We start from the raw sequence: 56,811 nt of genomic DNA on the forward strand, positions 1-56,811 counted from the left end.
ATTTCCGATGTCGACGATGGCGCCGCTGGGAGTGCCACCGGCACGAAGCCGGGATTCACCGCCAAAGATGCTGCCGGTGCCGACTTCTTCGCTTCCACGACCCAGTTTCTCAGCAGATTGGCATTCAGGCCATTGGCCAGGGCCACCGCTGCGATCGAAACACCCGTATGGCTGCAGGCTTCGATCATGCTCGCCTTGAATTCGGCGCTGTGACGCCGCCATGTCCGGCGTTGCTTGCTTTCGGTAGTGTCCATGTGTCCGCGGGTTTGAACTCGTGGACACAATGCTCAGCCGCTAGCAGCGCTTACTCAAGATGACTTCGCCAGACGCTTACATCTATGGGGCAGTAGCTGGAGGCTGCGTGCCAGGATCTGGACCGAGTTCGGGACCAGCTGGCTGCACGCGAAGTGGCGATCCGCGACCTGGAACTCGCCGGCGCCAGGCTGCAAGCGCAGCTGGACGGCGCCCAGCAGGCAAACGTCGACTTGCAGCGACAACTCAATCAGGCACGCGTGGAATTGGCGGCCTCAATCGTGAAAGCGCCTCAATCGGCATTCGACGCTTGGCTATATCAGCCCGGCGACTTATGAGAAACTGCGAAGCGCTTAACCCGGTGTCCGGGAAACTGGGGGAATCTCATCTTGACCTGGATCAATGCCGCGTTTGGCCACAGCGCGCAGGCTGTAAGAAGATTGTACGACAAATGGCGAAATCACCCATCATGGCACGCCCGTAGAAGCGTCGGTAGCACCCCGGAAAGCCGATGGCGCACGACCACCGCCGCGTGCGGCCATGCCGATGCCGAGGAGTGCGGCCGTGAATGACATAAGTTCCCTTTTACCCGATGCCCTGCTGGTCGGTCAGCTGATCGACACGGTTCCTAGCCCGGTGTTCTACAAGGACGTTGACGGTCGCTACCTGGGATGCAACACGGCATTCGAATCGTTCTGCGGACTGCAGCGGGAGAAGTTGCTCGGCAAGACCGTCTATGAAATCTGGCCGAAGGATCTTGCAGATACCTATCAAGCCGCGGATCTGGCGCTGCTGCAAAAGCCGGGTTTCCAGGTTTACGAGGCGGCGCTGCAGTACGCCGATGGTTCGCGGCATGACGTCATTTTTCACCGCGCCACCTTCAAGAAGAGGGATGGTAGCCTCGGGGGCATCGCCGGCGTGGTCTGGGACGTCACCGACCGAAAGCGCGCGGAACAGGCCTTGCGCCGAAGCGAGGAGCGGTTCCGGCGGATCGTCGAGAACGCCCCATTCGGGGTCCGTGTGACGGATGCGAAGGATTCGATCGTCTTCATCAATCGCAGGTTCGAGGAACTGGTGCGCTATTCGCCGGAGCAGATGACCACCCTTGAACAATGGCGCTCCCTGGCGTACCCGGACCCGAAGTATCGGGCCGCTCTTGCGGGCCAGCAAAAGCGGGACAGTGCCTTGTTGCAGTCGGGTGAGCTTGCGCATTCGCCCGTGCGGGAAGTCCACGTCACCTGCGGCGACGGTGTGGTGCGCGATATGGAGGTAGTGGTCGCGCTCGAGGACGATCTGGTCTATGCGGTGTTCAACGACGTCACGGAACGCAATCGCGCCGAGCAGGCCTTGCGCGACGTGCTCCAGGCCGAGGCGTTGCACGATCCCCTGACGACGCTGTTCAACCGGCGTTACCTGGACCAGGCTCTGGAACGCGAATTCGCACGCGCCACGCGCTCAGGCAAGCCAGTGGCCGTGGTGATGGCCGACATTGATCACTTCAAGCGCATCAACGACAGTTTTGGGCACGACTGCGGAGACGAGGTGCTGCGCACCATTTCGCGCCAGCTCAGCACGCGCATCCGTAAAGGAGACACGGTCTGCCGGTACGGCGGGGAGGAATTCACGCTGCTGTTTCCGGACACCTCGCTGGAAAGCGCCTGGGAAAGAGTGGACCGGTTTCGCCAGGCGATCCGGGAGTTATCGGTTTCGATCGACGGGAAGCCCATCGGGCGCGTGACCGTCTCTTTCGGCGTGGCGGCATTTCCTGAGCACGGCGACACCCCGGACAAAGTCCTCAAGGCTGCCGACGAGGCGCTGTTGCGCGCCAAGACCGAGGGACGCGACCGGGTTGCCGCTGCCTACAGGTTTCGCATTTGAGGGCGGCGGGGTTCATCAGAGGCTCCTAGGTCAACCGCGGCCGTTTTAGCGACGCTTTTCCTCGGCAGCACGCCTCCGCTGAGCCAGTTAATTCATCAAAACGGACAAGTTGGTTGCATTAATCATCAAAAGCGGACAAGGCACCCAGCAGCGGCAGCACCATGTTGCTCGTCATGATAACGATCAGCGGCAGGCCCATGTCGGTGACGAACTTGAGGCCGGAGAGGAAATACCAGGGCGCGATGCCCAAGGTCATGATGCTGGCGGTGAACAGGTTGGCCTTGCCGGGGTGGTGCGCAGCGCGGCTGCGGATGGCGGCGCCCCAGTCGCCGTTGCAGGCGTGGCATTCCTCGCAGATGCGCGACAAGAGATAAATGCCGTAGTCGATGCCCACGCCGACACGAATGGCGGCGACAATCAGCGAGTTCACGTCCAGGCCGACGCCGAGCAGGTGCATCGCGGCGTACAGCCCCCTGGTTGGCCAGACGGGTCGTCGCTGACAAGCTGGTAGGGGCGGATGCCTGGATTTTGGCCGGGGCCGCGGGAGCAGGGAGGACTTGGACGGCAAGGTCGTTCCGGTCGATCTCAACGTCGAAAACATGGTGATCCCGAGGGAATTGCTTCGCAAGATGAGCGAGGCCGTTGCAGGGTTCTGGGACGTGATGGATTACGTCTACACCGAAAGCCTGAACAAGAAGCACGAGAGCGTCGAGCGACGACTGCCTGGATTGCGCACACAGTTTGCGGGGCAGATCAGGCAAAACCCGGGGATTCCGGGTATTTGAGGTACGGCCGGCTTAGAGCGCCAGTTCAGCTAAATAAATCAGCACATTACGATACGAAAATTGAGTATTTCGTCGTGATCTTTACTGACCTTCTTTTGCATTTTTATACTTAACATAATATCTATTATGCGAAGTGTTGTAGGAGCCGGTCTACCTCTCGAGCCGCTGTTCCAGGTACGACACGGCCAGTGCCTGGAGCTCGCACAGCGCGCCAACACGTCCGGCCAGGCCGTCCTCATCGCTGAGCGAGCTCGCCGCCTTCATCAACTGCACCATCACAATCGCCATGTCCTGTGCCGCTTCACTGGAAAGGCCGGGCGCGCGCACCTTGAAAATGCCGGCCACGCTCTTGCGCAGCATGTGGCGGAACGTGGTACGCCGCGCCTGCTCGTCCATCCGGGCCTCGGCCAGCGGCAGCGCCGCGGCGCGTTCGCGCGGCCGGCCACGCAGCAGGCCGAACAGTCCATCGACCAGCGCCTGCAGGCTCAACTCCGCCGCGCGCGCTTCCAGCGCCTGCAGATCGCCGAGCAGTAGCGCCGCATATTCCCGCACCAGGGTATCGGACAGCGCCCCCTTGGTGGGAAAGAACTGGTAGAGCGAGCCGATCGGCGCATCGGCGCGCGCGGCGATCTCGGTCATCGTCGCCGCCTCGTAGCCTTTCTCGGCAAATACCGCTGTGGCGGCCTCGAGCAGCTCCGCCACCCGCTGCTTGCCGCGCTCACGCTTTGGCGCGCGCGCGCTGCCGCTTTCAACCTCGCTTGACATTTATGAGCCTATCCTCATAATACATATTCATGAGGATACCCTCATGAATACTGAAACGCCATATCCATTTATAGCCCCGTCCAGCCGGCGCGCAGCGCCTGGCCGCATTGCCTGGAGAACACCTAATGCAGCTTAATCCGAAAACCACCGCCCTGGTTCTGATCGACCTGCAGAAGGGCATCCTCGCCATGCCGGTGGCGCCGTACAGCGGCAGTGAAGTTTACGAGCGCTCCACCCAGCTGGCACAGCGTTTTCGCGCCGCCGGCGGGCTGGTGGTGTGGGTCCGCGTATCGTTCGGCAAGAACCACGCGCTGGCACCGCAGCAAGCGGTGGACCAGCCCTCGAATCTCGCCGGCCTGCCGGCCGGCTGGGATGAATTCCCCCACCCGATCGAGGACGCCGACATCGTCGTCACCAAGCGCCAGTGGGGCGCCTTCCACGGCACCGATCTGGAGCTGCAGCTGCGCCGCCGCGGCATCCGCGGCATCGTGCTGGCCGGCATCTCCACCAACATCGGCGTGGAATCCACCGCGCGCAACGCCTGGGAGCTGGGCTTCGAACTGGTGATCGTGGAAGATCTGTGCAGCAGCAACAGCGCTGAAATGCACGCCTTCAGCATCAAGAACATCATGCCGCGCATTGCCCGCGTCACCAAGGCCGCGGCGATCGAACTGGGGTGACCGCCAGAGCCGACATCGGAGCCCCAGTCACAACCGGGTCCCTGCTACCGCGCTGGCCGGTGCCGCTGCAATGGGCAGCGCTGCTGGCGTTGTCCGGCGCGCTGTCCCTGGCCTGGGGTGCAGCCGGGATGCCGGCTGCATTGCTGCTCGGTCCGATGATCGGCGGCATCGTCTTCGGGGTGAATGGCGCCGAGCTGAAGGTACCGCGCCTGCCCTACACCGGCGCCCAGGCAGTCATCGGCGCCATGATCGGCAGCGTCATTACCCCGGCCATCTTCAGCGCCTTCGCCCGCGACTGGCTGCTGTTCTGCGCCGTGATGGCGGCCACCATGTTCGGCGCCGCCGCCTTGGGCTGGCTGATCAGCCGTAGCGGAATCATCCCCGGCGCCACCGCCGTCTACGGCACCTCGCCCGGCGCCGCCAGCAGCATGGTGCTGCTGGGCGAAGCCCAGGGCGCCGATACCCAGCTGATCGCCTTCATGCAGTACTCGCGCGTGTTGCTGGTGGCGCTGGTCGCGGCGCTGGTGGCACGCTTCGGCGCTGGTCACCCTGCGGCGTCTGCCGCCGTGACCACCACCACGTCGTGGTTCGCCCCGGTGCACTGGGCATCCCTCGCCATGGTGCTGGCGATCGCCGTGTTGAGCCAGCTCGCCGGCCGCGCGCTGAGACTGTCGGCCTGGGCCCTGCTGGGGCCTATGCTGGTGCTGTCCGGGCTGCATGCATCCGGCCTGATCGAGTTTCACTTGCCGCGCTGGCTGCTGGCGGCCTGCTATGCCCTGCTCGGCTGGAACATCGGCCTGGGTTTTCGCCGCAATACACTGATCAATGCAGCGCATGCCCTGCTGCCGGTGATCGCTTCCGCTCTTGCGCTGATCGCATTTTGCGCCGGCCTGTCGTGGTGCTTGAGCATGCTGCTGCACATTGATCCGTTGACGGCATATCTGGCAACCAGTCCGGGAGGCCTGGATTCGGTGGCAATCATTGCGGCGTCTTCGCCGCAGGTGGATATGTCGTTCGTGATGGCCTTGCAGGGGGTGCGGCTGATCTTTGTGATCGCCCTGGCGCCGACGTTGGTGAAACTGGTGGTGAAGAGTTCACCGCATTTGCGGCAGCAGCCGGCACCGGCCGGTAATTGGAACCCCGCGCAGGCGGGCACGCCTGCGCCTACTGGCGGTAAACAAACCCCAGGGACGCACCACGGCTCTGCTTCACCGCTTCCGCCATCACGGCGTGGTCCGGAGACAGCGCACAAGCCGGATCGGTAGCGCTGATATTGCCGGTCAACGCAAAGGCCTGGCAGCGGCAGCCGCCCCAATCGATTTCGCGCTTGTCGCAGGACTGGCAAGGTTCCGGCATCCAGTCGGTGCCACGGAACCGCTGGAACGCCGGCGCATCGCGCCAGATGGCGCCGAGCGACTGTTCCCGCACCGAGGGGAATTCCAGCCCCGGCAAGGTCTCCGCGGCGTGGCATGGCAAGGCCTTGCCGGCCGGCGAGATGTTGATGAAACGGCGCGCCCAGCCGCCCATGCAGGCTTTCGGGCGCAAGGCGTAATAATCGGGCACCACGTAGTCGATCAGCATGCGACCCTTGAGCCGCAGCCGCGCCGACTCGACTTCCGCGGTCACGGCATCGAGCTGTTCACGGCTCGGCAGCAGCGCCGAGCGGTTCACCAGGCCCCAGCCGTAATACTGGACATGCGCCACTTCGATCCGGCCGGCGCCCAACTCCAGTCCCATGGCGATCATCTGCGACACGCGCTCGGCGTTCTGGCGATGGACCACGAAGTTCAGCGTCAACGGCAACCCGGCCTCCTGCACCAGCCGCGCGGCGGCCAGTTTGCGCAGATGGCCGCCGGCATAACCGCCGATACGGTCGGCATTTTCCGGCTCCACGTCCTGGAAACTGATCTGGATATGGTCGATGCCGGCTTCGGCCAGTTCCGCCACCCGCCGCTGATCCAGCAGCACCGCCGAGGTGATGAGGTTGCTGTACATCTTGTGCTGCGCGGCGCGCTTCACCATCGCCGCCAGATCCTTGCGTGCGGTGGGTTCGCCGCCGGAGAAATGCACCTGCAACACGCCCAGCGCAGCCGCTTCGTCGAGCACGCGCAGCCAGGTATCGGTGTCGAGTTCCGCGCCGGATTTCTGCAGTTCCAGCGGATTGGAGCAATACGGGCACTGCAAGGGACAACGGTGCGTCAGTTCCAGCAACAGGCCCAGCGGCGGTTCCACCGACACGCGGACGCCATTGCCGTTCATGGCCGGAGCGCTCACAGGCGGATCACGCCTTTGTCGGCCAGATCCCGCAACATCACAGCGACGTCGGTGGCGATGAGCTCCTGCGGCGCCTGGTAACGGACCGCAAGGTCGTCGACGATGGCGCCCAGACTGCGCTGGCCGTCGACCAGCTTGAGAATTTCCACCGCCTGCTCGTCCGGCAGGAACAGCCGCTCCGGCGCCAGCACGACCCAGGCGCCGCGGACCTCGTCGAAGCGGAATTTCACGCCGATGCCAAACCTCGGCACAGTGTCGGCTTCGACTGTCACACTCATGCCGGCTTCCCTGCCCGCTCCCATCCTGGCGGCACAAAGGCGCCGGGCGGAATGAAGCCGGGTTCGACATAGGCGAAGTGCAGCGCATCGAGCTGCGACCACAGCACCTCGCACTTGAAGCGCAATGCGCCCAGCACCGCGTCCTGCTGCTCCGCCGTGCGCGCATGTTCCTTCACATAAGCCAGGGCGAAGTCGCTGTCGCGCGGGGCCTGCGTCAGCCGCGGCGTGAAATAGGCCAGTGTTTCAGGCGTGACGAAATCGTAGTTCTTGAGCATGCCGGAAACACGCTCGGAGATGATCCCCGGTGAAAACAATTCGGTCAGCGAAGAGGCGATCGCCTCCAGCACGCTGCGCTCGCGCACGAAAGCGACGTAGGCATCGACGGCGAAACGGGTTCCCGCCAGCAAGCCGGCGGTGGAAACGACATAGTCACGATCAAGCCCCACGCCCTCCGCCAGCTTGAGCCAGCGCGCCACGCCGCCAGTACCCGGCTCGGTGCCATCATGGTCTTCCAGGCGGCTACGCCAGTTGCGGCGCAGCTCCGCCGTCGGCAGGCGCGCCAGCAAGCTCGCATCCTTCGCGGGTATGCGACTCTGGTAGTAGTAGCGATTAAGCGCCCATGCCTGCACCTGGCCGCGATCAAGCTTGCCGCCGTGCAGCAGCTTATGGAACGGATGCAGGTTGTGATAGCGCGTGGCGCCAATCTGCCGCAGCGCGGCTTCGAGTTCATCCGGCGACAGGGGCGCGGGAAAAGACGAATCTGCACTCATGACTGTAGCTCCATTCCATCATGCGCCACTTCCCATCCCGCGGCCTCGGTTTCGGCGCGTTCGGCCGAATCGTCCAGCAGGACCGGATTGGAGTTGTTGATATGCACCAGCACCTTGCGCCGGACACCCAGGGTGCTGAACGCGGCGATCGTGCCATCGGGGCCGCTCAGACTCATATGTCCCATCCTGCGGCCGGTCTTGCTGCCCAGGCCGGCGCGGATCATTTCGTCGTCGCGCCACAAGGTACCGTCGAACAGCACCAGCTCCGCGCCGCGCAGACGTTGCGCCAGCGCTTCGGTCATCGACGCGCAGCCCGGAATATAGAACAGGCGCGATTTCCCGTCGCTGATCATCGCACCCACGGTATCTTCACCCAGCACGATGGGTGGCGTACCCCCGGCTTCTTCCAGGTACAACGGCACCTTGCCCGGCACGGGAAAGAACTCGACGGTGAGGCCGCTGGCCTTGCCGTCCTGCTGCAGCAGTGCTTGCGGCTGCTCCAGGCCCAGTGTCTGCCGGACCACCACATCCGCCGCCAGCACATTGAAAATCGGATTGGCCTTGAGCACGCCATGCACCTTGGCGCTTGCATAGACGGTGAACGGCTGGCGCTCGCGCAGGGTCAACAAGCCCGCAATCGCGTCCACATCACCGCCGGTCAGCACTACACCGGCAATCGGCGAAGAGCGTAGCCCATGGCTGGGATGCAAGACTGGAGTGGCTTCGATCTGCTGACGCAGATCCGGCGATGCGTTCAACAGAAACCAGTGTTCGCCATCATTGCTGACGGCCAACGAAGCTTGTGTGCGCGCCCTGGCTGCCTGATCACCACGACGCGCCCGATTACAGGCCGCCGCGTTGGAATTCCATTGCGGAAACCCGCCGCCGGCCGCGGCGCCCAGGACCACGGCCTTCATGCGCCGGGTCCGGTAGCATCAAGGCCCGCCGTGAAAGCGGGTTGCACGGCGGGTCTTGACACCGGATCGACTACTTCAGATCGGCGCAGGCGTAGCAGTTGATTTCCGCGCCCAGGGCGATCTCGACAATCTTCGGGGTTTTCCAGCTCATAGATTCCTCCTCGTTGTTGCAACATGGTTTATCGCGAGTTCATGTCTAACACATGAAATTTTGACGTGCAATTGGCGCATTTCTGAGACACCATGAACGACACAGAACTGTGCGGCCGGCGTGACAGCAACTTGGCGGCAACGAGCTCTGCTGCCAGCTTCCAGTTGTCGATGATCATCCATCGATCGACTGTCCGAATGTAATCCTTGCATACGTGCCGGCTCGTTTGGGGAAATGGTTGCACCTTCGTGAAATTTTCCTGGTTTTTAGCCAGAAGTGTGTCGGCGGCGATACACTCGATACAGTCGAACAAGATATTTAAACAGCACAAGTGCTTGTTTTATATTAGCTTTAATCAAAACGAGCAATGCGGTACAAAGCTTGCCCGTTTCACCATATGGCGCGGTGCCAAGCCCGGGCAGCGCTCCCGCAAGAAAGCGGAAAACTACAACGGGGAGGAGTGATGCAAGGTCGTCATACCGCCTTCGTGGCGGTGATCGCGGACTGCTGGGCGTCGTTCATCGTGTCTTGGCGAAGGGTGACGCCGTCGTCCGCCGCCACTGTGCCAATTGCGCTCTGCGCCGCCCTGTTGGCCGCATGCGCAGGGGTACCTACGCGTACGCCACCGGATCCCGCTGCAACGGCACAGGCTTTCGCCGCGCGCCGCCTCGACAACCTCGCTTCCGCCCTGCCCCCGCCCGCCGCCGGCTGGGACCGCGCGCAGTGGCTAGATGCCGCCCTGCTGCTCAATCCGCAACTGGCCGAGGCGCGTGCGCGCGCAACCGCGGTGGCTGCAGGTGAGCGCACCGCAGCGCAGATCCGCAACCCCACCCTCAACCTCTTCGGCGAATATGTCACCGCGGCGGCCGGCGGCGCGGCCTGGCTGTACGGATTGTCGATGGATTTCCTGCTGCAACGTCCCGGCGATCGCAGCCGTGCCAAACGCAGCGCGGCGTTGGAAACCCAGGCGGCGCAATCGGATGTCGCGGAATCGATCTGGCAGGTACGCACCGCACTGCGACAGTCCCTGCTCGACGTGGTGTATGCACGCGACGAGGCAGCGCTGCTGCAGCAATTGGTCGCCGCCCGCGAAAAGCTGCAGGAGTCCGCCCGGGCAAACCTGGATGCCGGTGAAATCGCCGGCGGCGAAGCGTTGCGCACCCAGCTCGAACTGAGCGTTGCGCGCCAGCGCCTGAACCAGATATCGATGCAGGGCAGCGAAGCAGGGGGGCGTCTCGCCGCCGCCGTCGGTGTGCCCGCCGCCGCCCTGGATGGCATTCCCCTGCTATGGCCGCAATGGGACGGCATTGGCGCGCTGTCCCCGGACCTGTCCGGTTCCATCCGCCAGGAAGCGCTGATCGACAGACCCGACCTGGTGCGCGCCCTGCGCGAATACGATCTGGCCGAGACCACTCTCCAGGGCGAGGTTGCCAGGCGTTGGCCCGAATTCCACATCACACCCGGCTACGCCTGGGACAACGGTGGTGTGCGCGAGAACCAACTCAATGAAACCTTGCATGACAACGAACTGGGAATGAGCCTGGAACTACCGATATTCAACCGCAACGAAGGACCTATTGGCGAGGCCGTGGCGCGGCGCGAGCTGGCCGGTAAGCACCTCGAATCGGTCCAGGCGGGACTGTTCATGCAGATGGAACAGGCGGAACGCAACTGGCCGCGCGCGCGCCAGGCCTGGCGGGACGCCACTGACGCCGCGGTACTGGCGCGGCAACACGGCGAGGCGGAGCAGCGCGCCCTTAACGCTGGCGCCTCCGACCGACCGACGCTGCTGCTGGCCCAGATCGAGGCCATCGAAGCGCAACTGCTGGCCCTGCAGGCGGCTTATGAAGCGCAGCAGGCTTTTGCTGCCCTGGAAGACGCCTATCGCCGCCCACTCGAAGGACCGGAGTGCGCCATGCCCATGAGCTGGCGCACAGAGAAGATTTCATGAATCGTTGCCTGTTTCTGCTATCAACGCTGCTGTGGCTGTTCGTCCCAGCTGCCGTGTCCGCCGGCGATGACGACGATCAACCCGCGCCGGCTGGCGGTGCCACGCCGGCGCTCAGCCCGGAGCAGCAGGAAGCGGTCGGCGTGATCCTGGCCCATCCGGTGAAGGCCAATGTCGCGCCCCGCATTGAAGCCTATGGCCAGGTGCTCGATCCCGCGACCTTGATCACCGACACAGGGCGAGCGGAGAGCAGCCGCGCGGCGGCACGCGCCGCAAGCGCCGAAGCGCAGCGCATGGAAAAGCTTTACAGCGGCAACACCGACGTTTCGCTCAAGGCCCTTCAGGGCGCACAGGCCGCGCAAATCGAAGCGCAGAGCCTGGCGCAGTCGATCGCATCGGGTTTCGTCCTGCAATGGGGGCCGTTGGCAAAACTTTCTGCAGCGCAGCGCCAGAACTTGTTCGACGCCCTGGGCTCAGGCAAAACCTTGCTGCTGCGCGCCGACCTGCCCGGCCGCGTCAGCCTCGGCGCCGTTCCGAAATCGGCAACACTGGATGTCGATGGCGTCCAGGTGCCGGCTCAGGTACTCGGCATGCTGCAGCGCGGCGCAGCAGACCTGCAAAGCGTTGGCCTGTTGCTGCAGGTCGACCACGCGCCGGCCGGGCTTGGCCCCGGTGCACGCCTTCCGGTGACCTTGCTCGGCGCGCCGGGCAGCGGGGTCCTCGTGCCCAAGGGCGCCCTGCTGTACGGCGATCAGGGCGCTTACGTCTACCGCCAGCTTCACGACAAGAGCGCTGACGGCAAGCTGCAATATGCACCGGTGATGGTGAAGCTGTTGCAGCCGTCCGGCGATGCCTGGCTGGTCGCGGGGCTCGACGACGACGAACTGATCGTGACGCACGGCGCCGGCGTGTTGTGGTCGCTGCAAGGACTGGGCAGCTTCTCGGCGGAAGAGGAAGACCATGACTAGGCTTCCTTCTCGAAAGAAGTGTGTCGGGAAACGGGCATGCTAGCCGCCATCGTCCGCGCTTCCCTCGCCCACCCCCGTATCATCACCGCCCTGTCGGTGCTGGTGGCTGTGCTCGGCGCCGCCGCGCTGCTCAATGCGCGTTTCGACGTCTTCCCCGACTTCGCCCCGCCGCATGTGCTGGTGCAGGCCGAAGCACCCGGCCTCGATGCCGCCCAGGTCGAAGCCCTGGTGACACGGCCGCTGGAAGGCCTGCTGGCTGGCACCGCCAATGTCGAAGCGGTGCGCTCCAGTTCCAGCCAGGGACTCTCCGCCATCCAGGTGGTATTCAGCCGCGGCGGCGATCCCTACCGCCAGCGCCAGCTGGTTACCGAGCGCCTGGCCGAATCCAGCGGCTTGCTGCCTTCGGGCGTCGGCGCGCCGTTGCTGTCGCCGCTCAGCTCCTCGATGGAATACCTGGTGCACTTCGGCTTCACCAGCGACACGCTGTCGCCGATCGAGTTGCGCGACCTAGTGCGCTGGACGCTCAAGCCGCAGATCCTGGCGGTGCCCGGTGTGGCGCAAGCACAGCTGTTCGGCGGCGAATCGCGCGAGCGGCAAGTCCTGGTCGATCCGTTCAAGCTGTCCGCCGCGGGTCTCGCGCTCGATGACGTGCGCAGCGCGGCGCAACGCGGCACCGAGTTGATCGGCGGCGGCTACGTGGAGACGCCGACCCAGCGCATCGTGCTGCAAGCGCAGCCTGCCGGCGCCACCCCCGAGGCGTTGGCGCAGGCGGTGGTGACAACGCGCAACGGCCTGCCGCTGCGCCTCGGCGATGTCGCCGCCATCAGTGACGGCGGCGAGCCGCGTTTTGGCGACGCCATGATCGGCGGTCGTCCCGGCATCCTGGTGGAGACCTCGACCCAGTACGGCGCCAACACGCTGGAAGTGACCCACGCCCTGGAACAGCGGCTCGATGCCCTGGCGCCAGCCTTGGCACAGCACGGCGTGCAATACCATCCGGCGCTGCTGCGACCGGCGAGCTTCATCGAGAGTGCCATCGCCAAGCTGCGCAATTCCCTGTTGATTGGCGCAGTGCTGGTGGTGGCGCTGCTGCTGGTGGCATTGCGCGACTGGCGCGGCGCCCTGGTCTCGTTCAGTTCCATCCCGCTATCGCTGCTCGCCACCGTGTGGATCCTCACCAGCTGCGGCATCTCCCTCAACACCATGACCCTCGGCGGTCTGGTGGTGGCCCTGGGCGTGGTGGTCGACGACGCGGTGATCGACGTGGAAAACATCACCCGGCGACGGCGCGGTGCGGTGGGCAACGTGGACATCCGCAGCCTGTTCGTCAGCGCCTCGCTGGAAGTGCGCCAGCCGGTGTTCTACGCCACCGTCGCGGTGGCCGTGGCATTCCTGCCGATCCTGATGCTGTCGGGCTTGCAGGGCTCCTTCTTCCGCCCGCTGTCGATCGCCTTCCTGCTAGCGGTCGGCATCTCCCTGCTGGTGGCGATGAGCGCCACACCGGCGCTGTGCGCGCTGGTCATGAGCCGGCACACACCGCATCAGGAAGCACCCTTCCTGCAACGCTGCAAGCGCGCGCAGCAGCGCGCCATCGGCAGCCTGCACGGCCATCCGCGGCTGGTACTGGCGCTGCTGCTGGCCAGTGGCCTGGCCGGCATGGTGCTGCTGCCCCTGCTCGGCGCCCGCCTGCTGCCGGATTTCCGCGAGGACTACCTGATCGCCCATGCCTCGCTGCGTCCCGGCATCTCCCTCGCCGAAACCGCGCGCGTCGGTGCCCGCATCGCCGAACGCCTGTCGGCCATACCGGGCGTGAAGAGCGTGGCCGAACAAATCGGTCGTTCCGAGAACGGCCAGGATCCGGACGCGCCGAACAAGAGCGAGTTCGAGGTGCAGATCGATCCGGCCCAAGGCTACACCGCGACGCAGATCGAACAACGCATCCGCCATACCTTCGACGACTTCCCCAACCAGCTGGTGGAGATCTACTCGGTGCTGGTGGAACGCATCGGTGAAACCCTGTCCGGCGAGTCCGCGCCGTTCTTCGTCAGCGTCTTCGGCTCGGACCTGGACGGTGACGACCGCATCGCCTCCGAGATTGCCGACGTATTGCAGGGCCTGCCGAACAGCGGCACCGTGCGCCTCAAGGTGCCGCCGCGCCAGCCTGAACTGCGCCTGGAACTGAAACCACAGCAACTCGGACTGTACGGCCTGCAGGCCGCAGACGTCCTGCAAACGGTCAACGCCGCCTACCACGGCACCGTCGTCGCCCAGCTCAACCAGGCCGATCGCAGCGTGCCGGTGACGGTGCGAATCGCCCAGGCCGATGCAACGCCGCAGGCCGTCGGCGCCCTCCTGCTGCGTGGCCGCGACGGCGCCCTGGTACCGTTGTCGACCGTAGCCGAGCTGCAGATGATCTCGGCGCGCAGCGTGATCGACCATGAGGATGGCCTGCGTCGCCAGGTGGTGGTGGCCAACCCGCAGACCTCGGACCAGAAGGGCTATGCCGCAGCCGCTCGCAAGGCGATCGAAGCGAAAGTCAAATTGCCGCCCGGGGTCTATCTGCGCTTCGGCGGCGCCGCGGAAGCCCAGGCTGGGGCGGCACATGAACTGCTGCTGCACTCTGCCGCCGCCCTGATGCTGATCGTGTTGTTGCTGGCGCTGGCCTTCGGCAACGCGCGCCATGTCCTGCTGGTGTTGACAGCGCTGCCCAGCACCCTGATCGGCGGCGTGGCCGCCGTCGCGCTTACCGGCGGCACCTTGTCGCTGGGCGCCATGGTCGGCTTCGTCGCCCTGTTCGGCATGGCGGCGCGCAATACCATCCTGCTGGTGTCCCACTACGACCACCTGGTGCGTGTCGAAGGCTGCACCTGGGGATTGCAAACCGCCTTGCGCGGCGCCGAGGAACGGCTCACGCCGGTCCTGCTGACCGCCCTGCTGACTGGCCTGGCCTTGCTGCCGGTTGCGGTGCAACTGCGCCAGCCCGGTCACGAGATCGAAGGACCGATGGCGGTGGTGATTCTTGGCGGACTGGTGTCCTCAACCCTGGTCAGCCTGCTGCTGGTGCCGCCGCTAGCGGCGCGCTGGCTGCGTCCGGAATAGCACGCAGCTACAGATCCATACGCAAAAAAATACCGGCGCGCAGGGCGCCGGCAAGTCCAAGAATCCCCGCGACCGCCGGGAGTATTCAGTACACGGGGAACCGCCTCAGAACGCGAGATAGGCGCCGACGTTGACGTTCAGGCTCCGGTTGCTGTCGTCGGCATGCGACTTCGCCCGGACATCGCTGACCTCACCCAGCAGCATCAGGTTTTTGGTCAAGGAGTAATAGGCGCCGCCGGTGATCTTGCTGTTGGACTCCACCAGGGTCGGATTGGCCACCTGGTCGGCGCTGCTGGCATAGTCGAGCCTGCTCACGCCGTAGTTGACGCCAAGCTTGAGCTTTTCCACCACCTTGTAGGTCACCTGCAACAGATAGCCGTCGGAAGAGCGCTTGTCGCCGTTGGCATCGGCGGACAGAACGAACAGGCCCGTCGTACCGAGGCCGGAGCCGTGGTAGTAGTAGGCGAACGCTTCCAGGGCTCTCCAGTCCACCTTGCCGAACAGGTCGAAGCCGAAACCGTTGTACCCGTACGGATTGCCGGTTGTGGCGCTGATGTAGTTCTGCTTCTGGTTGATGAAAGCCGCGGACGCGTAGAACTTGGTATCCGAGTTCATGGCATAGTCATAACTCAGTTTGCCGTGAATGCCCGGGGCCTTCTTCGGTTGGGCCGCGTCGGTATTGCCGGCGGCGTTGATCGGATCGAAGATGCCGATGGTGCCCTTGAAGCCGGCGAAATCCGGCGTGGTGTAGTCCATCTGCGCCAGCGTATCGACATAGATGTAGCCCAGGCCGATCGAACCCAGCGAGGTATTCGCCGGAGAGATGCCCGACATGCTGCCGGCAACGCCGACGCCCGGCAACGTCATGTCGTTGATGATGGCGTCGAAGCCGAACAGGCCGAAGTTGCGGCCCAGCAGGAAGGTGCCCATATCCTTGTTGCCGAACGTCATGTAGACCTGGCGCACATCCAGTCCGGTGGTGCCCAGCGCGGTATTGGACGATCCGTTCGAAGTGCCCTGCTGGTTGTTCGGGCTGCCGCCGTCGTTGGTGGCGATGCCCGGATACAGGCCGAAGTGGGCCGCGATATCGAAGCCTTCCTGTTGCGTGGCGACACCGAAGGTCAGCGCCGCCGGCAACAGGCCGTTGCCGACATTGGAAACACTGCTGCCGGTGGCGCTGCCGGTGCAGGCCAGGCCGCCGGCGACGGCCTTGGCGCTGTCCGAACTTTCACAGCTCGAAAAGATGTAGTGGACATTGATGTTGCCATCGACCGAAAAGGTCCATTTGTTGTCGGCCGTCTGAAAATCGATCGCCGCCGCCGGCATGGCGGTGAATAAGGTGCAAAGTCCGGCCGCGAGCGGCGCGAGTGGATACAGCTTTCTAAGGGTTTTGTTCATCGGCTCCTCCTTCCTGGGTTTATTTTTCAATGAAGCTATCCGCGGACTTGTCATCCGCGGAGCGCGTGATGCCCGCGCCCATACCCGAAAAGGCAAGCGATATGCCAATAAAAACAGACTATTTACCGGAACAATAAACGTTATTTAACAATGGCTTGAGTTATGGCGGCCGATGTACATGAGGCGTTTTTGACATAAACGCGACATGGGCTCCACAGGCTGTAACAAAAACGCTACAGGTCGGCGGGGAAGCTGCGACCATTGTGGAAACAGCATTGGAGGCACTACGGGGAAAGCGGGCGCTGCCGCAATCCCGTGGTCACAGAAGGTTATGACGCAGCGCCAGCAGCACCAACTCGACATCACCGGTCACCCGCAGTTTCTGCTTGATGAGGGTGTGGTAGTTGGCCACTGTCTTGGCACTGAGATTGAGTATCCCCGCGATATCGGTGGCGCTGCGTCCGGTCACCAGCAGGCGGAAGATCTCGAATTCGCGCGCCGTCAGGATCTTCAGCGGATTGTCCTCGCCCGCCAGCTTGGAGGCGGCGATGGCCTGGGCCACGTCGGCGCTGAGGAACAGCCTGCCGGAGGCAACCTCCACCACCGCCCGGGCGAGTACCTCGGGTGCATTGCTCTTGGTGACATAGCCGCGTGCGCCGAGCTGGATGGCCCGCTCGGTCAGCGCCGCATCCTCATGCATGCTGAACACGAGAATGCGCGCCGTTGGCTCGCGCGCGACGATGCGCCGGATGATCTCGAAGCCGCTCATGCCGGGCATGGACAGGTCCAGCACCACCACGTCCGGCATTTCCTTCACGTAGAGCGCATAGGCCTGCTCGCCGCTTTCGGCCTCGGCCACGATGTGCAGGTTCGGCTCCTGCTCCAGCAGGCGGCGGAAACCGGAGCGGACGATGGCATGGTCATCCACCAGCATCAGCCTGATCGGTGCCTCGCTCATGCGGCATCCCCTGAGCGTGCCGGCCAAGGCAGGCGTACCGTCACGCTGGTACCTTTGCCGCTGGCCCCGTCTATGACGCAGATCCCGCCAAGCGCCCTGACCCGCTCGCGCATACCCAGCAGGCCGAATCCACCCCGGCCCGACCTTTCGTCGAAACCCCGGCCGTCGTCGCGGACTGACAGTTCCAGCCGATCCACCTCGCCCGGCCCTGCTTGAAGTCGTGATAACACGATCTCCACGGCGTTAGCGCCAGCGTGACGGGAGATATTGGTCAGGCATTCCTGTACCACCCGGTACAGGGTGATGCCCAGCTCGCCCTGCAGTTCCACGGTCTCGTCAGACAGGCGCAGGGTGCAGGCCAGCTGCGGATTCCTCTGGCGGAAGCCGCCTGTCAGTTCGCGCAGGGCGGCGCCGAGGCCCAGGCCTTCCAGGGCGGCAGGCCGCAGGCGTTGCAGGATGCTGCGCACCATGTCCTTGATGCGGCCGATGGCTTCGACGATCGCCTCGGCGCTCTCGCGCACCGGAGTACCGCCGCGGTTGCGGATCGCCACCGCATCGGCGTGAATGGCGGTGACGCACTGCCCGATCTCATCGTGCAGCTCGCGCGCCAGATTCTTGCGCTCCTCCTCCTGCATCTGCATCAGGCGCCGCGTCAGCGAACGGTTCTCCGCCACGCTGCGCTCCAGCGTTTCGGCCATGTGGTTGAAGCCGACGCTGATGCGCGACATCTCGGGCAGGCCGAAAGCCGGCAGGCGGGTGCCGAGATTGCCATCCCCGATCTCGCCCAGCGCCCCGAGGATGTATTCCACCGGACGCATGGCATGGGACACCGCCCACCAGACCAGGCCATTGATCAACACGAAGAACAGCGATAGCAGCAGCAGCAAGCCTCTTGAAGTGGCCCAGATCTCGTCGATCTCGTAAGTGGGATCCGGCTGGATGACCAGTTCCCCTACCGGCGCACCCTCGAAGGTCACGCTGCGCCGGTTGGGCTCCATCGGCGGCGAGTAGGAGCGTACCAGCCAGACGAACCAACCCGGCGCCTCCGGTTGGCGTTCACCGCCTTCCTCGTTGGAATCGATCAACCTGCCGCGACTGTCGTAGAAATTCACTTCCAGATGGCGTACGTCATGCAGTTCCCGCAACTGGAACAGCGGTATCGCATAGCCTTGCCCGCGCCAATGATCGTGCAGCACTGCCAGTTGCGCATCGAGAAAATGGCCGGTGAGGCTCATGGTGGAGCGGACTTCCATGCGGATATCCTGCCGGGCTTTCTGCACCACATAGTCGCCGCCGGCGATGGTCATCATGGCGATAAGTACAGTGATCAGCAGGCTCAGCCGCCACTTCAGGTTGGTGCCGACCGGGCGCCTGGCCTCCCCCGCCGCAATCGCCGGCACGGCGCGCGCGGGCGCCTCCGGGCTATTCTGGAAATGCGGCATAGACTGGCTCATGCGCGGCTTGGTGACAAATCCATCCGGGAATCGTGCGTTCAATTGCGCCGGCGCGCAACAAGCACGGTAATGGCCAAAGAAAAGGCCGGGTTTGACCCCGGCCCAGGAAGGAGTGCTGCGACACCATACTGACCTGAAAAACTCGCCTTCAACAGCGAATCCTTCCCGGGCCGGAGCGGGAAAAACTCACGGGAGACACGCCCGTTTCCCGACGGCGTCCCCGATCAGTCGAACGACAGACGCATGCCCGCCCAGTAGGCGCGCGGCATCGACGGAGAAATCGCCGTCACATTTGGCCAGTTGGCCGGATTGGTGACGAAGTGGCCACTGCTGTCGAAGGGGTTTGAGGTGAGCTGTCCTGACGTCGCATAATCCCGGTCGAAGAGGTTGTTGATGCGCCCGAATATCTCCCAGTGGCGGCCGAAGCGATAGCTGCTGTTGAGGTTAAGCACCGCGTAACCGCCGATCCGCCCGGAATGCCGGAACGTTTCACCGTCGCCGTTGACGCCCTGCTGGTGCAGATTGTTCTCGTTGCCGCGTACGAACTGCCCGGACGAAGCAATCAGGTTTGCGCCCACGTTCCACTGTGCCGTAACGTCATAATCCGCTTCGAGCTTGCCGGTATGCCGCGGCACCAGCGGCAGGCGGTCTCCCGGCGTCACGCTGATGAATCCGTCGGCGTTGGCGGTGCTGTTGTTTTCCGAGATCAGGCTCAGCGGCGTGCGATAGGTTGCGTCGATGAAACTGTAGCCGGCGTGCCAGTGGAAGCGCTTGGCCACTTCGCCGGAAAGCCCCAGCTCCACGCCCTGGCGGCGGGTTCTGCCAACGTTGTCGAAATAGCCGGCGCCCGACAGCTCGGAACTGATGAACTGAATGTCATCGTTGTTCGAGGTGTGGTACACCGCTGCGCTCCAGCCCAGCAGTTTACCGAACACCTTGCCGCGGCCGCCAAATTCCCAGGTCTTGGCCACCACCTGCTTCAGCGCCGGATCTGCGGCGAAAGCGTTGGGCAGCTTGCACGGCTGGGTAGGGTCGGCACAGCCCAGTTCGATGGCGGTCGGCGCGCGGCTGCCCTCGTTGTAGTCCACATACACCGTCAGATCCTTGTCCGGCGTCAGGTTGATGCCGAAGGACGGGTTGATGCGGCGAAAGCCGTGATCGCCGTTGAGGTCAGTGCCCAGACGGTCTTCCAGCGTCACCCGGGTATCGTTGTAACGCGCAGATGCCGTGAAATGGATCAGCCGATTCAGGGAAAACGTATCGGTGGCGAACACACCGTAGTTGCGGTTGCTGCCGTAAAGGCTCACGTCCTCGCTCACATCGCCGTCGGCGATGGTGCTGCGCGAAGGCGTGAAGGCGGCGTCCTGCTCGGTTTGGGTGAAATCGCTGCGCCCCTTATCATAGCTGACGCCGACGCTGAGCTGGTTCTTGCGGGCGAAGATATCACCGGAGTACGTGAGCTGCACGGTGCCGCCATAGGTGCGCTGGTTGACGTCGGTACTGTGATTGATCCCGGTCTCGCCGGAGAATTCGGCTGCGGCACAGGCATCGGGATCCGGCGCCGTGGCACAGTCGCCGCCCGGGGCGACGGAATCGCCATAGTCATTCGAATAGTCGTCGTTGACATCGCCGTTGAACGTGCGTGTCGCCAGCTGGCGGAAGTAGACATTCCCGGCCAGCAGCAGATCGCTACGCAGAAAATGGCTGGCGCGGGCGTTGAGGAAATTGAGATGGTTCTTGGTATTGTCCGGCACCGTGAAAACCGCCTTGCGACCGAGCGCTGCGATCATGTCTTCCGGCGTCAGGCCGTTGCCGGTGAGGTTGGTGTCGGCGTAGGCGTAGCTGAGGTCGACATCGGTCGTCTCGTTCTGCCAGCCGGCCTTGCCGAACAGCTGCCGTACGTGGGACGGCGAGGAAGGACGCCAGCCGTCCTCGTCGAACCAGTTGCCGGTGAGGAAATAGTCGAAGTCACCCTTGCTGCCGCCGGTCTCGAACTGGGCATCGCGCCGGCCGAAGGAGCCGCCGTATGCGCTGATCGAGGTGCCCGGATACTGCGCGCCACTCTTGGTCTGCACCGACAGCGCGCCCCCGAGGGTGTTGAGGCCGAACAATGGATTGGACCCCGGCATCAGGGTGATGTTGGCAATGGCCGATTCGGGGATGAGGTCCCAGTTGACCACGTCGCCGAACGACTCGTTGACACGCACGCCGTCGACGTAGACCGACAGGCCCTCTGGCGCACCGAGCAGCGGCGAGGCGGTATAGCCGCGGAAGTTCACATCCGGCTGGAATGGATTGTCCTGCGTCTCGTTGATGAAGACGCCATTGAGGTTCTGGTTCATGTAGTCGGCCAGATCCAGCGTCTTCTGCTTGTCGATGTCCTTGCTGGTAGCGGTCTGCACATTGGCGGGCACCAGGTTGAGCGGAGTGCCCAATCCCGGCAGTGGCGTGGTCCCCACCACCGTCACCTCCGGCAATTCCTGCACCGTCGCCGGGTTTCTCGGCGCAGCAGGAGTGTTGTCGTCGGCCCTGACGTGCATGGACAGGCCCAGCATCGCGGTAAATCCCAGGCAACCGCCAACCGACGAAGCGATCGTCTTCTTCACATCCCCTCCTCTTTTTTGTTTACGGCGTCCCTGCGCCGCTCTATTTGAGCGATAGCCCTATCCGCCCTTCAGCGGATGGCCACGCCCCAGGGCAGCTTGCCCACGTCCACGTTCTGCACCACGGTGTTTTTGGCGGTGTCGATGACCGAAACGCTGTCGGAACGGCCATTGGCCACATAGAGCTTGGCACCGTCCCGGGTGATGGCCATGTTCCAGGGGCGCTTGCCCACGGCAATGGTGGCGGTCACTTCATTGCTATGCGTGTCGATTACCGACACCGTGCCGGCGCCGCCGTTGGCAATGTAGATACGGCTGCCGTCCGGGTGCGCCAGCACGCCGGCGCTGCGCAAGGCGGTGGGAATCTTCTTCACCTCCTTCCAGCTGCCCACGGCGATGACCTGCACCGAATCCGCGGATTCGTCGGCAATGTAGACGAACTTTCCGTCCGTGGTGAACGCCATGCCGCGCGGGTGCCCGCCGCCGGCAATCAGCGCCACCGACTTGTTCTGTTTCAGGTCGATCACATCGATGTCGTTGCTGTTTTCATTGCTGACCAGCAGCCAGCGACTGTCCGGGCTGAACATGCAATGTTCAGGATTCTTGCCTTGCAGAGGGATGGACTTGATCGGCTCCAGCTTTGCGACGTCGATCAGCACCGCTTCGTTGGAATCCTCCGCGCAGGCCGCGGCAATCTTTCCGTCCGCCGAGATGCCGATGCCCTCCGGGCCCCTGCCGGCAGGGATGGACTTGATGACCTTGCCGGTCTCGGCGTTGACCGCGACCACCGAATCGGTGGGCGCATCCACCACCAACACCACCTTCCCGGACGCATCGACCACAGCGCCTTCCAGCTTCTTGCCGAGGGAGCCGTCGCCGGACAATGTCCGGATGACCTTGTCGCTGGCGGTGTCGATGACCGATACGGTGCCGGAACCGGCATTCGGCACATAGGCCAGTTCGGCCCATGCGGGCGCGACGAACGCGAACAGCGGCAATGCAACACCCAGGCTGAACAACTTGGTCATCTTCCGCTTCCTCCGTTTGTCGCATCGTGCGCCGTCGGTACTGCCTGCGGCAGGAATTGTGGATCCCCGCAACATGGCGGCCAAAGTAAGCCCACGACGTGCCGGAGATCAACAGGAAAATTTCACGACCGCGCCACGTCGCCGCCCCGGGGGATTTTCCCTGTGCAACGTCGATGGGATGGTGTTGTCATCCGCATCGATCCTGCTGTTTCAAAAACGCTACACTTCGCAGGCGACAGGCAAGCAGAAAGGGCGGATTGCTTCGATTCCCGGAGCTTACGACAGGCACGCCCCGCTGCGGCACCCGTGGTGGCATGCCGCTTGCGGTCGATGGTTCCAGATGCAATCCGGCACACAGACCGGCAGTTTTTTCGATAACCGAGGTGGAGGAGTTATGTCGTCCAGCGGTGCCGTCTCTCGCGCGGCTGGCTTGCCGCTACCGGGAACCCCGGCGGCCGTCGCGGCATTGACCGTCATCGCCCTGGCTGGCTTCGCCGCAAACTCCCTGCTCTGCCGGATGGCCTTGCGCGGCGGCGCCATCGACGCCGCGTCATTCACCACGGTCCGGCTTGTATCCGGCGCCCTCGTGCTCAACCTCCTGCTGCTCCTGCGCGGCGGATACCGGAGCGGCGGCGACTGGAAATCCAGCTTGGCCCTGTTCGTCTATGCAGGGGCGTTCTCCATCGCTTACGTGAGCATCCCGGCCGGCGCCGGCGCCCTGCTGCTGTTCGGTAGCGTGCAGACCACCATGATCGTGCGCGGCCTGGTCCAGGGGGAACATCCGCGCTGGTACGAATGGTGCGGCCTCACCCTCGCCTGCGCCGGCCTGATTGCCCTCATTTCTCCGGGCCTGTCGGCGCCGCCGCCAGGGAGCGGGCTGATCATGATGGCGGCCGGCGTGGCCTGGGGCGTCTATTCCCTGCGCGGGCGCAGCAGCCGCGACGCCGTTGCCGGCAGCGCCGGCAATTTCATGCGCGCCCTGCCCTTCACCCTGCCTTTCCTGTTATGGGTGCATCTGCGTGCCGGGCAGAATGGAGCACCCGGCTTGCACTTCGACACCCCCGGCCTGGTCGAGGCGATATTGTCCGGCGCCCTCGCCTCTGGTCTCGGCTATGCCGTCTGGTATACCGTGCTGCCCGCCCTCACCGCCATGCGTGCGGCGGTGGTGCAGCTCGCGGTGCCGGTGCTGGTCGCCGCGGCTGGAGTGACCTTCCTGGGTGAGCAGGCCAGCCTGCGCCTGATCGGCTGCGGCGCCCTCACCCTGGGCGGCGTCGCACTGGCCACCTGTTATCCGCTGTACCTGAAACTTTATCGCAAGCCGCAAGAGCGGCATTGAGAGATTCAACGATGAGACGCGCCCGCAACCACATTCGATCCAGTACCGGCAAGGCCATCGCCTGGCGCCGCAGCGCAGGTGCCTCGGTCAGCCTGCTCGCCGCCTGGTGGTCGGGCACCGCCCTGGCGGCCGAGCCGACCACGACGCTGGGCCAGGTGACCGTAACCGCCACCCGAACCGCACAACCGGCTTACGATGTGCCAGCCTCTATCGACGTCGTTTCCGGCAGCGCCTACAACGGCGACACCCTGGGGGCGAACCTGTCCGAAGGTCTCTCCGCCATTCCCGGCGTGCTGGCGCGGAACCGCCAGAACTATGCCCAGGACGAGCAGATCTCGGTACGCGGCTTCGGCGCCCGCTCGCAGTTCGGCGTGCGCGGCGTGCGCCTCTATGTCGACGACATCCCCGCAACGCAACCGGATGGCCAGGGCCAGGTATCGCATTTCAATCTGGGCAGCGCCGAACGCGTGGAAGTCCTGCGCGGACCGTTTTCCACACTCTACGGAAATTCCTCGGGCGGCGTGATCTCGCTCTATACCGCCGACGGCAGCGATCCACCGCAGCTCAGCGTCAGCGCCAGCGGCGGCAGCTACGGCGTCTATCGCACCAACCTCGACGCACGCGGCACCGCCGGCCCCTTCGATTACAACACCGACTACTCCCATTTCTCTACCGACGGCTACCGTCCGCACAGCCGCGCGCAGCGCGATTCCTTCAATGGCAAGCTCAACTTACAGGCCGGACGCGCCGGCAAGCTGACGCTGGTGCTGAATTACTTCTCTTCGCCGGAATCGCAGGATCCTCTGGGCCTGACCCGCACGCAGTTCGATGCCAACCCGCGGCAAACCGCCAGCGTTGCCGACCAGTTCAACACCCGCAAAAGCGTGGAGCAGATCCAGGGCGGCCTGATCTACGACTACACCATCAGCGAGCGGCAGAGCGTGCGCGTGCTCGGCTACTACGGCGCCCGCCAGGTGCGGCAGTTTCTCTCGATTCCGGTCTCCGTGCAAAGCAACCCAGCCAACTCCGGCGGCGTGGTCAATCTCGACAGCGGCTACGGCGGCGCCGACGCCCGCTGGACCTGGCATGCGCCGCTGGCTGGCCGGCCGCTCAGCGTGGTTGCCGGCTTGAGCTACGACGAGTTATCGCAGCATCGCCGCGGCTATGCCAACTTCACCGGTGATGGCAGCCAACCGGACGAGTTGGGACAGCAGGGCGTCCTGAAGCGCGACGAAACCAATGATGTCTACGATCTGGACGAGTACCTGCAAGCCAGCTGGCTGTTCGCCGAGCAGTGGTCCCTGCTGCTGGGCGTTCGCCATAGCATGGTGCAGTTCGATTCCGCCGATCACTTCCAGTCCAACGGCGACGACAGCGGCAACAAGGGATACTACGCTACCACCCCGGTCGGCGGCTTGCTGTTCAAGCTGAAGCCTTGGGTGCACCTGTACGCATCCTACGGTGATGGTTTCGAAACGCCCACCTTGAACGAGCTGGCGTATAAGCCCGACGGCGGCCTTGGCTTGAATTTCAGCCTGAAACCTTCGCACTCCAACAACGGCGAACTAGGCGCCAAATTCCAGTTGCGGGAACACACGCAAGCGCAGCTGGCCTTGTTCCAGGCGGTGACCCGTGACGAAATCGTGGTCGGCCCGACCAGCAATGGCCGCAACACCTATGTCAATGCACCGCGCACACGACGCCAGGGTGTGGAAGCCTCTCTGGACACCGAACTGATGCCGCTGCTGAAACTGCAACTGGCCTATACCTATGTAGATGCGGTGGTACGGGCCGATTATTGCCAGGATGGCACCACGACCTGCCTGCAAACACCCGGCAGCACCACGCGGGTAAGCACCGGCAATCGTATACCCGGCGTTGCGCTGTCCGACGCTTATGCCGCGCTGCATTGGGGTGCCGATAGCGGTTGGCATACCTCCCTCAATGCACAATACGCCAGCACCGTACCCGCCAACGACATCAATACCTCGCACGCGCCTTCCTATGCATTGCTCGGAGTGGACGGCGGTTACACGTTCGACCTGCCGCACTGGCGCATCAATACCTTCGTGCGGATCGACAATCTGCTCGACACCAACTACATCGGCTCGATCATCGTCAACGATAGCAACAAGCGTTTCTTCGAACCCGGTTCTGGGCGCGCCGTGCTGGCCGGGCTCAGCTTCAACTGGAAATACTAAAAGGCGCATCGCCGGGCCGTTCGGATTGCCCGAACGGCCCGGAACAACGGATCGACGTCTTGCCCTGCTTCAGCTCTTCAGAACACCGGACAGTTTTGCCGCTTGTATGGAGAGTGCATCCATCAGCGGCGGACTGAGGCAGTCATAAGGCTCGAGGTGCAACTGCCTGAGCCGGCTGCGTACCTCGCCCATGAGGGCCGGGTCGAAACCCGACTCGATGATCGAGGACACGAAAGCGGCAAAGCCCGGCTCGGACCAGCCCGTTTCCGCGGACAGCTCGGTGTGCACGAAATCCAGGCCGAAGAAGGCGTGGCTGGTGTTTTCGATGCGGCCGAACATGTGCACGCCGCAGCCCTTGCAGGCATGCCGCTGGATGGTCGCCTTTGGATCGACGATGGCCAGCTTCTCGGCATGCTGCGTCACGCTGACCTTGTCGCGGGAAACCACCGCGATCACCGCGAACGTCGCGCCCTTGGGCTTCCAGCACTTGGTGCAGCCGCAGGCGTGGTTGTGAGCGGTCTGGGCCTTGATCGAGACCTTGACCGGATCCTGGGTGCACTTGCAGACCAGTGTGCCGCCGGCAAAATCCTTTGCAGCCGGCTTGAAGCCATTATCGACCGAGGGATGAATTGAAAATGTGCTGGACATTTCTCACCTCCGCCCGATGGTAATGGCGTGCGCGCCCTTGTGGAAACTTTCTGTACTCATGGCGACTCCTCCATAGATTGAGTGTGGACAACTGATCGGAAACGCAGTCCCCGGTCGAATGCGCGCGGAGCGAATTCCATCGCGCGGCGCAATCGGGGTTGCTCGGTGACCAGGCTGGGCACGGTCATGGAAATCGAAGGGCTCGACGCCGTCGAAATCCGTACCCAGGTCAATGGCCGTCCGATCATGTCCGTCCTCTTATCCTGGGATGTGCCGCTTGCCGGGGAGATCCGTTCCGCCATCCTCATGGCGGGGATCGATTCGTGAACCATCGGAGACGGCAATCTCCGCTTCCGCGTCGGCCTCATGCCGGCGGATGCCGCCGACGTCGTGCCGCACCAGACCGTGACGATGCATCTTGCGGTACATGGTCTTGCGGCTCAGGTGCAGGCGCACCGCGGCCGCGCTGACATTCCAGTGGCACGCTTCGAGCGTGCGCCGCAGGGCGTCGCATTCGGCGCTTCCGAGCACATTATCCTCGTCCGCGTCACCCTCGCCGATCACCGCGGCCGCAGCGGCGACTTCGGCGCGCGGCCTGATACGACCGCCGGTCAACCAGCCCTCATCGAAATCGTCGAGGCTGAGATAGTCCGACTCGCGCAGCGCCAGCATCATGCACAACACATTGCGCAACTGCCGCAGGTTGCCCGGCCAGGGGTAGCGCGCCAGGCGCTGTACCAGGGCCTCGTCGATCTGCACCGGCGTACGCTCGCCGGCCTCGATGCGCAGCAGGTAGCGCACCACATCGGCGGCGTCCTTGCGCTCGCGCAGCGGCGGTATGGTCAGGGTAATGCCGTTCAGGCGGTAGTACAGATCATCTCGGAACTGGTTCTTGGCGATCATCTCCACCGGATCGCGATGGGTCGCGCTGATGACGCGTATGTCCACCGCCACCGGCTTGCTGGCGCCGAGCGGAACCACTTCGCGTTCCTCGATCACCGTCAGCAGCCGCGCCTGCAGGGGCAGCGGCATGTCGCCGATCTCGTCCAGGAACAGCGTTCCGCCGTTGGCCTGCAGCACGCGACCGATATTGCCTTCGCGCGTCGCGCCGGTGAAAGCGCCCGGCTTGTAGCCGAACAACTCGCTTTCGATCAGCAGCTCCGGAATCGCCGCGCAGTTCACCGATACGAAGGGCTTGTCGGCACGCCGGCTGGCGCTATGGATGGCCTTGGCGAAATAGCCCTTGCCGGTGCCGGTTTCACCAAGCAGCAGAACCGAAATATCCCGATTCAGCACGCGGCGCAGAATCTGCACATTGCGCATCATCACCGGATCGGTCGGCTGCATCACGTCCAGTGCATCGGAAACCCGGGCGCCGACCACCACCGACTTCGGCGCGCGGCGGAATTCATCGGCTGGCGGCTGCACCACGGCGAAGAACTTCTGATGTCCGAAGCGGGTCGACAACGGCTCCGGACGGAAGCCGTGACGCATGCCCATGTGCAGCAGCGTCGCCAGCGGCACGTCCAGGATCGTGTCGATGCGCTGACCACACAGCGACTTGTGATCGCGGTAACCCAGCGCCTCCAGGGTGCAGCGATTGGCGCCGATGACGGTGCCGCCCTCGTCAAACGCCAGCACGCCTTCGCCCGGGGTACAGACGAACTCGGCGCAGCGGTGGAAGCGCAGCACGTGATACTGCTTGCAGGATTGCAGCAGCGCGCGGTTCTCGATGTTCTGCGCCGCGATATCCACCAGCGCCAGCGTGTGCGTCTGCGCCCCGCTGGAACTGCCCGAGATATCCAGCGCGGCGATCACCCGGCCCTGCATATCGAAGATCGGCGCGGCCGAGCAGGTCAGCTCGGTGTTCTGCACCAGGAAATGATCGGACCGATGGATGACGATCGGCTCCCGCGTCATCAGGCAGGTGCCCATGCCGTTGGTGCCGAGCTCCTGCTCGCTCCAGACGGCGCCTTCGCGGAAGCCGCTGCGGCGGGCTGTCATCGAGAACGCCGGATCGCCGACGTAGCTGAGGATCACGCCGTCCTGATCGGTGAGCATGATGCCGTATTGCGTATGCATCATCTGCCGCGACAGCCCGAGCATCTCGATACGGGCGATCGGCAGCACCGCACCGATACGTTCGCGCCGGGCGTCGAGATCGCTGCGCTCGACCATCAGGGGTTTCTTGACCTGCAGCGGATCCAGGGAGTAGCTCGAAAGGCAACGACTCCACGAATGACGTACCGCCTGGCCTACGTCGCTGCTGTCGCCGCGGCCTTTCACGGCCGATTCGATCAGGCGTGCATGGCCCTGACTATCCTGTCTTAAACGCATGGTCCTCTCCTCCGTCATGTTTTCCTCGATGCACGTATGCATTCGGGTTTTATCAGCGACGGTGAAAGTTCCAAGCTTGTAGCCGAATGGACTTCCCTGCTGCGTGGAACAGTACCACCGCTGTTATCCATGCAGCGTACTGCGATTAACCTCCTGCGAAAAGCACCGCTTGGCGAAAAGTGGTTAATAAATTCAATATGTTCAGCCATGCAGGAAGCATGAACAGCTGCAAACGCCCCGGAATGGACGGTTCCACCTTCCATTCCGGGGATAAATCCCGCCCGGGAAGCCGCAAACGCATTGGCGTTGCGTCCGGGCATGATCAGAAGCGGATTACCGAACGGATCACCTTGCCCTCATGCATCAGGTCGAGGGCCTTGTTGATGTCCTCCAGCGGCAACACCTCGGTGATCATCTCGTCGATCTTGATGTCGCCATGCAGATAGCGATCGACGAAACCCGGCAGTTCGGTGCGTCCCTTGACGCCGCCGAAGGCCGAGCCGCGCCAGACGCGTCCGGTGACCAGCTGGAATGGACGGGTGCGGATCTCCTCGCCGGCCCCGGCGACGCCGATGATGATCGACTCGCCCCAGCCCTTGTGGCAGCACTCCAGCGCCGAGCGCATCACGTTGACGTTGCCGATGCACTCGAAGGAGTAATCGACGCCGCCGTCGGTGAGATCGACGATTGCCTGCTGCACCGGCACGTCATAGTCTTTCGGATTGATGCAATCGGTCGCGCCCAGGGCCTTGGCCATGGTGAACTTGTCCGGATTGGTGTCGACCGCGATGATGCGGCTGGCCTTGGCCATCACCGCGCCCTGCACCACCGACAAGCCGATGCCGCCGAGGCCGAACACCGCCACGGTGGAGCCGGGCGGCACCTTGGCGGTATTGAGCACCGCGCCGATGCCGGTGGTGATGCCGCAACCGAGCAGGCAGACCTTGTCCAGCGGCGCCTTCGGATTGATTTTCGCCACCGAGATTTCCGGCATCACGGTGTATTCGGAAAACGTGCTGGTGCCCATGTAGTGCAGGATCGGCTTGCCCTTCTGGGAGAAGCGCGTGGTGCCGTCGGGCATCAGGCCCTTGCCCTGGGTCAGGCGGATCTTCTGGCACAGATTGGTCTTGCCGGATTTGCAGAACTTGCACTCGCCGCATTCCGGGGTGTACAGCGGGATGACGTGATCGCCGGGCTTGACGCTTTTCACACCCGCGCCGACCTCCTGCACGATGCCGCCGCCTTCGTGCCCGAGGATGACCGGGAACATGCCTTCCGGATCCTTGCCGGAAAGCGTGAAGGCATCGGTGTGGCAAACCCCGGTGGCCACTATCTTGACCAGCACCTCGCCGGCCTTCGGCCCGGCGACATCGATCTCTTCGATCGAAAGTGGCTTGCCTGCTTCCCAGGCAACCGCAGCTCTTGACTTCATGTTCTTGCCTCCATCCTGTTGTCGTTCCGATCGCGGCCACGCACCGGCGTGTCCTGCCGTTGTTGAATCACCCGCATCCCCTGCTGCGATCCGCCGTTTCTCCGGCACCGCGTCAACGCGTTTCGCGGTGCGCCTGGAGATATGGATAGCAGCCAGCGTGCCATCTTCCTATATGTCATAAAATCTTTATTTATCAAATAGTTAAAACACCAATATCAGCCATTGTGGAGTTTGTCGCGCAGACCAGAGTCGAGCGCGCTACAGCCATGGGCCAGATGTGACACAACCGTCGTGAAAAGGGCATCCGGAACGGCGCGGCTGGCAGAAAAACTCCATTGCCAATCGCGCCGGTCACCGGCCCTCTAGGGCGTGGCCGCTTCCGGCTGGTCGCCGAATTTCTTCGAAGGACTGCCGTGATAATTGGAACGGACAAACGTGAGGATCTTCCACAGGTCGTCGTCGGTCTTGACGATGGCACCGTGCGGCGGCATCGGGCCAACCACGCTTTCCTGGGCCTTGCGCGTATAGCCCCGCTTCTGCAGTTCGTCGGTACCCAGCGTGACCAGGCGGAACAGGGTGTCGTCGTCGCCGCCGTAGACCCAGGTGTCGTTGGTCAGCGGCGGGCACATGCCGCCGCCGCCGTTGCCGCCGTGGCAACCGTTGCAGCCGGAATGCATGAACAGCTTCTGGCCCTGAGCCACGATATCTGCGTTATCGTCCTTGTAGGGGTTCTTCAATGTACCTTGCTTGGCAGCGTTGACCCGGTCGAGCGGCGGCACCGGCCCGGCGGGGACACTCGCCGCCGGCTTGGCCGCATCGGAACTGGAAGATCCATTTTCCTGGGCGCAGGCCGCCGCGGCGACGGCGAGCACGATCAAAGCGCCACCCAAAACATTTTTCAGCACAGCGTTTCTCCTTCGTAGGTCTAATGAAATGGTCATCCGTGCGAGTCGATGGCCTCGGTCGCACTTGAACCGGCATTGGATGCCGATTGCTCCAGCAACTTGATCACCGCCTGGCTGTCCTTGTCCTTGGCGATGGCCAACGCTGTCATGCCGTTCTCGTTCTGCGCGGAGGTGTCGGCGCCGGATTTGATCAGCATCGCCGCCAGATCCGCCTGGTTCGCCGCCGCCGCGATCATCAGCGCAGTGACGCCGCCGGTGTTCTTGGCATTGACGTCGGCGCCGTGATCGATCAACGCCTTGGCCGACTGGTCGGCATGACCGGCAACCGCCAGCATCAGCGGCGTGTAGCCGCTGCCGATCCTCTGGTTGACGTCGGAGCCCGCCTGCACCAGCGCCACGGTGGCCACATCCTTGCTGTACTGGGATGCGATGGCCAGCGCGGTCAGGCCATTGGGATTCTTCGCCTTGAGATCCGCCTTGTTCGCCACCAGCAGCTTCACCAGGTCGCCGTCATCCATCCAGGCGGCGGTCATCACCGGCGTCCAGCCGTCGCTGTCCGTTCCATTGACGTTGGCCTTGTGCGCGATCAGGTACTTGACCATGTTCAGCGAGGTCTTGCGGATCGCGTTGAGCAGCGGCGTATAACCCTGCAGATCGCGTGCATTGATGTTCGCGTGCTTCTTCTCCAGCAGATAGCTGACGCGCACCATATCGTCCGCGATCACCGCATTGTTGAACTCGTCATTGACCTTGGCGCCGTGCTTGAGCCATTCGTCGAGTTGGGCGATGGTCACGCCCTGCGTATCGGCCGTAACCGGATGCGGCTTGGGCGGCGCATAGGGGCCGTGCGCCGGCAGATCGCCGTCGATCAGGCAGGACTCGCACTTCACCAACGGCACGCCGAAATCCACCAGGATCGCACGAATCTTGTCCTTCTCCTTCTTCATGGCCGCCTCGACCTTGTCGTGCAGATCGCGGTTGCGCATGCGCACGGCCAGGGCCATATCGAATTCCATCGGCACCGCGTCGTCCATCAGGTTGACCGGCTGGATCACCAGCGGCGCCTTTTTCACCGTTTTGTAGTAGCCGGCGAACGGCCCCCAGATGGCGGCGACGTCAAGTTGGCCGTTGACCACCTGCTCCATCTGGTTGACCGGCTGGTCGTTCGCCACCAGGTCGGCGTCATGGCTGAGGTAATGCACCACGGTATTGCTCTTGACGTCGTGTTGCGCCAGGGCCTCCCGCACAGAGGAAGTCTGGTAGACGCCGACCTTGAGCGTCTTCAGCCGCGGATCGTCCAGATTCTTGAAATCGAACCCGCGATCGTTACGGTAGGCCAGCACGAAGGTGGTGCGATACAGCGGCACCGTGGTCATGACACGCTCCGCATCTGCGGGCATATCGAGCATCAGGTCGCACTCATCGGCATCCAGCGTAGTCCTGGTCAGGCCGCGCTCGATGCCGGGGCGATAGTAGTACTGGACGCCGGTACCGAGAGACTCCGCGATCACCTGCGCGATCTTGTTCTCGAAACCTTCGCCCTTGTTGTTGGATATCGGCATGTTGCCGGGATCCGCGCAGACGCGCAATGCGGCGAGATTGTCGGCGCCTATCGCGGCGCCGCTGATCGCCAGCAGCAGGACCGGTAACGCCGAGCGAATTGCTTTGCTCATCACTGTCTCTCCTCGGTATGTTTTTTATGTGCTGCTTGGACCACTGTGCGCAGCGGACAATTCAACTCTCCGCGTACGCATCCGCAAATTCAAGCGCGCCGCATACGCTCGTGAGAATTTCCCGTGGCGCGCCTTGCAAACAAAGGACGCCCGATGCCATTGCGGGCACCGGGCGTCAGTTACCGCTTACAGCTCACCACCTAGGTCGTTAGTCCACGCGGAACGTATACAAGGTGCCGCCCATCGGAATCTTGTCGAGGTTGGCCGCCTTGGTCATCGCGGTGGCGCCGATGGCGCCGAACTTGTCGCTCAGATCCAGGCCAGCGGTGACCGGCAGGCCGATCCAGCCGCCGATGCCGCTCCACACGGACACATACTGGTGACCCTTGATCTTGTAGGTGATCGGGTTGCCGATGATTCCGGAACCCAGGCGCCGCTGCCACAGGATCTTGCCGGTCTTGCGATCGACAGCGCGGAAATCACCAAGCAGATCGCCGTAGAAGGCCAGGCCGCCGTCGGTAACCAGCGCTCCACCCCAGTTCGGGTAAGCATCCGGGATTTCCCACACGGTTTCGCCGGTCAGCACGTTGAACTTCTTGAACTTGCCGGTGGTGCCGGGCTTCTCCGGATACATGTAGACATTGGCGAACACATAGACCGTGCCCTGCTGCGTATGCGCACGTTCCTGCGGCTCATCTTCCATGCACCAGTTGTTTGTCGGGCAATAAGCCATGCCGGGCTCGCTCGGGTCGATGGCGCAAGGCTGTTGATCCTTGCCGCCCATCGCCGACGGGCAAGCCTGCACGTTGCCGTTCGGACCGAATGGAGAATGCTCCTTCACCTTGACCGGACGGCCGGTCTTCAGGTCGATCTTCTCGGCCCAGTTCGCGGTGACGTACTTGTTGGCGCGCAGCAGCGTACCGTCGGTACGATCCAGCACGTAGGAGAAGCCGTTGCGGTCGAAGTGGATCAGGACCTTGCGCTTCTTGCCGTCGACCGTCAGGTCTTCCAGCATGTTCTCGTTGATGCCGTCGTAGTCCCACTGGTCGAATGGCGTCATCTGGTAGGCCCAGACGGCTTCGCCGGTATCGATCTTGCGGGCGAAGATGGTCATCGACCACTTGTTGTCCTGCGTGCCGTCGTTGCACTCTTCGTGCGTCTTGGCCTTGCAGCGATAGGACGGGCTCCACAGGCCAGGGTTACCGGTCGAGTAATAGAGCAGATTCAGTTCGGGATCGAAGCTGTACCAGCCCCAGGCCGCACCGCCGCCGCGCTGCCACTCGTCGCCGGGATAGCTGCTGATGCCGATATCCTTGCCGGCGGTGCCGTATTCCGGATGCGCCTTGTTGGTGTCCGGCGTCAGGCACACGTCCTTGTCGGAACCGGTGCTGTAGCACTCCCAGATCTTCTTGCCGTCGGCGAGGTTGTACGCCGTCATGCGGCCGCGGGCTGCGAACTCGTCGCCGCCGAAGCCGATGATGACCTTGCCGTTGGCGATGATCGGCGCCGGGGTGATGGTTTCACCCTTGGCCGGGAAGGCGTGCTTCACCACCCAGTCTTCCTTGCCGGTCTTGGCATCGAGCGCGATGACAAAGCCGTCGAGAGTACCGAACACCACTTTGCCGTCGGCGAACGACATGCCGCGGTTGACGGTGTCGCAGCAGGCACGCGGCACGGCGGAGTCGTCGCGGTCGGTGGTCTTCTTGTAGTTCCAGATCGTCTTCGGGTGATCGGGATCGCTCAGGTCGAGCCCCTGCACGATGTTGGGCCAGCCGCTTTCCATGAACATCATCGGCGTGCCGTCCACCGTGACCACCAGCGGCTGGCCTTCATGGCCACGCAGCGTGCCGCTGGACTGGGACCAGATCATCTGCAACTTGCCAACGTTGGTGGTGTTGATGTCCTTCAAACGGCTGTGTCGGGTCAGTTGGGTGTCGCCACCCGGTGCCGCCCACAGATTCGGGTCCTTGGCTCGGTCAGCGACTTCATCGGCGACTGCTGATGCTCCCGAAACCGCAACGAGTGCCAAGGCGGCACAGAACATCCCCAGCCTGCTCTTCAATACGGATTCCATACGCAGTTCTCCTCCTTCACATCATGTCTTTATGTCCCGCCGCCACTGCCGGAAAGCCGGCGGGGATTACGGGTTTCTGACGCCGTCCGCATGCGCAAGCATTCGGCTCGACCTATAACTAAGCAGCCGCCGTGCCATCTGCAAGCCAAACAAAATCATGTTTATTATCAATAACTTGATACAACACCCGCATACATAGAACCACCCACCCGCAAAACGTCGGGTCGGCTACGCCACAACGGTGTGCCGGATATGACCCAACCTCCCGACTGCCCTGTTCGCTGCGGGTGGAAGCATCCGCGCCGGCCCTGGCAGATCGCTTCGCGCCGGCAGATTTTCGGATCCCGCAGGCAGCAGCGGACAGGCGCAGGCCGCCACCGCGAACGCGCGCGAATGAAGCAGGAATCAGGATTGGGTTTGCCACCGACGCGGCGCAATGCCCCGGCAACGGAGGCATCGGCCGATTCACGGGAATTGCCTGAATGCCCTTACAGCAGGTTTTTGGCGTGATGCGCCAGGTGATCGGCCATGAAGGTCTGGATGAACCAGTAGGAATGGTCGTAGCCTTCATGGCGACGCAGGGTCAGCGCCTGGCCGGATGCGGATGCCGCCGCTTCCAGCGCCTGCGGCTGCAGCTGCTCGGCCAGGAACTGGTCGCTCAGTCCCTGGTCCACCAGGATCGAGCCCGGATAGGCCTTGCGGCGCATCAGCAGCGAGGCATCCCAGGCTTCCCAGCTCTTCTGGTCCGGTCCGAGATAGTTGCCGAAGGCCTTCTTCCCCCATGGCACCGCCACCGGGTTGGAGATCGGCGCGAAGGCCGACACCGAATGCCAGCGTGCCGGATTGCGCAGCGCCGATACCAAAGCGCCGTGACCGCCCATCGAATGACCGAAGATGCCGCGGCATTCCGTGCTCACCGGAAAATTCTTTTCGACCAGGGTCGGCAGCTCGTCGTTGATGTAGCTGCCCATGCGGTAGTTCGTCGACCACGGCGCCGCGGTGGCGTCCAGGTAGAACCCGGCGGCGACACCGAAGTCCCAGGCATCGGAATCACCCGGCAGGTTGAGTCCGCGCGGGCTGGTATCGCAGGCCACCAGGGCCAGGCCGTACTCGGCGGCGAGGCGCTGCGCACCCGCCTTGATGACGAAGGTCTCTTCGGTACAGGTCAGGCCGGCCAGGTAATACAGCGCCGGCACCTTGCCCTGCTTCGCCTGGGGCGGCAGGTAAACGGCGAAGCGCATGTCGCTGGAGGTCGCCTCCGAGCGGTGCGTATAAAAGCCCATGGTGCCGCCGAAGCAGGCCTGTTCGCTGCGCTTTTCCAGACTCATTGCTGTCCCTTCACGCTGGTGGATTCAACTGGCCGGCCGAATCATTCGGCCGCGGTCATTACAACTTCACTTCGCTGATCTGCAGCACCGGGTGGGTGTTGGTGTAATTGGGGATGTCGCTGAGGATGGACGAGGCATGTGGGCCGAAGGCGGCCTGGAAAGCATCGACCGAATCGAAATACAGATGGCCGAAGGCCAGATAGGTCGGTGGGGTGCCCGGCTCGCCGCCGGCCAGTCCCTGCTCCACTGCCATGTTCTTCAGCGCCGCGCCCAGCTTCTGCTTCACCATCGGCATGTGCTTGTCGCAGTAGTAGGCGATATCGAAGGTGCTGCCCTTGCCGTTGGGATACATCACGCTGACCTTGATCATGTTCTGCTCTTCCGTGGGGTGGTTGCGGCCTACAGTAGCCACGGCAGCATCATTGAACAAGGACTGTGTCGGGTACCACCGAAAAGTGTGTCGTATCTGACACAGGCGCGCCACAATTCAGCCCGAACCGCCGGCGCAATTCCGTCAGGCGCAGATCGCGGAAATCGTCAGCCACGGCGAAGGCTTCGCCGAAATCCTCCTCGGCGAAATAGAAGCTGCGTACGATCAGCACCTGTAACCCGGCGCCGCGCGCCGCCAGCAGGCCGTTGCGCGAATCCTCCACCGCCAGGACTTGATCCGGGCGCAGGTTCAGGGTGGCCAGCGCCCGCGTGTAACACTCAGGGTCCGGCTTCTTGCGGCGCACATCCTCGCCGGCCACGCGGACGCCGAATGCGTCCCGCGTATCCGTATCCAGCGTCGCCGCCAGCAGGCTGTCGAGGTTGCCGCGGCTGGTGGTGGTGACGATACCCAGTTGCAGGCCCGCCATGCGCGCCTCGGCCAGCAGCGGACGCAGGCCGCGGCGCAGGGCGATGCCGCTGTTGCGCAACAGATCCTGATAGTGGCGGTTCTTGCTGGCGTGGATGGCAGCTATAGCCGCCTCGGCCCCTGGCTTCGCCAGCCAGTCCGGATCGTATTCCGCGGCGTAGTGGGTGATGCGCTCCTTGCCGCCGGTGACGGTGAGCAGCGCGCCGTACAGGCGCTCGCTCCAGTGCCAGGGCAGGCGGTGCTCGCTGAAGGCCTGGTTGAATGCGGCGCGATGACCGTCGCGCTCGGTCTCGGCCAGGGTGCCGTCGACGTCGAACAGCAGGGCGCGCAGCTCGCTCATCGTCGCCTCATCCGGCCGTCGCGGCGGCGATGTTGGCGCGCATCCGCGTGATGGTCGCCGCATAGTCGCCGGAGCCGAAGATGGCCGATCCGGCGACGAAGGTATCGGCGCCGGCGGCGGCGATGCGGGCGATGTTGTCCGCCTTGACCCCGCCGTCCACCTCCAGCCGGATGTGCCGCCCGCTCTCCGCCGCATGGCGCTCGATCCGCGCACGCGCCAGCTTGAGTTTGTCCAGCGTGGACTCGATGAACGACTGGCCGCCGAAGCCCGGGTTGACCGACATCAGCAGCACCAGGTCGAGCTTGTCCAGCACATGGTCCAGCCAGTCCAGCGGTGTGGCCGGGTTGAACACCAGCCCGGCTCGGCAACCCTGGTCGCGGATCAGCTGCAAAGTCCGATCGACATGACGCGTAGCCTCGGGATGGAAGGAAATCAGCCCGGCGCCGGCCTTGGCGAACTGCGGAATCAGTGCGTCGACCGGCTCCACCATCAGGTGCACGTCGATCAGCGCCGCGCCCACATGCGGCCCGATCGCCTCGCACACCATCGGCCCGATGGTCAGGTTCGGCACGTAGTGGTTGTCCATCACGTCGAAATGGATCCAGTCGGCGCCGGCAGCCAATACCGCCCGCACTTCCTCGCCCAGCCGGGCGAAGTCGGCCGACAGGATGCTCGGCGCGATCAGCGCGCCCCTGGCGGGCAGGTCCTGCATGCTCAGTGCACCACCGCGCGCAACTCACCCTTGGCGTAGCGGCCGGCCATGCGATCCAGCTGCACCGGCCGGATGCGGCTGGCCTGGCCGGCGCTGCCGAAGGCCTCGAAGCGCAGCTTGCAGATATCGCGTGCCGCCGCGGTCGCCGCCTTGAGAAAGGCGCGCGGGTCGAACTCGGCGGGCTTCTCGCCCATGCTCTTGCGCATCGCCCCGGTCATGGCCAGGCGGATGTCCGTGTCGATGTTGACCTTGCGCACGCCGTGGCGGATGCCCTCGCGGATCTCTTCCACCGGCACGCCATAGGTTTCCTTGATCTTGCCGCCGAACTGGCGGATCACTTCCAGCCATTCCTGCGGCACGCTGGACGAGCCATGCATCACCAGGTGCGTATTGGGAATGCGCGCGTGGATCGCCTTGACCCGGTCGATGGCCAGGATGTCGCCGGTCGGCGGCCGGGTGAACTTGTAGGCGCCGTGGCTGGTGCCGATGGCGATGGCCAGGGCATCGACGCCGGTGGCCTTGACGAAGTCGGCGGCCTGGTCCGGATCGGTCAGCAGCTGGCTGTGGTCGAGCTTGCCTGCGGCGCCGGAGCCGTCCTCTTCTCCAGCCTCGCCGCTTTCCAGCGAACCGAGGCAACCCAGCTCGCCCTCTACCGAGACTCCCACTGCATGCGCCAGCTCACTCACCTTGCGCGTCACCTCGACGTTGTACTCGTAGGATGCCGGCGTCTTCATGTCCTCGCGCAGCGAGCCGTCCATCATCACGCTGGAGAAGCCGCTGCGGATGGAGGCCTGGCATACCGCCGGCGAGGCGCCGTGATCCTGGTGCATGCACACGGGAATGTCCGGATAGCTCTCCACCGCCGCTTCCACCATGTGGCGCAGGAATGCTTCGCCGGCATATTTCCGGGCGCCCGCCGAAGCCTGCAGGATCACCGGGCTGTCGCAGGCTTCCGCCGCCTGCATGATGGCCTGGATCTGCTCGAGGTTGTTGATGTTGAAAGCCGGCAGGCCGTAGTCGTGCTCGGCCGCATGGTCCAGCAGCTGGCGCAGGGAAATCATTGCCATGTAGGGTTCTCCTCGAAGCTAGGCGGATGCAGCGGAGTTATAGGAGCGGGTGACCGCATCGGCCGGACGTGTCGCGGCCAGCACGGCGGAAATGTCGACGATGACGCGTTCGGGGTTGGCGTCCTCGATCGGCAGGCCGCTGTTGTAACCGTAGGGCACCGCCCAGCAGGCCACGCCCGCATTGCGGCCGGTGGCGACGTCGACGCCGGAGTCCCCGATCAGCAGGGCCCGCTCCTTGGGTACGCCGTGCAGCCTGAGGCAGTGCTCGACCGTGGCCGCGTCCGGCTTCTTCACCGGCAGGCTGTCGCCGCAGATGATCGGGTTGAAGAAATGGTGCAGGCCGTGGGCGCGCAACACCGCCTCGGCGAAGCGCGCCTCGCGGTTGGTGACCAGGGCCGTGGCGACGCCGCGCGCGGACAGCTCGGTGAGGGTATCGACGACATGCGGATACACATGGCTGCGGGTGCCGCAGCGCTTTTCATGGAAACGGCCGTACATCTCGATCACCGACTCCATCGTGTTGCTGGCCCGCACGTCAGCCTGCGACAGGCCCGCCGCGTGCGCGCAGGCACGGATCAGCAATTCACGGCTGCCCTGCCCGACCCAGGTGCGGACCAGTTCGTCCGAGGCCTGCGGCAGGCGCAGGGCCCGCAGCACATCGTTGACGGTGTCGCCGATCTCGCCGGCGGTATCGACCAGCGTGCCATCGAGGTCGAACATGATCAGGTCGAACATGGATTCCTGTGCCTTGCAGTGTGTGTCAATTGCCGGAGAGCACGATGTGCGGTTCCGCCTCGCGTTCCTCGCGGCGCTGTTTCGGGATCAGCTGCCGCCCCGCGGCTGCGACATGCTCGGGCGTCAGGCCGAAGTGGCGATACAGCTCGGGCGCCGGCGCCGATTCGCCGAAGCGGTCGATGCCGATCACGGCACCGCTGCGGCCGACGTACTTGCGCCAGCCATCGGGATGGCCGGCTTCCACCGCCAGCGCCGGCAGGTTCGGCAGCAGCACCGCGTCGCGATAGGATGGCGGCTGCCGGTCGAACAGGCTGGTGCAGGGCATCGACACCACCCGCGCCGCGATGTCCTCCCTGGCCAGCAGCTTCTGCGCCGCCAGGGCCAGGCCTACTTCCGAACCGGTGGCGATGATCACCAGTTGCGGCACACTCACGTCGCTCAGCACGTAACCACCGCGGCGCACGAAGCCCGTGCTGGAAGCATCGTACTGCAGCACCGGCAGGTTCTGCCGCGACAGCAGCAGGGCCGCGGGGCCGTTCTCGCGTTGCAGGGCTTCGAGCCAGGCGACGCTGGTCTCCAGGGCGTCGGCCGGCCGCCACACGTCCAGGTTCGGAATCAGCCGCAGGGACGCGGCATGCTCGATCGGCTGGTGTGTCGGTCCATCCTCGCCCAGGCCGATCGAGTCATGGGTGAAGACGTGGATCACGCGCAGGTTCATCAGCGCCGCCATGCGCACGGCGTTGCGGCTGTAGTCGCTGAAGGTGAGGAAGGTGCCGCCGTAGGGAATGAAACCACCGTGCAAGGCGACGCCGTTCATGATGGCGGCCATGCCGAATTCGCGCACGCCGTAGTGCAGGTAGTTGCCCCTGCCTTCGCTGTCCACCGACACGCAGCCCTGGAAATCGGTCAGGTTGGAGCCGGTGAGGTCGGCCGAGCCACCCAGCAGCTCAGGCATGCCTGGGCCGATCTGCTCCAGCGCCTGCTGCGAGGCCTTGCGCGTCGCCACTTCCTTGCGATTGGCGAGGGCGTTGTCGAGCAGGGCCTTGGCCCTCTGCTCGAAATCCGGCGGGAACTCGCCGCCCAGCCGGCGCGCGAATTCCTTCGCCAGTTGCGGGTGCGCCGCGTCGTAGGCGGCGAAGGCATCGCACCACTGCGCCTGCGCGCGGCTGCCGCGCGAACGGGCATCCCAGGCCTCGCGCACATCCCCTGGAATCTCGAACGGCGCATGCGGCCAGTCCAGCGCGGCGCGCGTCGCCGCCACTTCCTCAGCACCCAGGGCCGCGCCGTGCACGCCTTCACCGCCCTGCTTGTTCGGCGCGCCCCTGCCGATCATGGTCTTGCAACAGATCAGCGTCGGGCGCCCATCCGCCTCGCGGGACTGGCGGCGGGCGCGGATCAGGGCTCGGTCCACCGCGCCGGCGTCGTGACCATCGACGCCGCAGATCACGTTCCAGCCGTAGGCGCGGAAGCGGGCCGGCGTGTCGTCGCCGAACCAGCCTGCCACCGGGCCGTCGATGGAAATGCCGTTGTCGTCGTAGAAGGCGATCAGCTTGGACAGGCGCAACGTGCCGGCCAGGGAGCAGACCTCGTGGCTGATCCCTTCCATCAGGCAGCCATCACCCATGAACACGTAGGTGTGATGATCGACGATCTCGTGACCGGGCCGGTTGAACTCGGCCGCAAGAAGCTTTTCCGCCAATGCCATGCCCACTGCATTACTCAAACCTTGCCCCAGCGGCCCGGTGGTGGTTTCCACTCCAGGCGTGAGGCCGTGTTCCGGATGCCCCGGCGTCTTCGAATGCAGCTGGCGAAAATGCTTCAAGTCCTCGATCGACAGGTCATAGCCGCTCAGGTGCAACAGGCCGTAGAGCAGCATCGAGGCATGGCCGTTGGACAGTACGAAACGATCGCGGTCGCACCAGTGCGGGTCGGTCGGGTCATGTTTGAGGTGCCCGTTCCACAGCACCTCGGCAATTTCCGCCATGCCCATCGGCGCGCCCGGATGGCCGGATTTCGCTTTCTCCACCGCGTCGACCGCCAGCATGCGCAGAGCATCAGCCATGCGCTGCGGCAGCTCACGCGCTGCGGGAGCCGGTTGCGGATTGGTGCGTGCGAACATGATCGCCTCCTCAGACACGCCGCTTCTGGTCCATCAGGCGCAGGATCATCGGCGTGAAGATCAGCTGCATCGCCAGGCCCATCTTGCCGCCCGGAACCAGGATCGAATTCGGCCGCGTCATCATCGAGTCGTGCAGCATCGACAGCAGGTAGGGAAAGTCGATGCCCTTGGGATTGGCGAAGCGGATCACCACCATGCTCTCGTCAGGCGTCGGGATATCCTTGGCAATGAAGGGATTGGAAGTATCCACCGTCGGCACGCGCTGGAAGTTGACGTGGGTGCGCGAGAACTGCGGGCAGATATGCTTCACGTAGTCCGGCATGCGCCGAAGAATGGTCTCCACCACCGCCTCCTGCGAATAGCCGCGCAGGTTCTGGTCACGATGCAGCTTCTGGATCCATTCCAGATTGATGATCGGCACCACGCCGATCAGCAGGTCCGGGTAACGGGCGATATCGATGTCCTCGCTCACCGCGCCGCCGTGCAGGCCCTCGTAGAACAGCAGGTCGGTATCGGGCGGGATTTCCTCCCACGGCGTGAAGGTGCCCGGATCCTGCTTGAAGGGCGCCGCTTCCTCGGCGTCGTGCAGGTACTTGCGCACGCGGCCGCTGCCGTTCTCGCCATAGCTGCGGAACATCGCCTCCAGCTCCGCCAGCAGGTTCGCCTCGGGGCCGAAGTGGCTGAAGTTCGGGTTGTCGGACTTCTCGGTGTCCTTCAACGCCTGGCGCATGCCCTTGCGGTCGAAACGGTGGAAGGCGTCGCCCTCGACGACCTGCACCTTGTCGATTTTTTCGCGGCGGAAGATATGCTTGAAGCTCTCCATGACCGTGGTGGTACCGGCGCCGGAGGAGCCGGTGACCGCGATGATCGGGTGTTTCTTGGACATGGTTGGATCGTCCCTTGGTGATGGGCTAAGTCGCTTCTTGCCGGTACAGCGATCGCTCGTTGAACAGCGGCGAGACATAGGGCTGGTCCGCGCCGCAGTCGAACTCCTGGTGGTAGCGCTCGATGCGCGCCACCTCGTTGCTCGAACCGAGCACCACAGGCACACGCTGGTGGATGTTGGTGGGTGCGACATCAAGCATGCGGCCGCGGCCGGTGCTGGCCGCTCCACCCGCCTGTTCGATCAGCATCGCCATCGGGTTGGCCTCGTAAAGCAGGCGCAGGCGGCCGGAGCGCACCGGGTCCTTGGTGAAGCTGGGATACATGAAGACGCCGCCGCGCATCAGGATGCGATGCACTTCCGCCACCATCGAGGCGATCCAGCGCATGTTGAAATCACGCTCGCGCACGCCGCTGCGGCCAGCCTTGCACTCCCCCACATAGCGCTGGATCGGCGGCTCCCAGAAGCGCTCGTTGGAAACGTTGATGGCGAACTCGCTGGTGTCCGCCGGAATGGTCAGGTCCGGATGGGTCAGTATGAAGTTGCCGATCTCACGGTCCAGGGTGAAGCCGTGGGTGCCACGCCCGACCGTCAGCACCAGCATGGTCGAAGGTCCGTACAGGGCATAGCCGGCAGCCAGCTGTTCGCGCCCCGGCCGCAGAAAGGAAGTGGCATCCGGCGCGGCATTCGCGGTGTGCCGCAACACCGAGAAGATGGTGCCGACCGACACATTAACGTCGATATTGGACGAGCCGTCGAGGGGGTCGAAAGCCAGCAGGTAGTTGCCGCGCGGGTATTCACCCGGAATGGCATAGGGCTCTTCCAGTTCTTCCGACACCATGCCGGCGACCAGCCCGCCCCATTCGCAGTTGGCCAACATGGCCTCGTTGGTCAGCACGTCGAGCTTCTTCTGCGTCTCGCCCTGCACGTTCTGCACCTCAAGGGAGCCCAGGTAGCCGCCGAGGGCGCCCTTGGACACCATGGCCGAAATGCTCTTGACCGCCGCGGCGACGTCGATCAGCAGGGCTGCAAGGTCGCTCAGCGCGGCGTCGCCGCGGGTCTGCTCGATGAGAAACTTGGAAAGTGTGGTCCGTCCGTAGCGCATATTCATGTGAGCGTCCTCGCTGTGCTGCGGTGAAACTTCTTGACTACGGTTGATCGGTTGTTGGTCGGCGCTGTCCGCCCCTTGCTTCAGCGTGTCGAGGCGGGCGTCCGGGCTTCGACCGGGGCCTTCTGCGGCGGGTTGTCGAGAAACACGCGGCTGGCGCGGATATCGCCCTCGGTCAGGGTGCGCAGGGTCTCCACCGCCGTATCGCCGCCGTTGCCCAGCGCCGCCTCGAACAAGCGGTTGGCCTGGCGCAGGCGGGCGCGGTCCAGCGCATTCCTGACCGAGCGGGCGTTGGAGAAATTCGGCTGGTGGATGCGCCGCTCGATGTATTCGCGCAGCGCCCTCTCCGCCCCTTCGTCGAGGCAGTAGTTCATCGGCTCCAGCATCTTCTGCGCGATGGCCATCAACTCCTCCGGCGAGTAGTCCGGGAAGTCGATGTGATGCGCGATGCGCGAGGACAGCCCCGGATTGCTGCCGAAGAAGGTGTCCATGCGATCCTTGTAGCCGGCCAGGATCACCACCAGATCGTCGCGGTGGTTCTCCATCACCTGCAGCAGGATCTCGATCGCTTCCTGGCCGTAGTCTCGCTCGTTCTCCGGACGGTGCAGGTAATAGGCCTCGTCGATGAACAGCACGCCGCCCATGGCCTTCTTCAGGATCTCCTTGGTCTTCGGCGCGGTATGGCCGATGTACTGGCCAACCAGGTCGTCGCGGGTCACGCTGACCAGGTGACCGGTGCGCACATAGCCGAGCCGGTGCAGGATATCGGCCATGCGCAGCGCCACCGTGGTCTTGCCGGTGCCGGGATTGCCGGTGAAGCACATGTGCAGGCTCGGCGGCTCGGCTTCGAGACCGATCTGGCTGCGCGCCCGCGACACCACCAGGAAGGCGGCGATCTCGCGGATGCGCCGCTTCACCGGGGCGAGGCCGACCAGGTCGCGATCGAGCTGGTCGAACACGTCCTGCACATTGGCCTCGCGCAGGATGCTGCGCAGGTCGATGCGGGCGGACTCTTCCATGGCCAAGTCCCTTCAGTCCGGCGCGCAGCTCAGTACCGCTCGCCTTCGGGGCGATCGGCGGCGTAGCTGCGCACGGTGTAGCGGATGTTGCGCCCGCCCACTTCCTGCCGCACCAGGCCGAAGCCCGGTTCGTGTTCCGGCCGGTTGACGATGAACGACATGCGCGGGGTTTCCCAGCCGCGGGTGGCGTCGAAGGCGGTGACGCGGATGTAATGGCCCGGGAAGGTCTTGCGGCAGGCGTTGATCTCCATCAGGATCCCGGCGGGATCCTTCAGGTCGAACATCGGCATGCCGTACATCTCCCAGTAGGTGTTGCGCGGATGCGGATCGTCGGTGTACTCGACGTTCACCGCCCAGCCGTTCTTCAGGGCGTACTTGATCTGCGTGGTGATCTGCGCGTCGCTCAGGTCGGGCAGGAAGGAAAACTGCCCTTGCGTGAGGCGCTTGCCGTGGTTGCTCATCATGATGGTTTCTCCGGTAGGTCTCAGGCGCTGGCGGTGGCGCTGGGCACGAAATCGGCGGTATCGGTCGACTCGTAGTCGAAGGTGATGTCCTTCCACACTTCGAGCGCGGACTTCAGCGGCGTGCACCACTTGGCCGCTTCTTCCAGGATCTGCGGGCCTTCCCGCAGGTAATCGCGGCCTTCATTGCGGGCCATGATCATCGCCTCCAGCGCTACGCGATTGGCCACCGCGCCGGCCTGAATGCCCATGGGATGGCCGATGGTGCCGCCGCCGAACTGCAGGATCACGTCCTCGCCGAGGTAATGGATCAATTGGTGCATCTGGCCGGCGTGGATGCCGCCCGACGCCACCGGCATGACCTTGTTGAGCGAAGCCCAGTCCTGTTCGAAGAACAGGCCGTGCTCCAGCGACGCCGACGACTTGGTTTCGCGCAGGGTGTCGTAGAAGCCCTTGATCATCAGCGGGTCGCCTTCCAGCTTGCCCACCACGGTGCCGGCATGGATATGGTCGACGCCGGCCATGCGCATCCACTTGCAGATGACGCGGAAGTTCATGCCGTGATTCTTCTGGCGTGAGTAGGTCGAGTTACCCGCGCGGTGCAAATGCAGGATCATGTCGTTCTTGCGCGCCCACTTGGCCATGCTCTGGATCGCCGTGTAGCCGATCACCAGGTCGATCATGACGATGGTCGAACCCAGCTCCTTGGCCAGTTCGGCGCGTTCGTACATGTCCTCCATGGTGCCTGCGGTGATGTTGAGGTAATGGCCCTTGACCTCACCCGTCGCGGCGGAAGCCTTGTTCACCGCTTCCATGCAATAGAGGAAGCGGTCGCGCCAGTGCATGAAGGGCTGCGAATTGATGTTCTCGTCGTCCTTCACGAAATCCAGTCCGCCCTTGAGGGCTTCGTACACCACGCGGCCGTAGTTGCGGCCGGACAGGCCCAGCTTGGGCTTGGTGGTGGCGCCGAGCAGCGGCCGGCCGAACTTGTCCAGCCGCTCGCGTTCCACCACGATGCCGGTGGCCGGACCCTGGAAGGTCTTGAGGTAGGCCACCGGGATGCGCATGTCTTCCAGGCGCAGTGCCTTGATCGCCTTGAAGCCGAACACGTTGCCGATGATCGAGGCGGTGAGGTTGGCGATGGAGCCCGGCTCGAACAGGTCGAGGTCATAGGCGATGTAGGCGAAGTACTGCTGTTCGGTCCTGGTGCCCGGACCGGTGTTCGGCACCGGGTCAACGCGGTAGGCCTTGGCGCGGTACAGGTCGCAGGCGGTCAGGCGGTCGGTCCACACCACCGTCCAGGTGGCGGTGGAGGATTCGCCCGCCACCGCGGCGGCCGCCTCGTCGGCGTCCACGCCGGCTTGCGGCGTGATGCGGAACAGCGCGATCACGTCGGTATCCAGTGGCGTGTAGTCGGGCTGCCAGTAGCCCATCTGCTTGTACTTCAACACGCCAGCGGCATAGCGCTTCTTGGCGTCGGTGATGGGTCCAGCAGCTGCGGTGGCCGGTGCGAGCATGGTGCGGTTCCTCGTGATTAGGACTCGCAGGCATCGTAGGCGCCGCACATCCAAAGCAAAACTAAATGTTTCTTTCCATTTGCTAAGCGATCCCTTATGGTTCGGCCATGGCCATGAATCTTTCGCGCAGGGTCACCATCCGGCAACTGGAGGTCTTCGTGCACGCCGCGCGCGAGCTGAACTTCGCGCGTGTGGGCGAGACCATGCACCTGACCCAACCCGCGGTGTCGATGCAGATCCGCCAGCTCGAACAGGCAGTCGGCATCGCCCTCTTCGACAAGGTCGGCAAGCGCAAGACCCTGACCGAGGCCGGGGCCATCCTGCTTCAACACGCCTCGCGCGTCCTCGGTGAACTGCAGGACGCGGAGCAGTCTCTCCAGGCCCTGCAAGGCCTGGCCGGCGGTTCGATCACGGTGGGGCTGGTCAGTACCGCAAAGTATTTCGCACCGAAACTGCTGGCGATGTTCAGCCAGCATCATCCCGGCGTGGAGGTGCGTTTCGTCGTCGGCAACCGCGAGACGCTGGTGCAGCTGCTGCGCGAGAACCAGACCGATCTTGCGCTGATGGGCCGGCCTCCGCGCGAACTGGACACGATCTCGGAGCCGCTGGCGGAGAATCCCAATGTGATGGTGGCGCCGGTGAACCATCGCCTGGCCAAGGCCGGCCGTTTCGACATCCAGGAACTGCGGCAGGACACCTTCCTGCTGCGCGAAGCCGGCTCCGGCACGCGGCTGATGATGGAGGAATTCCTGCGCGGGCATCTGTTCACGCCGGCCAAGGTCGCCACCATGGGCAGCAACGAAACGATCAAGCAGGCGGTGATGGCGGGGCTGGGCATCAGCCTGCTGTCGCTGCATACCCTGTCGCTGGAACTGCGCAGTGGCGAGATCGCCCTGCTGGACGTCGACGGGCTGCCGGTGCAGCGCGTCTGGAACGTGGTGCACGCGCGCAAGCGCCAGCTGTCGCCGGCGGCGGTGGCGTTCCGGCGCTTCCTGATCGAGGAAACGCAGGCCTACCTGAACACGGCGTTCGGCAAGCTGCTGTAGCGCTGCTTTGGCGGCAGCCTTCACTTCTTCGGTTCTTCCTTGCCGGTGGGTTCATCGGCGCAGCCCTGCCCGCTTGCGCCGGAACTGGAAGAATGCAGCTGGCAAGACAGATCCGAGCGCCGCACCTGTTCCACCGGGGCGCCGAACGGGCGCACGCATTCCGCGTGACCGCTGACCGGACTCACCAGGGCTTCCAGGCACTTTGGCGGCGAAGCAGGCTTGTCCTGTGCCGGGGCCGCATCGTCGGCTCCAACAGCATGGACGCCTACGGTGGCAAGCAGGCTCATGGCCAGCAAGGCGTTGCAGAAGTGGCTTCGCATCCGGTCTCCTCCTGCCGCCTTATGGGCTTGTCTTCAATAGCGGCCAGGAGACTGTATGTAACGAATCGCGCCCCGATTCAACTGTGTCAAATGCGCGCCATGGGACTTTAAAGCGGAGGAAACAACCATATTGATGGCAACGCACCTAAAATATGCGGAAGACCGGCCTCGGTTTTATGCCGGTCGGCAATTTTCAGTGCAGGTTTTTTGGAGAGATCGACATGTCGCAGGCCACCCGCCAGTTGCTCGAACGCTATTACGCCGCCTTCAATGCCGGCGACTGGGACACCTTCCTCGGCATGCTGACCGAGGACGTGGCGCATGACATCAACCAGGGGGCGCGCGAAGTCGGCCGCGCCGCGTTCGCCAAGTTCATGGAGCGCATGAACACCTCCTACAGCGAGCAGATCGCGGACATCGTGATCATGCCCAGCGCCGACGGCACGCGTGCCGCGGTGGAGTTCACCGTGCTCGGCACCTACCTGAAGACCGACGAGGGCCTGCCCGAGGCGCACGGCCAGAAGTACAAGCTGCCGGGCGGCGCCTTCTTCGACATCCGCGACGGCAAGGTGGCGCGGGTCACCAACTACTACAACCTGCAGGACTGGCTGAAGCAGGTCGGCGCCTGATGGGCGAGCTGCGCACCGAATTGCTGCGCGGCGAGGAAATCGCCCGGCATGTCGATGCCGTGGCCGATCTGCGCATCACGGTATTCCGCGACTGGCCCTACCTTTACGAAGGCACGCGCGAGTACGAGGCCCGCTACCTCGACGTCTACCTGCGCAGCCCGCGCAGCCTGGCCATCCTGGTATGGGACGGGGACGCCTGCATCGGCGCTTCCACGGTGTTGCCGCTGGCGGATGCCGGCGCCGAGGCGCAGCAGCCGTTCCGCGACGGCGGTCAGGCGATCGAGACCATCGATTACTTCGGCGAGTCGGTGCTGCTCAAGTCGCACCGCGGCCGCGGGTTGGGCGTGAAGTTCTTCGACTTGCGTGAGCAGCATGCACGAGAGCATGGCCTTTCGATCTGCGCTTTCTGCTCGGTCAACCGCTCCGCCGACGATCCGCGCAAACCGGCCGGCTATATCGGCAACGACAGCTTCTGGACGCATCGCGGCTACCACAAGGAGCCCGGCATCGTCGCCAGTTTTTCCTGGCCGGACATCGGCGAGGTGGTTTCCACCACCAAGCCCATGACCTTCTGGATGCGTGACCTGGGAGCCGCCGCGTGAGCGCCTTCCGCGCCGCCGTCGCGCAATACCCGGTGGGCCAGCCCGCCTCCTGGGCCGAGGTGGAAGCCACCCTGACGCGCTGGGTGGGCGAAGCCGTGGCGGAGGGTGCGCGGCTGCTGGTGTTTCCGGAATACGCCTCGATGGTGCTGCCGGCGCTGTTCGCGCCGGCGATGCAGAGCAACCTCGGCGCGCAGCTGCCCGCGCTACAGGAGTTGCGGGACGATTACCTGGACCTGCATCGCCACCTGGCGCGGCGGCATGGCGTGTACCTGCTGGCGGGCAGCTTTCCCTGGCAGGTCGACGACAGGCATTTCCACAACCGCGCCTGGCTCTGCGCGCCCAGCGGCGACGCCGGTTTCCAGGACAAGCGCGTGATGACGCGCTTCGAGCGGGAGCAATGGGGCATCAGCGCCGCCGAGGAGCTCAAGGTATTCGATACCGCGCTGGGACGCATCGGCGTGCAGATCTGCTACGATGCCGAGTTCCCCCTGCCCGCGCGTGCCCAGGCGGAGGCCGGCGCCGAACTGCTGCTGGTGCCTTCCTGCACCGACACCGCCGCGGGCTATCACCGTGTGCGCGTGGCGGCGCAGGCGCGGGCGCTGGAAAACCAGTGCCATGTGCTGCTGTCGCCGTTGGTGGGTGAAGCGGCGTGGTCGCCGGCGGTGGATGTGAACGTTGGCGCCGCGGGCGTCTACGGGCCGCCGGACCGGGGCTTTCCGGACGACGGCGTGTTGGTGCAGGGGCAGCTGAACCAGCCGGGATGGATCTATGCCGAGATCGATCCGGCCAGGGTGGAACAGGTGCGGCAGCAGGGCCAGGTGTTCAATTTCCGCCACTGGCCGGAACAGGGTTACACGTCCGCTTTGACGGTTTCGGTGGAGAAACTCTGAAGCGAGATGCGGGGAACAAATCGCGACAAAATCCTCATGCGTGCCATGCGTGCCAAGGGTTTTTGTTGGCACGCATGCGGCGAGCGCTTCGGTTTCCCGACACCAGTTTGAGTCCCCTGACGCCGGCCGGAATGAGGACGATGCACAGCATCCTCATTCTTGATGGAGGCTGTTGCGGATGCTACCCGGCTGGAGAGTGCGCCCGTGCCACCGCTTCCGCGAGGCGGATGCCGTCAACGGCCGCCGACAGGATGCCGCCGGCGTATCCAGCGCCCTCGCCTCCCGGATACAGGCCCTTCACGTTGAGGCTCTGCAGATCGTCGCCGCGCGTGATGCGCACCGGCGAAGAGGTCCTGGTTTCGATGCCCGTCAGTACGGCTTCCGGCATGTCGAAGCCGCGGATCTGGCGGCCGAATGCGGGCAGTGCTTCGCGGATCGCCTCGATGGCGAAGAGCGGCAAGGCGCCGCCCAGGTCGCCGAGTTTCACGCCGGGCTTATACGAAGGGATGACGCCGCCCAACCCGGTGGAGGCGCGGCCCGCAAGGAAGTCGCCGACGAGCTGACCCGGCGCTTCGTAGGTACTGCCGCCGAGCGCGAAGGCCTGCGATTCGAGTTGTTCCTGCAGCGCCAGGCCGGCCAGCGGGCCGTCCGGGTAGTCCACCTCGGGGGTGATGCCGACGACGATGCCGGCGTTGGCGTTGCGCTCGTTGCGCGAGTACTGGCTCATGCCGTTGGTCACCACGCGGTTGGATTCCGAGGTCGCGGCCACCACCGTGCCGCCCGGGCACATGCAGAAGCTGTAGACCGAGCGGCCGTTGGCGGCATGGTGCACCAGCTTGTAGTCGGCCGCGCCCAGCTTGGGATTCCCGGCAAAGCGGCCGTACCGCGCGCGGTCGATCAGGGACTGCGGATGCTCGATGCGGAAGCCCAGCGAGAAGGGCTTGGCTTCCATGTAGACCGCGCGGCGGTGCAGCAGGCGGAAGGTGTCGCGGGCGCTGTGGCCGACGGCGAAGATGGCCTGGTCGCACTCGATCGTTTCTCCGCTCGCCAGGACCACGCCGCGCAGAGTGCCGCCCTCGATCAGCACGTCGGTGACGCGCTGATCGAAACGGATCTCGCCGCCCAGGCGTTCGATCTCGCGGCGCATCTTCTCGACCATGCTGGCCAGGCGGAAGGTGCCGATGTGCGGCCGGGCGGCATAGAGAATCTCCGGCGGCGCGCCCGCCTTGACGAATTCCTGCAGCACCTTGCGCCCGAGATAGCGCGGGTCCTTGATCTGGGTGTAGAGCTTGCCGTCGGAGAAGGTGCCGGCGCCGCCTTCGCCGAACTGCACGTTGGACTCGGGATGGAGCACGCCGCGCCGCCACAGGTCCCAGGTGTCCTTGGTGCGCTCGCGCACGGCCTTGCCGCGCTCCAGCACGATGGGGCGGAAGCCCATCTGCGCCAGCACCAGGCAGGCGAAGATGCCGCAGGGACCGAATCCCACCACCAGGGGCCGCCGCGTCCCGGCCGGCGGCGCGGCGGTGACGAAGCGATACTCCATGTCCGGCGTCGGGCTGACGTTGCGGTCGCCGCGCAGACGCGCCAGGGTCACGGCCTCGTCCGCCACATCCACATCCACGATGTAGACGAACTGCAGGCCGAGCCGCTTCTGGCGCGCGTCGTGGCTGCGCTTGAACACGGTGAAGGACTTCAGTTCGCCTTCGCGCAGCTTCAGACGCCGGGCGATGGCCGGCGCGAGCGCGTCGTCGGCGTGGTCGATCGGCAGGTTCAGTTCGGTGAGTCGGAGCATTGCTGGTGAAACAGGGCGTGATATCCGCCTATTATGATCGGATTCACGCCCTGGGACTTCACCATTGGCGGGCGCAGCCGCGAGGTCGGCCAGGCTTGCACCGCCGGATAAAGCCGGCGGCGGCGGGGATTCAAGCGGGTGGCGACCAGGGGAACTGCAGCCGCGCCCCGATCAGTCGGCTTTTCCGAGCTTCAGGCACGCGGGGGATGGCGGCTTCCGGCTACTCTCCGCGCAGGTGGCAGGCGCAGCCATCGCCGTGGCGGTGTTCGGGCTCCGGCACGTCTTCCGATTGGTCCTTGGCCGCGGGCTCGTCGCGGCCGGGGCGCTGACCGAGCGCTGCGGCTTCCATGCGCAGCAACAGGTAGGCGTCGCGTTGCGCGCGGGCGTAGGCGAAGCCCATCAGTTCAACCCCGCGCGGGCTTCGCGCGCCGTTGCCACCATCACGCGCAGCGCGGCTTCGGTTTCCGGCCAGGCGCGGGTCTTGAGGCCGCAGTCCGGGTTCACCCACAGGCGCTCGGCGGGCACCACCGCCAGCGCGCGGTCGAGCAGGGTCTTCATCTCGCCGGGCGCGGGCACGCGGGGCGAGTGGATGTCGTAGAGACCGGGGCCGATGTCGTTCGGGTATTTGAACTCGGCGAAGGCGTCCAGCAGTTTCATGCGCGCGCGCGAGGTCTCGATGGTGATGACGTCCGCATCCATCGCCGCGATCGAGGGCAGGATGTCGTTGAACTCCGAGTAGCACATGTGGGTGTGGATCTGGGTGTCCGGCCGCACGCCGGAAGCGGTGATGCGGAAGGCCCGCACGGCCCAGTCCAGGTAGACCGGCCATTCGGCCTTCTTCAGCGGCAGGCCTTCGCGGATCGCCGGCTCGTCGATCTGGATCACCTTGATGCCCGCGGCTTCGAGGTCGCAGACCTCGTCGCGCAGGGCCAGGGCCAGCTGCAGGGCGACGTCCTTGCGTGGCAGGTCGTCGCGCACGAAGCTCCAGAACAGCATGGTGATGGGGCCGCTGAGCATGCCCTTCATCGGCTTGGCGGTGAGGCTCTGGGCGTAGCGCGACCATTCCACGGTCATGGCCCTGGGGCGCGAGACGTCGCCGTAGATGACCGGCGGTTTGACGCAGCGCGAGCCATAGCTCTGCACCCAGCCGTTCCGGGTGAAGGCGTAGCCGTCCATCTGCTCGCCGAAGTACTCGACCATATCGTTGCGCTCGGCTTCGCCGTGCACCAACACGTCGATGCCGAGTTCTTCCTGCTTGTTCACGGCCAGCCGGATCTCCGCCTGCATGGCCTTGACGTAGTCGGCATCGGAGAGCTTGCCGGCCTTGTGGGCGGCGCGCGCGGCGCGGATCTCCGCGGTTTGCGGGAAGGAGCCGATGGTGGTGGTCGGCAGCCTGGGCAGCTTGAGCAGGGCCTGCTGCTCGACGATGCGCTGCGCGAACGGCGTACCGCGATCGGCGTCGGCCGCCTGCAGCGCGGCGACGCGGGCGCGCACTTCGGCGCGCCGGGTGCTGGGGGCGCCGCGTCGATCCTCGATCGCCTGGGCGCTGGCCTGCAGTTCCTGCCACACCGCGGCTTCGCCATCATTCAGCGCCCGCTTGAGCAGGGCCAGCTCGTCCAGCTTCTGGTTGGCGAAGGCCATCCAGCTCTTCACGCGCGGATCCAGCTTGCTCTCCAGCGCGAGGTCGTGCGGCACGTGCAGCAGCGAGCAGGAGGCGGAAATCCACAGCCGCTCGCCGAGCGCAACCTGCGCCTGGTGCACATCGGCCAGCGCCTTCGCGAGATCGGCGCGCCAGAGGTTGCGGCCGTCGATCAGGCCGAGGGACAGCACCTTGTCTTCAGGCCAGCTTTCGAGGAAAGAACCAAGCTGATGCGGCGCGCGCACCAGGTCCAGGTGCAGGCCGGCAACCGGCAGTTGCTTCAGCCAGCCGGCATGCTGGCCGACGTCGCCGAAGTAGGTGGCCAGCAGGATCTTCGGGCCGGCACTGGCCAGTTCGCTGTAGACGCCGGGATAGGCGTCCAGCCATTCCGCCGGCAGGTCGAGCGAGAGGATCGGCTCGTCGATCTGCACCCACTCCACGCCGAGTGCCTTGAGTTCACCGAGCAGCACCCAGTAGACGTTCAGCAGCAGGCCCAGCAGCTTGAGCTTGTCGAAGCCCGGTTCCGCGGCGGATAGCCACAGCCAGGTCAGCGGCCCCGGCAGCACCACCTTCACCGCATGGCCGAGGGCCTGCGCTTCGCGGATCTCCGGCAGCAGCCAGTCGCGGTTGAGCTTGAACCGGCTGTCGGCGCCGACTTCGGGGACCAGGTAGTGGTAGTTGGTATCGAACCACTTTTTCATCGCCAGCGCCGGCTGCTGCGGCGTGCCGCGCGCCATGGCGAAATAGCCGGCCAGGTCCACGGAGCCTTGCAGGCCGAAACGCTTCGGCGCGGCCGAGACCAGGGCGGTGACGTTATGCAGATGATCGTAGTAGGCGAAGTCGCCGACGGTGACGTAGTCCAGGCCGGCCTGCTTCTGCAGCGCCCAATGGCGCTGGCGCAGTTCGCGCGCGACGTCCTGCAGTTCGGCCTGCGACTGCGCGCCCTTCCAGTGCGCTTCCACGGCGGTCTTGAGTTCGCGGCGGGCGCCGATGCGGGGGAAACCGAGGATGTGTGCGACGGGCATGGGATGTAGGGGGCAGTCGTATCGGGGGCCCATACTGGTACACTGAGCAGGCTGATTCAATCTCATTTATTTTGATGTTTTCGTGAATTTAGCTCATGCCCCAATCTCCCCTCGAAATCCGGCACCTGCAGACGCTGCTTGCGCTGGCCGAAGGCGGCACCCTGGCGAAGGCCGCCGACCGGCTGTTCGTGACGCAGTCCGCGCTCTCCCATCAGCTGAAGTTGCTCGAAAGGCACTACGGCGTGTCCCTGTTCGAGCGCAACACCAAGCCCCTGCGCTTCACGCAGGGTGGAACCCGCTTGCTCAATCTGGCGCGCGAAGTGCTGACCATGACCGCCGATGCCGAGCGGGAGATCGCGCAATGGGTCTCCGGCCGTACCGGCGAGTTGCGGGTGGCGGTGGAGTGCCACACCTGTTTCGACTGGCTGATGCCGGCGATGGATGAGTTCCGCGAACACTGGCCCGAGGTGGAGCTGGACCTGATCAGCGGCTTCCACACCGAAGCCATCGCGCTGGTCGAGCAGGGGCTGGCCGATTTCGCCGTGATCCACGACAAGCCGCCGCGGCGCGCGGGCATCGCCACCGAGCATCTGTTCAGCTACGAGACGCTGGCGATCATGAGTCCGAAGCATCGCTATACGGAAAAAGCGTATCTGCAGCCCAAGGACTTCGTCTCGGAAGTCCTCATCAGCTATCCCGTCGACGACGAGATGCTGGACGTGGTGCGGCATTTCCTCGCCCCCAAGGGCATCAGGCCGAAGCGGCGCAACGCCGAGTTGACGGTGGCGATCCTCCAGCTTGTCGCCAGCGGGCGCGGCATTGCCGCGCTGCCGGAATGGAGCGTGAAGCCCTATCTGGACCGCGGCTACGTGGTCGGCAAACCGCTGGGCGCCAAAGGCTTGCGGTGCGAGCTGCATGCGGCGATTCCCGAAAGCCTGGCCGCCAAGCCGTTCATGCGGGATTTCGTGGAGAAGGTGCGGGAAGTTTCGCTGTAGAGCGCCGCCTGCGGATCTCCTTCGGGAACCCGGACGCAAGGTCACAGAACGTTAATGCAGCGCGACTAGAATCCGCCTGGGGGCGTTTTTTAGTTGGCCGCTGGCACGCATTTAGCGAATCAAGCCAGCAGTCGATCGGCATTCCTCGGCATTCAAAAAACCACCAGCAAACAACACATGCAGCCCCAGACCAGTGTTTCGCTCAAGAACACCGAATTTCCCGAAACAGCCGCACTGAAGAGATACCTCGTTCGCGCAGGGACCCTGACGCTGATCGGCTGCATGTATCTGGTCCTGCCGCTATCGCCTTTACTTGCCAGCGTGGTCTTCTTCCGCAGGAAGTACGTTGTGCACTATTGGGGCACGCTCAAGAAGATGCTGATTCACATACAGGCCCTGAGCGAAGGGCCGGTGCATCACTATCTCCAGGATGTCGTCGGACGGCAGACCAGCGTACCCGCCGAAATCCGCGGCTCCTGCACCCAGTGCGGCAACTGCTGCCTGGACAAGCGCTGCGTCTTCCTGGAAAAGACCGCCGACGACAAGTACCTGTGCGGCATCTACCACTCGCCCCTGCGGCGTTTCTCCAACTGCGGCTCGTTTCCGCTGAGCGCCCACGATATCGAGCGATATGACTGTCCCGGCTACGAGGTGGTGCGGGAAGTGCCGATACACTGGGTTCCCCGGCCAGTCGCTGCCGAGTAAGCTTCCGTTGTTGACGGCCGCTGCCGCTCACCCGGCTGCCCTGCAAATTTGCGATTGACCGGCGTCTGGGCATCGCTGCTCGCGCATCACCATCTCCACGGCCTCCGACACCGCCGTCGAATCAATGGCCTTTGCGCCCAACTACAACAACCTTACAGCTCAAGGTCTCCCTCACTGCGAGATAGTACGCGCCAATCGATCAATTCAATTT

52 protein-coding genes (1 of these 52 only partly in view) are annotated in these 56,811 nt (G+C 64.4%); 16 read left to right on the forward strand and 36 right to left on the reverse strand.

What is annotated here, in order from left to right; all coding sequences use genetic code 11:
• Positions 1–254 (reverse strand): transposase (locus BP26_RS28665; RefSeq protein ID WP_157572540.1); only part of this gene is annotated, 254 nt, incomplete at its 3' end.
• A gap of 153 nt (positions 255–407) precedes the next feature.
• Between BP26_RS28665 and BP26_RS0114710 the strand changes: the two genes are divergently transcribed.
• Together BP26_RS0114710 and BP26_RS27685 are read left to right on the forward strand one after the other, a co-directional pair.
• Positions 408–590 (forward strand): hypothetical protein, encoded by a 183-nt coding sequence (locus BP26_RS0114710; protein WP_029921335.1) that lies wholly within the window; start codon positions 408–410, stop codon positions 588–590.
• Between the two features lie 226 nt (positions 591–816).
• A complete protein-coding gene (locus BP26_RS27685; RefSeq protein ID WP_051748994.1) occupies positions 817–2,130 on the forward strand; it encodes a sensor domain-containing diguanylate cyclase in 1,314 nt (437 codons plus the stop codon).
• 118 nt (positions 2,131–2,248) lie between these two features.
• Here BP26_RS27685 and BP26_RS0114720 read toward each other — a convergent pair whose 3' ends face one another.
• Complete coding sequence (locus tag BP26_RS0114720; RefSeq protein WP_029921337.1) at positions 2,249–2,587, reverse strand: MMPL family transporter; 339 nt, start codon at positions 2,585–2,587, stop codon at positions 2,249–2,251.
• Between the two features lie 100 nt (positions 2,588–2,687).
• Here BP26_RS0114720 and BP26_RS0114725 point away from each other — a divergent pair, with 100 nt between their 5' ends.
• Complete coding sequence (locus BP26_RS0114725; protein WP_029921338.1) at positions 2,688–2,915, forward strand: hypothetical protein; 228 nt, start codon at positions 2,688–2,690, stop codon at positions 2,913–2,915.
• A gap of 150 nt (positions 2,916–3,065) precedes the next feature.
• On the opposite strand, the gene BP26_RS0114730 is transcribed toward BP26_RS0114725, so the two are convergent.
• Entirely contained in the window at positions 3,066–3,680 is a 615-nt protein-coding gene (locus BP26_RS0114730; protein WP_029921339.1) for a TetR/AcrR family transcriptional regulator, read from the reverse strand.
• Between the two features lie 125 nt (positions 3,681–3,805).
• Here BP26_RS0114730 and BP26_RS0114735 point away from each other — a divergent pair, with 125 nt between their 5' ends.
• Positions 3,806–4,360, forward strand: a complete 555-nt coding sequence (locus BP26_RS0114735) for a hydrolase (protein ID WP_029921340.1) — start codon at positions 3,806–3,808, stop codon at positions 4,358–4,360.
• Positions 4,361–4,419: 59 nt separating this feature from the next.
• On the forward strand, positions 4,420–5,625 hold the full coding sequence (locus BP26_RS0114740) for an AbrB family transcriptional regulator (protein ID WP_211254931.1): 1,206 nt from the start codon (positions 4,420–4,422) through the stop codon (positions 5,623–5,625).
• Here the strand turns inward: BP26_RS0114740 and pqqE are convergent.
• The 5 genes from pqqE to pqqA all read right to left on the reverse strand — a co-directional run bounded on the left by pqqE (position 5,525) and on the right by pqqA (position 8,750).
• Positions 5,525–6,619, reverse strand: coding sequence for a pyrroloquinoline quinone biosynthesis protein PqqE (gene pqqE, locus BP26_RS0114745; RefSeq protein ID WP_029921342.1), 1,095 nt, complete (start codon positions 6,617–6,619; stop codon positions 5,525–5,527). The genes BP26_RS0114740 and pqqE overlap by 101 nt on opposite strands.
• Before the next feature lie 11 nt (positions 6,620–6,630).
• On the reverse strand, positions 6,631–6,912 hold the full coding sequence (gene pqqD / locus BP26_RS0114750) for a pyrroloquinoline quinone biosynthesis peptide chaperone PqqD (RefSeq protein ID WP_029921343.1): 282 nt from the start codon (positions 6,910–6,912) through the stop codon (positions 6,631–6,633).
• Positions 6,909–7,682: a pyrroloquinoline-quinone synthase PqqC gene (gene pqqC, locus BP26_RS0114755; RefSeq protein ID WP_029921344.1), complete on the reverse strand. Its 774-nt coding sequence runs from the start codon at positions 7,680–7,682 to the stop codon at positions 6,909–6,911. The genes pqqD and pqqC overlap by 4 nt, the downstream gene beginning before the upstream one ends.
• Positions 7,679–8,599: a pyrroloquinoline quinone biosynthesis protein PqqB gene (gene pqqB, locus BP26_RS0114760; RefSeq protein ID WP_029921345.1), complete on the reverse strand. Its 921-nt coding sequence runs from the start codon at positions 8,597–8,599 to the stop codon at positions 7,679–7,681. Before pqqB ends, pqqC begins: the two co-directional genes overlap by 4 nt.
• A 70-nt stretch (positions 8,600–8,669) precedes the next feature.
• Positions 8,670–8,750 (reverse strand): pyrroloquinoline quinone precursor peptide PqqA, encoded by an 81-nt coding sequence (pqqA, locus tag BP26_RS31115; RefSeq protein WP_036516995.1) that lies wholly within the window; start codon positions 8,748–8,750, stop codon positions 8,670–8,672.
• Positions 8,751–9,213: 463 nt separating this feature from the next.
• Here pqqA and BP26_RS0114775 point away from each other — a divergent pair, with 463 nt between their 5' ends.
• The 3 genes from BP26_RS0114775 (at position 9,214) to BP26_RS0114785 (ending at position 14,765) form a co-directional block, all read left to right on the forward strand.
• The gene (locus tag BP26_RS0114775) at positions 9,214–10,701 is read left to right on the forward strand and encodes a TolC family protein (protein ID WP_169740718.1); all 1,488 of its coding nucleotides are present in this window, start codon (positions 9,214–9,216) and stop codon (positions 10,699–10,701) included.
• Positions 10,702–10,841: 140 nt separating this feature from the next.
• Entirely contained in the window at positions 10,842–11,666 is an 825-nt protein-coding gene (locus tag BP26_RS0114780; protein ID WP_169740719.1) for an RND family efflux transporter, read from the forward strand.
• Between the two features lie 36 nt (positions 11,667–11,702).
• Positions 11,703–14,765 (forward strand): efflux RND transporter permease subunit, encoded by a 3,063-nt coding sequence (locus BP26_RS0114785; protein WP_029921348.1) that lies wholly within the window; start codon positions 11,703–11,705, stop codon positions 14,763–14,765.
• Between the two features lie 105 nt (positions 14,766–14,870).
• Here the strand turns inward: BP26_RS0114785 and BP26_RS0114790 are convergent, their stop codons facing one another.
• From BP26_RS0114790 to BP26_RS0114810, 5 genes are all read right to left on the reverse strand, one after another.
• Positions 14,871–16,163: a porin gene (locus tag BP26_RS0114790; protein WP_029921349.1), complete on the reverse strand. Its 1,293-nt coding sequence runs from the start codon at positions 16,161–16,163 to the stop codon at positions 14,871–14,873.
• Positions 16,164–16,482: 319 nt separating this feature from the next.
• Positions 16,483–17,121, reverse strand: coding sequence for a response regulator (locus tag BP26_RS0114795; RefSeq protein WP_029921350.1), 639 nt, complete (start codon positions 17,119–17,121; stop codon positions 16,483–16,485).
• Positions 17,118–18,575 (reverse strand): ATP-binding protein, encoded by a 1,458-nt coding sequence (locus tag BP26_RS0114800; protein ID WP_084183113.1) that lies wholly within the window; start codon positions 18,573–18,575, stop codon positions 17,118–17,120. The genes BP26_RS0114795 and BP26_RS0114800 overlap by 4 nt, the downstream gene beginning before the upstream one ends.
• Positions 18,576–18,799: 224 nt before the next feature.
• Positions 18,800–21,181, reverse strand: coding sequence for a TonB-dependent receptor (locus BP26_RS0114805; RefSeq protein ID WP_157572543.1), 2,382 nt, complete (start codon positions 21,179–21,181; stop codon positions 18,800–18,802).
• Positions 21,182–21,249: 68 nt separating this feature from the next.
• Positions 21,250–22,206: a beta-propeller fold lactonase family protein gene (locus BP26_RS0114810; protein WP_029921353.1), complete on the reverse strand. Its 957-nt coding sequence runs from the start codon at positions 22,204–22,206 to the stop codon at positions 21,250–21,252.
• A gap of 394 nt (positions 22,207–22,600) precedes the next feature.
• Between BP26_RS0114810 and BP26_RS0114815 the strand changes: the two genes are divergently transcribed.
• Positions 22,601–23,542, forward strand: a complete 942-nt coding sequence (locus tag BP26_RS0114815) for a DMT family transporter (RefSeq protein WP_084183114.1) — start codon at positions 22,601–22,603, stop codon at positions 23,540–23,542.
• A gap of 11 nt (positions 23,543–23,553) precedes the next feature.
• Complete coding sequence (locus BP26_RS0114820) at positions 23,554–25,743, forward strand: TonB-dependent receptor family protein (RefSeq protein WP_051748997.1); 2,190 nt, start codon at positions 23,554–23,556, stop codon at positions 25,741–25,743.
• 69 nt (positions 25,744–25,812) lie between these two features.
• Here the strand turns inward: BP26_RS0114820 and gfa are convergent, their stop codons facing one another.
• The 18 genes from gfa to BP26_RS0114910 form a co-directional block, all read right to left on the reverse strand.
• Complete coding sequence (gene gfa, locus BP26_RS0114825; RefSeq protein ID WP_029921356.1) at positions 25,813–26,391, reverse strand: S-(hydroxymethyl)glutathione synthase; 579 nt, start codon at positions 26,389–26,391, stop codon at positions 25,813–25,815.
• A 258-nt stretch (positions 26,392–26,649) separates the two neighbouring features.
• Complete coding sequence (locus BP26_RS0114830; protein WP_169740720.1) at positions 26,650–28,728, reverse strand: sigma-54-dependent Fis family transcriptional regulator; 2,079 nt, start codon at positions 28,726–28,728, stop codon at positions 26,650–26,652.
• 322 nt (positions 28,729–29,050) lie between these two features.
• Positions 29,051–30,160: an S-(hydroxymethyl)glutathione dehydrogenase/class III alcohol dehydrogenase gene (locus BP26_RS0114835; protein ID WP_029921358.1), complete on the reverse strand. Its 1,110-nt coding sequence runs from the start codon at positions 30,158–30,160 to the stop codon at positions 29,051–29,053.
• Between the two features lie 362 nt (positions 30,161–30,522).
• On the reverse strand, positions 30,523–31,065 hold the full coding sequence (locus BP26_RS28670; RefSeq protein ID WP_029921359.1) for a c-type cytochrome: 543 nt from the start codon (positions 31,063–31,065) through the stop codon (positions 30,523–30,525).
• Between the two features lie 32 nt (positions 31,066–31,097).
• A complete protein-coding gene (locus tag BP26_RS0114845; RefSeq protein ID WP_051748999.1) occupies positions 31,098–32,738 on the reverse strand; it encodes a quinoprotein dehydrogenase-associated putative ABC transporter substrate-binding protein in 1,641 nt (546 codons plus the stop codon).
• 208 nt (positions 32,739–32,946) lie between these two features.
• Positions 32,947–34,812, reverse strand: coding sequence for a PQQ-dependent dehydrogenase, methanol/ethanol family (locus tag BP26_RS0114850; RefSeq protein ID WP_029921361.1), 1,866 nt, complete (start codon positions 34,810–34,812; stop codon positions 32,947–32,949).
• Positions 34,813–35,300: 488 nt separating this feature from the next.
• Positions 35,301–36,140, reverse strand: a complete 840-nt coding sequence (gene fghA / locus BP26_RS0114855; RefSeq protein ID WP_029921362.1) for an S-formylglutathione hydrolase — start codon at positions 36,138–36,140, stop codon at positions 35,301–35,303.
• A gap of 58 nt (positions 36,141–36,198) precedes the next feature.
• Positions 36,199–36,510: an EthD family reductase gene (locus BP26_RS0114860; protein WP_029921363.1), complete on the reverse strand. Its 312-nt coding sequence runs from the start codon at positions 36,508–36,510 to the stop codon at positions 36,199–36,201.
• A gap of 49 nt (positions 36,511–36,559) precedes the next feature.
• The gene (locus BP26_RS0114865) at positions 36,560–37,336 is read right to left on the reverse strand and encodes an HAD-IA family hydrolase (RefSeq protein WP_051749000.1); all 777 of its coding nucleotides are present in this window, start codon (positions 37,334–37,336) and stop codon (positions 36,560–36,562) included.
• A gap of 7 nt (positions 37,337–37,343) precedes the next feature.
• Positions 37,344–38,048, reverse strand: coding sequence for a ribulose-phosphate 3-epimerase (gene rpe, locus BP26_RS0114870; RefSeq protein ID WP_029921365.1), 705 nt, complete (start codon positions 38,046–38,048; stop codon positions 37,344–37,346).
• A 2-nt stretch (positions 38,049–38,050) separates the two neighbouring features.
• Complete coding sequence (gene fba / locus BP26_RS0114875) at positions 38,051–39,115, reverse strand: class II fructose-bisphosphate aldolase (protein ID WP_029921366.1); 1,065 nt, start codon at positions 39,113–39,115, stop codon at positions 38,051–38,053.
• An 18-nt stretch (positions 39,116–39,133) separates the two neighbouring features.
• Entirely contained in the window at positions 39,134–39,850 is a 717-nt protein-coding gene (locus BP26_RS0114880) for an HAD-IA family hydrolase (protein ID WP_029921367.1), read from the reverse strand.
• 25 nt (positions 39,851–39,875) lie between these two features.
• Positions 39,876–41,969 (reverse strand): transketolase, encoded by a 2,094-nt coding sequence (gene tkt / locus BP26_RS0114885; protein ID WP_029921368.1) that lies wholly within the window; start codon positions 41,967–41,969, stop codon positions 39,876–39,878.
• Between the two features lie 10 nt (positions 41,970–41,979).
• The gene (locus BP26_RS0114890) at positions 41,980–42,855 is read right to left on the reverse strand and encodes a phosphoribulokinase (protein WP_029921369.1); all 876 of its coding nucleotides are present in this window, start codon (positions 42,853–42,855) and stop codon (positions 41,980–41,982) included.
• A gap of 25 nt (positions 42,856–42,880) precedes the next feature.
• Positions 42,881–43,957: a class 1 fructose-bisphosphatase gene (locus BP26_RS0114895; protein WP_029921370.1), complete on the reverse strand. Its 1,077-nt coding sequence runs from the start codon at positions 43,955–43,957 to the stop codon at positions 42,881–42,883.
• 86 nt (positions 43,958–44,043) lie between these two features.
• Positions 44,044–44,979, reverse strand: coding sequence for a CbbX protein (gene cbbX, locus BP26_RS0114900; protein ID WP_029921371.1), 936 nt, complete (start codon positions 44,977–44,979; stop codon positions 44,044–44,046).
• A 29-nt stretch (positions 44,980–45,008) separates the two neighbouring features.
• On the reverse strand, positions 45,009–45,443 hold the full coding sequence (locus tag BP26_RS0114905) for a ribulose bisphosphate carboxylase small subunit (RefSeq protein WP_029921372.1): 435 nt from the start codon (positions 45,441–45,443) through the stop codon (positions 45,009–45,011).
• 20 nt (positions 45,444–45,463) lie between these two features.
• A complete protein-coding gene (locus BP26_RS0114910; protein ID WP_029921373.1) occupies positions 45,464–46,957 on the reverse strand; it encodes a ribulose-bisphosphate carboxylase large subunit in 1,494 nt (497 codons plus the stop codon).
• 113 nt (positions 46,958–47,070) lie between these two features.
• Here BP26_RS0114910 and BP26_RS0114915 point away from each other — a divergent pair, with 113 nt between their 5' ends.
• Positions 47,071–48,003 (forward strand): LysR substrate-binding domain-containing protein, encoded by a 933-nt coding sequence (locus tag BP26_RS0114915; RefSeq protein ID WP_029921374.1) that lies wholly within the window; start codon positions 47,071–47,073, stop codon positions 48,001–48,003.
• Between the two features lie 20 nt (positions 48,004–48,023).
• On the opposite strand, the gene BP26_RS0114920 is transcribed toward BP26_RS0114915, so the two are convergent.
• Positions 48,024–48,323, reverse strand: coding sequence for a hypothetical protein (locus tag BP26_RS0114920; protein WP_029921375.1), 300 nt, complete (start codon positions 48,321–48,323; stop codon positions 48,024–48,026).
• Positions 48,324–48,544: 221 nt separating this feature from the next.
• Between BP26_RS0114920 and BP26_RS0114925 the strand changes: the two genes are divergently transcribed.
• The 3 genes from BP26_RS0114925 to BP26_RS0114935 are packed head-to-tail and all read left to right on the forward strand — an operon-like array spanning position 48,545 to position 50,444.
• Positions 48,545–48,952 carry a ketosteroid isomerase-related protein gene (locus BP26_RS0114925; protein WP_029921376.1) on the forward strand — a complete coding sequence of 136 codons (408 nt, stop codon included), beginning with the start codon at positions 48,545–48,547 and terminating at the stop codon, positions 48,950–48,952.
• Positions 48,952–49,554: a GNAT family acetyltransferase gene (locus BP26_RS0114930; protein WP_029921377.1), complete on the forward strand. Its 603-nt coding sequence runs from the start codon at positions 48,952–48,954 to the stop codon at positions 49,552–49,554. The genes BP26_RS0114925 and BP26_RS0114930 overlap by 1 nt, the downstream gene beginning before the upstream one ends.
• Complete coding sequence (locus tag BP26_RS0114935) at positions 49,551–50,444, forward strand: carbon-nitrogen hydrolase family protein (protein WP_036517001.1); 894 nt, start codon at positions 49,551–49,553, stop codon at positions 50,442–50,444. The genes BP26_RS0114930 and BP26_RS0114935 overlap by 4 nt, the downstream gene beginning before the upstream one ends.
• Before the next feature lie 181 nt (positions 50,445–50,625).
• Here BP26_RS0114935 and BP26_RS0114940 read toward each other — a convergent pair whose 3' ends face one another.
• The 3 genes from BP26_RS0114940 to metE all read right to left on the reverse strand — a co-directional run bounded on the left by BP26_RS0114940 (position 50,626) and on the right by metE (position 54,900).
• Positions 50,626–52,236, reverse strand: a complete 1,611-nt coding sequence (locus tag BP26_RS0114940) for an NAD(P)/FAD-dependent oxidoreductase (protein ID WP_029921379.1) — start codon at positions 52,234–52,236, stop codon at positions 50,626–50,628.
• 220 nt (positions 52,237–52,456) lie between these two features.
• Positions 52,457–52,636 (reverse strand): hypothetical protein, encoded by a 180-nt coding sequence (locus tag BP26_RS0114945; protein WP_029921380.1) that lies wholly within the window; start codon positions 52,634–52,636, stop codon positions 52,457–52,459.
• A complete protein-coding gene (metE, locus tag BP26_RS0114950) occupies positions 52,636–54,900 on the reverse strand; it encodes a 5-methyltetrahydropteroyltriglutamate--homocysteine S-methyltransferase (protein WP_029921381.1) in 2,265 nt (754 codons plus the stop codon). Before metE ends, BP26_RS0114945 begins: the two co-directional genes overlap by 1 nt.
• 95 nt (positions 54,901–54,995) lie before the next feature.
• Here metE and BP26_RS0114955 point away from each other — a divergent pair, with 95 nt between their 5' ends.
• Positions 54,996–55,895, forward strand: a complete 900-nt coding sequence (locus BP26_RS0114955; RefSeq protein WP_029921382.1) for a LysR family transcriptional regulator — start codon at positions 54,996–54,998, stop codon at positions 55,893–55,895.
• 177 nt (positions 55,896–56,072) lie between these two features.
• Positions 56,073–56,600 carry a hypothetical protein gene (locus tag BP26_RS0114960; protein WP_029921383.1) on the forward strand — a complete coding sequence of 176 codons (528 nt, stop codon included), beginning with the start codon at positions 56,073–56,075 and terminating at the stop codon, positions 56,598–56,600.
• A 204-nt stretch (positions 56,601–56,804) separates the two neighbouring features.
• Here the strand turns inward: BP26_RS0114960 and BP26_RS0114965 are convergent, their stop codons facing one another.
• Positions 56,805–56,811: the final stretch of a hypothetical protein gene (locus tag BP26_RS0114965; RefSeq protein WP_157572544.1), read on the reverse strand. Its footprint extends 1,688 nt past the window's final position; the window shows 7 of its 1,695 coding nt (coding positions 1,689–1,695); the start codon falls outside the window, past its right edge — the gene reads right to left on this strand; it ends in the stop codon at positions 56,805–56,807.

This window comes from Nevskia soli DSM 19509 (assembly GCF_000711955.1).
Taxonomy (GTDB): domain Bacteria; phylum Pseudomonadota; class Gammaproteobacteria; order Nevskiales; family Nevskiaceae; genus Nevskia; species Nevskia soli.

What these genes read in the sequence shown, in the direction of transcription:
- fba (WP_029921366.1), bottom strand. Translation starts at nt 39,115, where the DNA reads ATGGCAATGATTTCCCTGCGCCAGCTGCTGGACCATGCGGCCGAGCAC.
- BP26_RS0114930 (WP_029921377.1), top strand. Translation starts at nt 48,952, where the DNA reads ATGGGCGAGCTGCGCACCGAATTGCTGCGCGGCGAGGAAATCGCCCGG.
- BP26_RS0114905 (WP_029921372.1), bottom strand. Translation starts at nt 45,443, where the DNA reads ATGATGAGCAACCACGGCAAGCGCCTCACGCAAGGGCAGTTTTCCTTC.
- tkt (WP_029921368.1), bottom strand. Translation starts at nt 41,969, where the DNA reads ATGTTCGCACGCACCAATCCGCAACCGGCTCCCGCAGCGCGTGAGCTG.
- BP26_RS0114730 (WP_029921339.1), bottom strand. Translation starts at nt 3,680, where the DNA reads ATGTCAAGCGAGGTTGAAAGCGGCAGCGCGCGCGCGCCAAAGCGTGAG.
- gfa (WP_029921356.1), bottom strand. Translation starts at nt 26,391, where the DNA reads ATGTCCAGCACATTTTCAATTCATCCCTCGGTCGATAATGGCTTCAAG.
- BP26_RS0114890 (WP_029921369.1), bottom strand. Translation starts at nt 42,855, where the DNA reads ATGTCCAAGAAACACCCGATCATCGCGGTCACCGGCTCCTCCGGCGCC.
- BP26_RS0114785 (WP_029921348.1), top strand. Translation starts at nt 11,703, where the DNA reads ATGCTAGCCGCCATCGTCCGCGCTTCCCTCGCCCACCCCCGTATCATC.
- pqqA (WP_036516995.1), bottom strand. Translation starts at nt 8,750, where the DNA reads ATGAGCTGGAAAACCCCGAAGATTGTCGAGATCGCCCTGGGCGCGGAA.
- BP26_RS0114795 (WP_029921350.1), bottom strand. Translation starts at nt 17,121, where the DNA reads ATGAGCGAGGCACCGATCAGGCTGATGCTGGTGGATGACCATGCCATC.
- cbbX (WP_029921371.1), bottom strand. Translation starts at nt 44,979, where the DNA reads ATGGAAGAGTCCGCCCGCATCGACCTGCGCAGCATCCTGCGCGAGGCC.
- pqqC (WP_029921344.1), bottom strand. Translation starts at nt 7,682, where the DNA reads ATGAGTGCAGATTCGTCTTTTCCCGCGCCCCTGTCGCCGGATGAACTC.
- BP26_RS0114910 (WP_029921373.1), bottom strand. Translation starts at nt 46,957, where the DNA reads ATGCTCGCACCGGCCACCGCAGCTGCTGGACCCATCACCGACGCCAAG.
- BP26_RS0114845 (WP_051748999.1), bottom strand. Translation starts at nt 32,738, where the DNA reads ATGAGCAAAGCAATTCGCTCGGCGTTACCGGTCCTGCTGCTGGCGATC.
- BP26_RS0114790 (WP_029921349.1), bottom strand. Translation starts at nt 16,163, where the DNA reads ATGAACAAAACCCTTAGAAAGCTGTATCCACTCGCGCCGCTCGCGGCC.
- BP26_RS0114880 (WP_029921367.1), bottom strand. Translation starts at nt 39,850, where the DNA reads ATGTTCGACCTGATCATGTTCGACCTCGATGGCACGCTGGTCGATACC.
- BP26_RS0114810 (WP_029921353.1), bottom strand. Translation starts at nt 22,206, where the DNA reads ATGACCAAGTTGTTCAGCCTGGGTGTTGCATTGCCGCTGTTCGCGTTC.
- BP26_RS0114850 (WP_029921361.1), bottom strand. Translation starts at nt 34,812, where the DNA reads ATGGAATCCGTATTGAAGAGCAGGCTGGGGATGTTCTGTGCCGCCTTG.
- BP26_RS0114960 (WP_029921383.1), top strand. Translation starts at nt 56,073, where the DNA reads ATGCAGCCCCAGACCAGTGTTTCGCTCAAGAACACCGAATTTCCCGAA.
- BP26_RS0114955 (WP_029921382.1), top strand. Translation starts at nt 54,996, where the DNA reads ATGCCCCAATCTCCCCTCGAAATCCGGCACCTGCAGACGCTGCTTGCG.
- fghA (WP_029921362.1), bottom strand. Translation starts at nt 36,140, where the DNA reads ATGAGTCTGGAAAAGCGCAGCGAACAGGCCTGCTTCGGCGGCACCATG.
- BP26_RS0114895 (WP_029921370.1), bottom strand. Translation starts at nt 43,957, where the DNA reads ATGCGCTACGGACGGACCACACTTTCCAAGTTTCTCATCGAGCAGACC.
- BP26_RS0114925 (WP_029921376.1), top strand. Translation starts at nt 48,545, where the DNA reads ATGTCGCAGGCCACCCGCCAGTTGCTCGAACGCTATTACGCCGCCTTC.
- pqqD (WP_029921343.1), bottom strand. Translation starts at nt 6,912, where the DNA reads ATGAGTGTGACAGTCGAAGCCGACACTGTGCCGAGGTTTGGCATCGGC.
- metE (WP_029921381.1), bottom strand. Translation starts at nt 54,900, where the DNA reads ATGCCCGTCGCACACATCCTCGGTTTCCCCCGCATCGGCGCCCGCCGC.
- BP26_RS0114720 (WP_029921337.1), bottom strand. Translation starts at nt 2,587, where the DNA reads ATGCACCTGCTCGGCGTCGGCCTGGACGTGAACTCGCTGATTGTCGCC.
- pqqB (WP_029921345.1), bottom strand. Translation starts at nt 8,599, where the DNA reads ATGAAGGCCGTGGTCCTGGGCGCCGCGGCCGGCGGCGGGTTTCCGCAA.
- BP26_RS0114860 (WP_029921363.1), bottom strand. Translation starts at nt 36,510, where the DNA reads ATGATCAAGGTCAGCGTGATGTATCCCAACGGCAAGGGCAGCACCTTC.
- BP26_RS0114775 (WP_169740718.1), top strand. Translation starts at nt 9,214, where the DNA reads ATGCAAGGTCGTCATACCGCCTTCGTGGCGGTGATCGCGGACTGCTGG.
- rpe (WP_029921365.1), bottom strand. Translation starts at nt 38,048, where the DNA reads ATGCAGGACCTGCCCGCCAGGGGCGCGCTGATCGCGCCGAGCATCCTG.
- BP26_RS0114820 (WP_051748997.1), top strand. Translation starts at nt 23,554, where the DNA reads ATGAGACGCGCCCGCAACCACATTCGATCCAGTACCGGCAAGGCCATC.
- BP26_RS0114815 (WP_084183114.1), top strand. Translation starts at nt 22,601, where the DNA reads ATGTCGTCCAGCGGTGCCGTCTCTCGCGCGGCTGGCTTGCCGCTACCG.
- BP26_RS0114915 (WP_029921374.1), top strand. Translation starts at nt 47,071, where the DNA reads ATGAATCTTTCGCGCAGGGTCACCATCCGGCAACTGGAGGTCTTCGTG.
- BP26_RS0114830 (WP_169740720.1), bottom strand. Translation starts at nt 28,728, where the DNA reads ATGCGTTTAAGACAGGATAGTCAGGGCCATGCACGCCTGATCGAATCG.
- pqqE (WP_029921342.1), bottom strand. Translation starts at nt 6,619, where the DNA reads ATGAACGGCAATGGCGTCCGCGTGTCGGTGGAACCGCCGCTGGGCCTG.
- BP26_RS0114940 (WP_029921379.1), bottom strand. Translation starts at nt 52,236, where the DNA reads ATGCTCCGACTCACCGAACTGAACCTGCCGATCGACCACGCCGACGAC.
- BP26_RS0114735 (WP_029921340.1), top strand. Translation starts at nt 3,806, where the DNA reads ATGCAGCTTAATCCGAAAACCACCGCCCTGGTTCTGATCGACCTGCAG.
- BP26_RS0114865 (WP_051749000.1), bottom strand. Translation starts at nt 37,336, where the DNA reads ATGAGCGAGCTGCGCGCCCTGCTGTTCGACGTCGACGGCACCCTGGCC.
- BP26_RS0114800 (WP_084183113.1), bottom strand. Translation starts at nt 18,575, where the DNA reads ATGAGCCAGTCTATGCCGCATTTCCAGAATAGCCCGGAGGCGCCCGCG.
- BP26_RS0114920 (WP_029921375.1), bottom strand. Translation starts at nt 48,323, where the DNA reads ATGCGAAGCCACTTCTGCAACGCCTTGCTGGCCATGAGCCTGCTTGCC.
- BP26_RS0114835 (WP_029921358.1), bottom strand. Translation starts at nt 30,160, where the DNA reads ATGAAGTCAAGAGCTGCGGTTGCCTGGGAAGCAGGCAAGCCACTTTCG.
- BP26_RS0114945 (WP_029921380.1), bottom strand. Translation starts at nt 52,636, where the DNA reads ATGGGCTTCGCCTACGCCCGCGCGCAACGCGACGCCTACCTGTTGCTG.